Source organism: Burkholderia sp. MSMB1826 (genome assembly GCF_001526325.1).
Lineage (GTDB): Bacteria > Pseudomonadota > Gammaproteobacteria > Burkholderiales > Burkholderiaceae > Burkholderia.
On sequence record NZ_LOYN01000010.1, the window covers coordinates 1 to 57,671 of the forward strand.

General features: G+C 66.4%; 43 protein-coding genes and 1 pseudogene (1 of these 44 running past the window's edge). 24 read left to right on the forward strand and 20 right to left on the reverse strand.

All coding sequences use genetic code 11. The annotated features are described in order from the left end of the window. Positions 1–106 precede the first annotated feature (106 nt). From WS95_RS34585 to WS95_RS02125, 5 genes and pseudogenes are all read right to left on the reverse strand, one after another. A complete protein-coding gene (locus WS95_RS34585; protein WP_156444421.1) occupies positions 107–1,183 on the reverse strand; it encodes a hypothetical protein in 1,077 nt (358 codons plus the stop codon). Between the two features lie 214 nt (positions 1,184–1,397). After that, positions 1,398–1,957 (reverse strand): annotated as a pseudogene (locus WS95_RS32565) (transposase); the annotation flags it as partial. Positions 1,958–2,026: 69 nt separating this feature from the next. After that, a complete protein-coding gene (locus tag WS95_RS34590; protein WP_156444422.1) occupies positions 2,027–2,812 on the reverse strand; it encodes a hypothetical protein in 786 nt (261 codons plus the stop codon). A 2-nt stretch (positions 2,813–2,814) separates the two neighbouring features. Continuing rightward, positions 2,815–4,308 (reverse strand): hypothetical protein, encoded by a 1,494-nt coding sequence (locus WS95_RS34595; protein WP_156444423.1) that lies wholly within the window; start codon positions 4,306–4,308, stop codon positions 2,815–2,817. A gap of 1,584 nt (positions 4,309–5,892) precedes the next feature. Then, positions 5,893–6,468, reverse strand: coding sequence for a TetR/AcrR family transcriptional regulator (locus tag WS95_RS02125; protein WP_059782987.1), 576 nt, complete (start codon positions 6,466–6,468; stop codon positions 5,893–5,895). Between the two features lie 146 nt (positions 6,469–6,614). Between WS95_RS02125 and WS95_RS02130 the strand changes: the two genes are divergently transcribed. Together WS95_RS02130 and WS95_RS34600 are read left to right on the forward strand one after the other, a co-directional pair. After that, positions 6,615–7,319: a glutathione S-transferase gene (locus WS95_RS02130; protein WP_059822040.1), complete on the forward strand. Its 705-nt coding sequence runs from the start codon at positions 6,615–6,617 to the stop codon at positions 7,317–7,319. An 89-nt stretch (positions 7,320–7,408) separates the two neighbouring features. Further along, a complete protein-coding gene (locus tag WS95_RS34600) occupies positions 7,409–7,750 on the forward strand; it encodes a hypothetical protein (RefSeq protein ID WP_230624757.1) in 342 nt (113 codons plus the stop codon). On the opposite strand, the gene WS95_RS02135 is transcribed toward WS95_RS34600, so the two are convergent. Beyond that, the gene (locus WS95_RS02135; RefSeq protein WP_059782989.1) at positions 7,665–8,051 is read right to left on the reverse strand and encodes a VOC family protein; all 387 of its coding nucleotides are present in this window, start codon (positions 8,049–8,051) and stop codon (positions 7,665–7,667) included. The two genes, WS95_RS34600 and WS95_RS02135, sit on opposite strands and share 86 nt — an antisense overlap. A 298-nt stretch (positions 8,052–8,349) precedes the next feature. On the opposite strand from WS95_RS02135, the gene WS95_RS02140 reads away from it, so the two are divergent. After that, positions 8,350–8,640 (forward strand): hypothetical protein, encoded by a 291-nt coding sequence (locus tag WS95_RS02140; RefSeq protein ID WP_059782991.1) that lies wholly within the window; start codon positions 8,350–8,352, stop codon positions 8,638–8,640. Between the two features lie 181 nt (positions 8,641–8,821). Here WS95_RS02140 and WS95_RS02145 read toward each other — a convergent pair whose 3' ends face one another. The 3 genes from WS95_RS02145 to WS95_RS02155 form a co-directional block, all read right to left on the reverse strand. Then, positions 8,822–9,583 (reverse strand): hypothetical protein, encoded by a 762-nt coding sequence (locus WS95_RS02145; protein ID WP_179949031.1) that lies wholly within the window; start codon positions 9,581–9,583, stop codon positions 8,822–8,824. 51 nt (positions 9,584–9,634) lie between these two features. After that, on the reverse strand, positions 9,635–10,243 hold the full coding sequence (locus WS95_RS02150; RefSeq protein WP_034204537.1) for an acyl-homoserine-lactone synthase: 609 nt from the start codon (positions 10,241–10,243) through the stop codon (positions 9,635–9,637). A 210-nt stretch (positions 10,244–10,453) separates the two neighbouring features. Beyond that, on the reverse strand, positions 10,454–10,897 hold the full coding sequence (locus WS95_RS02155; RefSeq protein ID WP_059782995.1) for a DUF4902 domain-containing protein: 444 nt from the start codon (positions 10,895–10,897) through the stop codon (positions 10,454–10,456). A 73-nt stretch (positions 10,898–10,970) separates the two neighbouring features. Between WS95_RS02155 and WS95_RS02160 the strand changes: the two genes are divergently transcribed. Beyond that, complete coding sequence (locus tag WS95_RS02160) at positions 10,971–11,690, forward strand: autoinducer binding domain-containing protein (protein WP_034204539.1); 720 nt, start codon at positions 10,971–10,973, stop codon at positions 11,688–11,690. A gap of 38 nt (positions 11,691–11,728) precedes the next feature. Here the strand turns inward: WS95_RS02160 and WS95_RS02165 are convergent, their stop codons facing one another. From WS95_RS02165 to WS95_RS35530, 6 genes are all read right to left on the reverse strand, one after another. Then, complete coding sequence (locus WS95_RS02165) at positions 11,729–12,436, reverse strand: MgtC/SapB family protein (RefSeq protein WP_027780999.1); 708 nt, start codon at positions 12,434–12,436, stop codon at positions 11,729–11,731. A gap of 300 nt (positions 12,437–12,736) precedes the next feature. Next, a complete protein-coding gene (locus WS95_RS02170; protein WP_059822042.1) occupies positions 12,737–14,281 on the reverse strand; it encodes a TolC family protein in 1,545 nt (514 codons plus the stop codon). Then, on the reverse strand, positions 14,268–16,313 hold the full coding sequence (locus tag WS95_RS02175; protein ID WP_059822044.1) for an FUSC family protein: 2,046 nt from the start codon (positions 16,311–16,313) through the stop codon (positions 14,268–14,270). Before WS95_RS02175 ends, WS95_RS02170 begins: the two co-directional genes overlap by 14 nt. Beyond that, the gene (gene mdtN, locus WS95_RS02180; RefSeq protein WP_034204542.1) at positions 16,294–17,343 is read right to left on the reverse strand and encodes a multidrug transporter subunit MdtN; all 1,050 of its coding nucleotides are present in this window, start codon (positions 17,341–17,343) and stop codon (positions 16,294–16,296) included. The genes WS95_RS02175 and mdtN overlap by 20 nt, the downstream gene beginning before the upstream one ends. Then, positions 17,340–17,633, reverse strand: a complete 294-nt coding sequence (locus WS95_RS02185; protein WP_034204543.1) for a hypothetical protein — start codon at positions 17,631–17,633, stop codon at positions 17,340–17,342. The genes mdtN and WS95_RS02185 overlap by 4 nt, the downstream gene beginning before the upstream one ends. Positions 17,634–17,741: 108 nt before the next feature. Then, entirely contained in the window at positions 17,742–18,608 is an 867-nt protein-coding gene (locus tag WS95_RS35530) for a hypothetical protein (protein ID WP_257139552.1), read from the reverse strand. Here WS95_RS35530 and WS95_RS02195 point away from each other — a divergent pair. The 9 genes from WS95_RS02195 (at position 18,561) to WS95_RS02235 (ending at position 42,259) form a co-directional block, all read left to right on the forward strand. Then, positions 18,561–19,706: a metallophosphoesterase gene (locus WS95_RS02195; protein WP_059822046.1), complete on the forward strand. Its 1,146-nt coding sequence runs from the start codon at positions 18,561–18,563 to the stop codon at positions 19,704–19,706. The two genes, WS95_RS35530 and WS95_RS02195, sit on opposite strands and share 48 nt — an antisense overlap. 167 nt (positions 19,707–19,873) lie before the next feature. Beyond that, a complete protein-coding gene (locus WS95_RS02200; protein ID WP_257139553.1) occupies positions 19,874–20,473 on the forward strand; it encodes an alpha-ketoglutarate-dependent dioxygenase AlkB family protein in 600 nt (199 codons plus the stop codon). Positions 20,474–20,777: 304 nt separating this feature from the next. Further along, positions 20,778–20,984 (forward strand): hypothetical protein, encoded by a 207-nt coding sequence (locus tag WS95_RS02205; RefSeq protein WP_034204546.1) that lies wholly within the window; start codon positions 20,778–20,780, stop codon positions 20,982–20,984. A 292-nt stretch (positions 20,985–21,276) separates the two neighbouring features. After that, the gene (gene gspI / locus WS95_RS02210) at positions 21,277–21,708 is read left to right on the forward strand and encodes a type II secretion system minor pseudopilin GspI (protein WP_059822751.1); all 432 of its coding nucleotides are present in this window, start codon (positions 21,277–21,279) and stop codon (positions 21,706–21,708) included. Further along, positions 21,692–22,354: a PulJ/GspJ family protein gene (locus WS95_RS02215; RefSeq protein ID WP_059822050.1), complete on the forward strand. Its 663-nt coding sequence runs from the start codon at positions 21,692–21,694 to the stop codon at positions 22,352–22,354. Before gspI ends, WS95_RS02215 begins: the two co-directional genes overlap by 17 nt. Positions 22,355–22,533: 179 nt before the next feature. Further along, a complete protein-coding gene (locus tag WS95_RS02220) occupies positions 22,534–24,756 on the forward strand; it encodes a tetratricopeptide repeat protein (protein ID WP_059822051.1) in 2,223 nt (740 codons plus the stop codon). Between the two features lie 42 nt (positions 24,757–24,798). After that, complete coding sequence (locus WS95_RS02225) at positions 24,799–27,042, forward strand: tetratricopeptide repeat protein (RefSeq protein ID WP_059822053.1); 2,244 nt, start codon at positions 24,799–24,801, stop codon at positions 27,040–27,042. Next, positions 27,039–29,306: a tetratricopeptide repeat protein gene (locus tag WS95_RS02230; RefSeq protein WP_059822055.1), complete on the forward strand. Its 2,268-nt coding sequence runs from the start codon at positions 27,039–27,041 to the stop codon at positions 29,304–29,306. The genes WS95_RS02225 and WS95_RS02230 overlap by 4 nt, the downstream gene beginning before the upstream one ends. 185 nt (positions 29,307–29,491) lie before the next feature. After that, positions 29,492–42,259 (forward strand): filamentous haemagglutinin family protein, encoded by a 12,768-nt coding sequence (locus tag WS95_RS02235; protein WP_082746835.1) that lies wholly within the window; start codon positions 29,492–29,494, stop codon positions 42,257–42,259. Positions 42,260–42,581: 322 nt separating this feature from the next. Here WS95_RS02235 and WS95_RS02240 read toward each other — a convergent pair whose 3' ends face one another. Further along, complete coding sequence (locus tag WS95_RS02240) at positions 42,582–43,880, reverse strand: substrate-binding domain-containing protein (RefSeq protein WP_034204551.1); 1,299 nt, start codon at positions 43,878–43,880, stop codon at positions 42,582–42,584. A 663-nt stretch (positions 43,881–44,543) separates the two neighbouring features. On the opposite strand from WS95_RS02240, the gene gspF reads away from it, so the two are divergent. Beyond that, on the forward strand, positions 44,544–45,761 hold the full coding sequence (gene gspF / locus WS95_RS02245; RefSeq protein WP_034204552.1) for a type II secretion system inner membrane protein GspF: 1,218 nt from the start codon (positions 44,544–44,546) through the stop codon (positions 45,759–45,761). An 8-nt stretch (positions 45,762–45,769) separates the two neighbouring features. On the opposite strand, the gene WS95_RS02250 is transcribed toward gspF, so the two are convergent. Continuing rightward, positions 45,770–46,216 carry a general secretion pathway protein GspC gene (locus WS95_RS02250; protein ID WP_059822056.1) on the reverse strand — a complete coding sequence of 149 codons (447 nt, stop codon included), beginning with the start codon at positions 46,214–46,216 and terminating at the stop codon, positions 45,770–45,772. Positions 46,217–46,277: 61 nt separating this feature from the next. On the opposite strand from WS95_RS02250, the gene gspG reads away from it, so the two are divergent. The 6 genes from gspG (at position 46,278) to WS95_RS02280 (ending at position 50,301) form a co-directional block, all read left to right on the forward strand. Continuing rightward, positions 46,278–46,760 (forward strand): type II secretion system major pseudopilin GspG, encoded by a 483-nt coding sequence (gene gspG, locus WS95_RS02255; protein ID WP_373557143.1) that lies wholly within the window; start codon positions 46,278–46,280, stop codon positions 46,758–46,760. Next, entirely contained in the window at positions 46,735–47,274 is a 540-nt protein-coding gene (locus WS95_RS02260) for a GspH/FimT family pseudopilin (RefSeq protein ID WP_082746836.1), read from the forward strand. The genes gspG and WS95_RS02260 overlap by 26 nt, the downstream gene beginning before the upstream one ends. Before the next feature lie 194 nt (positions 47,275–47,468). After that, positions 47,469–48,215 carry a secretin and TonB N-terminal domain-containing protein gene (locus WS95_RS02265; protein ID WP_059822060.1) on the forward strand — a complete coding sequence of 249 codons (747 nt, stop codon included), beginning with the start codon at positions 47,469–47,471 and terminating at the stop codon, positions 48,213–48,215. Positions 48,216–48,221: 6 nt separating this feature from the next. After that, positions 48,222–48,770 carry an RNA polymerase sigma factor gene (locus WS95_RS02270; protein WP_034204554.1) on the forward strand — a complete coding sequence of 183 codons (549 nt, stop codon included), beginning with the start codon at positions 48,222–48,224 and terminating at the stop codon, positions 48,768–48,770. Between the two features lie 11 nt (positions 48,771–48,781). Continuing rightward, on the forward strand, positions 48,782–49,777 hold the full coding sequence (locus WS95_RS02275) for a FecR family protein (protein ID WP_059822061.1): 996 nt from the start codon (positions 48,782–48,784) through the stop codon (positions 49,775–49,777). Positions 49,778–50,040: 263 nt separating this feature from the next. After that, positions 50,041–50,301 carry a FecR/PupR family sigma factor regulator gene (locus WS95_RS02280; protein WP_230624760.1) on the forward strand — a complete coding sequence of 87 codons (261 nt, stop codon included), beginning with the start codon at positions 50,041–50,043 and terminating at the stop codon, positions 50,299–50,301. A 143-nt stretch (positions 50,302–50,444) separates the two neighbouring features. Here the strand turns inward: WS95_RS02280 and WS95_RS02285 are convergent, their stop codons facing one another. Next, positions 50,445–51,257 (reverse strand): hypothetical protein, encoded by an 813-nt coding sequence (locus tag WS95_RS02285; protein WP_059822755.1) that lies wholly within the window; start codon positions 51,255–51,257, stop codon positions 50,445–50,447. Between the two features lie 182 nt (positions 51,258–51,439). On the opposite strand from WS95_RS02285, the gene WS95_RS02290 reads away from it, so the two are divergent. Further along, complete coding sequence (locus tag WS95_RS02290) at positions 51,440–53,074, forward strand: transposase (protein WP_059822063.1); 1,635 nt, start codon at positions 51,440–51,442, stop codon at positions 53,072–53,074. A 67-nt stretch (positions 53,075–53,141) separates the two neighbouring features. Here WS95_RS02290 and gspK read toward each other — a convergent pair whose 3' ends face one another. Both gspK and WS95_RS02300 read right to left on the reverse strand, forming a co-directional pair. Continuing rightward, on the reverse strand, positions 53,142–54,137 hold the full coding sequence (gspK, locus tag WS95_RS02295) for a type II secretion system minor pseudopilin GspK (protein WP_059822065.1): 996 nt from the start codon (positions 54,135–54,137) through the stop codon (positions 53,142–53,144). 34 nt (positions 54,138–54,171) lie between these two features. Continuing rightward, positions 54,172–54,738: a hypothetical protein gene (locus WS95_RS02300; protein ID WP_059822067.1), complete on the reverse strand. Its 567-nt coding sequence runs from the start codon at positions 54,736–54,738 to the stop codon at positions 54,172–54,174. A 599-nt stretch (positions 54,739–55,337) separates the two neighbouring features. On the opposite strand from WS95_RS02300, the gene WS95_RS02305 reads away from it, so the two are divergent. From WS95_RS02305 to WS95_RS02315, 3 genes are all read left to right on the forward strand, one after another. Next, positions 55,338–56,513 (forward strand): TIGR03032 family protein, encoded by a 1,176-nt coding sequence (locus WS95_RS02305; protein WP_059822069.1) that lies wholly within the window; start codon positions 55,338–55,340, stop codon positions 56,511–56,513. Further along, positions 56,510–57,157 carry an adenylyl-sulfate kinase gene (gene cysC, locus WS95_RS02310; RefSeq protein ID WP_034204562.1) on the forward strand — a complete coding sequence of 216 codons (648 nt, stop codon included), beginning with the start codon at positions 56,510–56,512 and terminating at the stop codon, positions 57,155–57,157. Before WS95_RS02305 ends, cysC begins: the two co-directional genes overlap by 4 nt. A 151-nt stretch (positions 57,158–57,308) precedes the next feature. Then, positions 57,309–57,671, forward strand: partial view of a ShlB/FhaC/HecB family hemolysin secretion/activation protein gene (locus tag WS95_RS02315; RefSeq protein WP_230624761.1) — the start only. Its footprint extends 1,293 nt past the window's final position; only the first 363 of its 1,656 coding nucleotides appear in the window; the start codon lies at positions 57,309–57,311; its stop codon lies off the right edge, out of view.

Genomic DNA, 57,671 nt, shown 5'->3' on the forward strand with positions numbered 1-57,671 from the left:
GAATCCGCCTCGCCTGACAACTCAACCAAGCCGGAAATCTCCACTTCCGACCGGGACTAATTCTGGTTCAGGGTCACAAGCCGGAAATCTCCACTTCCGACCGGGACTAATTCTGGTTCAGGGTCACAAGCCGGAAATCTCCACTTCCGACCGGGACTAATTCTGGTTCAGGGTCATTTTGAAGAGTCGGAACGATATGTCGTAAATATTTCCTGGTTGCAGGGTTATCCAATTTCGCTACACTAATAAAAGCAAGTGGGTCCATTCCTCGCTTGCCATGGCACATAATCCAATGCAAGTTCGCCAGCGCATTAGCCTCCGTAAGGTGCTTGAGTAGCTCGTCTGCACTGTACTGCCAATCGCGAAAACGGTCTCGCACCGTTTCATCAAGGAAATATCCAAAAAACGTCGTGAGGAGAAGCTCCCACCTCATAGCGGAATTGGGATGTGAACCCTCGGGTTTTGAATTGAAATCTTTGCTGGACGATCCATAGAACCTATTGAAGAGGCACGTCATCCCGCATATTGCCATGTAAACGTCAGCATACGGAATAGAATTCTGATTCAAAACAGAGCGATATTGAAGCCAAATCACGAGTCCTTCGTGGTCAGCGGCGATCTCGGTTACGTGCGAGATGAGCGCTGCTTGACCTCGCAAAGGTGTGATGAGACCGACCCTCAATTCCTCAATCACACGTACGCTCTTTTTTGGATGAAATGAGTCGCGAATTCCAATGTGTCCCTGAGAAAGATGGGCCATTTCATGGAAAAACACCCATTCCAAAGTTGCCTCAAACATCAGTTGCGAACATTTCTCTTCGCTGCATCCCGCCGGCAATACCCCAAGGCGATCAGAAGATAATGTGCCAAATATCTGTTTGTACTTGGGATCGCAAAAATGAACGCGAGCCAACCTGCTGAGCAGACGCGCGTCACGATAAATATCTATGGCAAACTGGTAGCTGAAGATAACCCGGTCGCTTTCGCTTGTCTCATGATAGGTGGACGCGGTTGATTCCGCATCATCTCTCCAGCTAAAACCAATTGTTCTCCCAATGCGATTGTATAATGCGCTGGCAAAGCTCGTTACTCGGCGTAATATTTTGTCGGCAATATTGATGATCTCGACTTGATCCATCGAGAAAATTTCATTTTTAATTTTGTCGATATCTGCGGTATTCATTATTTTCGATCATCTTTGGCGTGGTCTATTTCTGAGCGCATTTGTCGATCGAAAAGTATGGCGACTCCATCAAATAATCTTCCCGGTCGGCGCGTCGACGTTCTCAGCGACCGTGAAGATTTTGATCTTGATGTACCCGGTTGTCCAGTGGTTGGCAAAGAGATTCGGATGTGCACCGAATCCCCCTTACATTGGTCACCGTGATGCCGTAGATATCTCGGATCTTGACTCGCAACGCGTCGAAGAAGATGGCTGGGTACATCGGCTCAAGCGGCCGAGCCTGCCAGGCCGTCACCTCAGCCATGACCTCGTCGGTGACCCGAGCTGATGAAATCGGACGAGACCTCGGTGCCATATTGTTCCTGCAAAAAGCCCTGAATCTCCCGCACGGTCATGCCGCGGGCATTCAGGGCGACGATCTTGTCGTCGAAGCCCGTTGGGGATCAGCAGCGGCTTGAAGCTGCCGTTCCGGCCGCGCGGCACCTCGATGCGAATCGGGCCGTCTTCGGTCAGAACGGTCTTGGCGCCGGTGCCGTTGCGCGGGTTCGTGACGGCGGCCGGCTCGGCAGCGCTCGGCGGATAGCCCAGGTAATGGTTCATCTCGCCACCCAGCGCCCGCTCGATCAAGGCCTTCTTGAGAGCCAGTGTCGTGGTATTGACGCCTTCGGCCGTCATCGGGCCGTTACCGAACTTTTCAAGCAACTCGGCGGGAATCGCCAGCAGTTCTATAGGTTGGGCTTTTGGTTTGCTGGCATAAACACTCCTTGGGAGAATATTATGCCTCAACCACGAAATTTCTGACCGGCCTATGATCGACTTTTGCAAAAAAATTAATATGAATGTTTAGAATTCTTCAAAATCACCATCCCAAGGATCGTCGCCTCCACCTCCACCTTCATCTCCATCGCTGCTGCTGTTCGCATCGCCGTTGTCGGGTATGTTTGAGCTTTCGTCTGGGGGGATGGCAAGTTCTCCATTCCCTGGGCGATCGCCTACATCAATTGAAGGCGAGTTCACTCCTCCCTCGTCGCCATAATTTTGGTTGTTAGCGTCAATGTTGTTAATTAGATTTCCTAGATCGTTCGAGAATTTATCGCCCAAGAAATATGATGTAGAATCCGCTGCGTTTTGTCCATTTAGGAAAGTATCGACCAATCCAAGCTCTGACGGTTCCTTGCGAAAGTCAAGGAGAGAATCCTTGAATTCGAGGAGCTCGCCGGTATGCTGTCCAATGTTCGCTGCGCTCTCTACCTGCTCGAAAGTTCCACCCAAAATCGCGGTGGCGGCAGCAGCATACTGCCCGTATAGAGCCGAAAATGCCTCGATCTGCTCTTTATATCTACCAAGTTGTTCGTTATCAGTGAATTCCGCAACTAAGCCGATTCCGACAAAAGCAACGCCTAATCCTCCGGTCATTGTGGCGGCAGCTAGACCGACGGCCTCGACCGCCGTTAGGGTGCCGACAGTAGCAAGCGCATCTATGGATAGTGCAACAGAAATCCCACTTCCCAGCGCGTCGATGGTTCCAGTCTTGATAAAGTCTAAGCCGGTAACGATGGTCGCAGCGGGAGGAGCCGACTCATCGGATGGCAAGGGCAGGTATTCGCCGTGGTGCGACGTAACGTGCATACCTAAACTCCATATCCGTCCGGTAATGCGCGAATGCGCAAGTGCAGAATAAGCCCAGTAACCCAACTTCTTGTGCCAGGTTCGCTAGCGCTTGCGTACCAGAGGATGCTCCGCTTGTCGAAGGATATTGACCATGTTTGGCCAAATGGATTTGCGTTGCGGCAGCCCGGATCCGTAGTGATATCTGGTTCGAGTTCACCACTCGTTCCGCCTTGTAGTCGTACATTGGCGAGAAAAATGGGCGGCCGAGAGTAGGTGTCTTGGAATGCCGATTTTTGTGCAGGTAATTGCACTGTAGCGTTCAACCGTGCTCGCTTTGCTTCCGTAGCGGCACCGGTCAGAGTTCTCTTAGTCTGCTGTTCGGCGTCGCTATATGCCGATGGATAGCCGTTCAAATACTCGGTTGGATATGCATCCTCTTGCGCATGGGTGACGGTCAGCCCAATACCAATTATACGAATTGCGCGCAGATTAGCACTAAATGGTAACGAATCGATGGGAAGTTGAAATGAAACCGTGCCCGATCCGTTCACGTCCATTGCGTCCGATATTTGTTTGTCGGTAAGAATATCATGCCCGCCAGTACTTGTCCATCGCTGATTCAAGGGAATCGAAAAAGATTGCTCGATTTCGTACTGGGCGCGTTTCTCAATTTCACGCATGGCTTGGCGAGTCCATAAAACAAATGCGTCAAGTATGTCAGGTGCTCGCGAGTTCACTTCAGGAATAACTCCTTTTACCCACAATGACACTGTTCCATCTGTTATGGAAGACGTCCGGAATCTGGGAATCAATACATTGATGTTTCCACTGTTCCCGCTCAAGGGGCGCAGTTTAGAAATGTCGAGTACGGAATAGATACCGGCTGCGGCGCAAAATATTTTTTGATATGCCTCGGCTATATCTTCGGCAAGGAGGGATTTTAAACGCAAGTAACGTTCGGCATAATTGTATGCCGTGCCCGGACTGATGTAGCGTGTAAATAGAGCAAGCTGCGCGTCTCGGATCAGATCGCTTTTTTGATGAAGAGCCGCCCGTCTCGCTTGTTCCTTGTGGAAGAATTTGAGGGCATCATCGGCACTGCCCAAAGCTTGCACAGCGAGACCCTTATCGATAACATCTGTGCCTTTCCCAAAGACTTGACCGGCTTTTTGTTGCATCGAATAATTTCCGATGGCTCGGTCGTCTTGGATTGATAGATCATCCAGGTTTCTGGTGATAGGGCTAAGCTTGAGAAACGCAAGATAATCAAGAGCTGCTTTAACTCCAGCTACCTCGAATTCACCCATTTCTCGACGATACGCCAAACATCTGTCAAGTAACGTCCCTGCGCTTCGAAGGAGCGCGTCGTAAAGTTGAGGTTCATAAGCGAGTCTAGGTGTGGCTGCCGGGTCTGGACTGTAGAGATTCTCGCCGCCTTCACATACTGCATGTGTGGCGATTTCGTCGAAGGACAAATCGAATGTGCTTAGCCACGAATTGACTGGGTCCGTCATGAGACCTGCGCTGCCAAACTGCTGAGAAAGCGCAACCTTCAGCGAGTGCCAGCTCGAGGGGCGAACGTCACCTAGTAATTTTACCGATGACGCACTACCGAGTCGGTCGGTGCCAATCGCTGGGACCGAGGGAAGAGGTGGAGTAGAGCTAGTTGCGAGGGCCGCTGCATCAGCTTGAGCTGACGAGTCAGTCGGCGCATTGGCCGCAGCAACGACAGTCGCTCCGGCGACGAGGAAGTCTCGACGAGTTGGCATTGGCGGTCCCCTTTTTTGCTTTTTTCAGCACTTCACATCGAGTTCTAACGACCAAGCATAAAGAGTAGTTGGCAATAGTCAACCGGGAAATGGTAGGGCGACACTTGTGTAAGAGATCTGATAGGTCGGAAGAATTGCAAGCGAAACTGCGTTGTGTCCGAGCCATGACGTGATTTCACATTCCGGTGACCGGTCAGACGCCGACGCGTCGAATCGGTCGTTTTGAAACATTCGAACCCGACACTCGTCTTGGCAGGCGCGGAAATGAATTCCATCTGGAACAGTGACTGTTTGGCTTGGGGGCGTCCTTGTGGATTTGGGTCACCTAATTCGCCGCCTGAGAAGCTGTGCATCGAAGGGCCGCCGCGCCAGCCATCGAGGCCTGTGGACGACTGGTCGGAACGGGGGCGAATACCGTTCGAAGCTTCGGGGTCGTGTCGGCGTGCCGTCGAATGGGGCCATCCGAAGGTTCGATTCGACTGGGAGGTCACTTGCCTCAAAAAATTGCATGCCGAGCGGGTGTTGGGCATGGCGTTTGACCACGCATCAGCGCCGCTGCGCGCGGCGTAGGTTTTGGCGTAACTTTCAAGAGTCAGGCTTGCGGAATAAGGCCAATTCATTACTTCGAAGAAAACGAGTGATGGAAATTCGGGAGTCTTCGGGACGCTCGTCTGGCAAGCGATTTGTCCTGGAGAGGCTTTCTGGTAAAGGGTTTTGACCGAAAGTCAGGTTGATCGCAAATCGTATCGACACTTCCGAACATCGGGAAACTTGGCGTTCTGGCGTAGCTTTTTCGAAAAGCTACGCCATTTTCCGATGAGATTTGCGCGCGCACTGCAAGCAAGCTGACCTCGGGCCAGCACTTGGCCTTGACGGCTTTCCCGGGCTACGCCCGAAGGCGACCGGAAGTCGTCTTTCGTGGTGCGAACATGCTGTGATCCTCTCGTCTCACGATCGCGCGGAACCAATAAAAAGGTCTTGTGATTTGGGCCTCCCTCCTGGGGGCTCGTTGGCGATCAGCCCTCGTGTCGCTTGATGCTCTCCTGCTGATTGCCCCGGACCGGTGTCCGCATTGCGGCCTTTCCCGGCTACATCTCCTGCTGTCGGCCGAGGCCCTGAAATACTCGCCGATTGCTGGAGCACCGACGTCGCCCATCGCCGCGCAGCGCTTGCCGACTCATTTCGCGCGGCACGATTAACGCGGTTGGACAATGGACAACGTCGTTGTCAACGTTCCGATACCAATGGAAGGCCGGGTCCCCCACGCGACGAAGAGCCCGGTCGTGCATTCGTCGGTTTTGCGGGCGATTACGTCGCGCACGCACGCCCCTATGCCGGCAGGAGACCTGCCACGCGGTAAGTCTCTATCAAGGTGTCGTATAGCGCGATATCCGAACGGCTTCTGGCAATGAGCTGAGCGCCGGCAACGGCGGCGAAGATGGCGCGAGCCCGTTGTTCGCACGCTTCGGCGCTACCCACTGCCGCCGCGGACAGCACTTTACTCAGCCACGCGACATTGACATCGGCAAACGCCTGGACCTCTTTCATCACCGCCGCCGGCAGGTCGTCGCTTTCGGCGGCCATGAAACTGCAGAGGCACATGCGGTTACCGTTCTCGAGCGCCTTGCGGAACGTGTCGGGATACTGGCGAAGACACTGGAGCGGATCCGAGGATTCGGCCAACAGTGCTTCCAGCGTAGCGGCCGAATCCTCCCAATAGCGCCTCGCGACCGCCGCGCCCAGATCGGCCTTGCTCGGGAAGTGATGGTAGACGCTGGCAGCCTTGATGCCGACGACGTCCGCGAGATCGCGAAAATTCAGCCCGCCGTAGCCATGCGCCTGCGCGACCTTTGTGGCGGCCGCCAGGATGTTCTCCTTGGAGTTTGAGCTTGTCTCGTTCTTCACTGCTACGGCCTCGCAATTCAAAAAAGGAGTGTTGACGGGGGCGATTATACCTTCTACAGTAAACCTACCATGTGGCAGGTAGGGTAGTAACACCGCAGGCTCCGACACCGTCTATTCCGACGCAACCGCACTGTAGAGGCTTAACGATGAGTTCCGACATCCTCGATTTCGATGCAACCAAGCTTCCCTTGATGAAGATCCACGATTTTCCGACGGGACCCTATCCGACACGCGTGCGCATCGCCGTGGCCGAGAAGAACCTTCAATCGTGTGTCGAGTTTGCGATGGTCGACCTTTATAAAGGGGAGCACAAAAGGCCGGAATTCATTGCGCAGAAGAACTACTCGGGCACGCTGCCGGTGCTCGAACTCGACGACGGGACGCTCATTGCCGAATGCACGGCCATTACCCAATACCTGGACGCGCTCGATGGCGCGCCCACGCTCACCGGCAGGACACCGCTCGAACAGGGCTTGATCCACATGATGAGCAAGCGCGCCGAGCTGGAGCTGCTCGACGCCATCAGCGTCTATTTCCACCACGGCACGCCGGGGCTGGGGCCGGACGTCGAAACCTATCAGAACCCCGAGTGGGGATTCCGTCAACGCGACAAAGCCCTGAGGGGCATGCGTTACTTCGACGAGGTTTTGAAAAGACAGCCGTTTGTCGCCGGGGAAGCCTTCTCGATGGCCGACATCACGGTGATCGGCGGTTTGATCTTCGCGTCGATCGTGAAACTGCCGGTGCCTGCCGAATACGTGGCGCTTCATGCGTGGTACGCGAGGATGAAGGAGCGCCCCAGCGTAAGAAATCAGCCGGCATTCTCGGCGCTGAGCGGGACATCCGATTGATGTTTGTGGACGACTGCTTTCGCGTTTGAGCCGCGGTGCGCCGTGCTGCGGTTTCGTTTGCCCGCCAGATTGCTGCGTCCCAACGATCGGTGAATGAAATTCACACCCAAGGCGTGGACATTCCGTTCGGAGGACATAAGCAATCCGGCCTTGGCACGGAGCATGGAAACGAAGGGCGGCAACTGTTTACCAATCGGCGGCAACTGTTCACCAATCTCGCGTGGCGATCATGCCGTCGAATCGAAACCGAATGCCTGACGCTACGTCGCTGGAGGCCGGCGGGCGCGGAGGCATGTCCGCCTCGACGGCCGCGCCGCCGCGTAACGGCTCACGCGCGTGTGCCTGTCAGCGCCACGTGCCGTTCTGCAACACGATCCGATAGCCATCGGCATCCTCGAAAGTCTGGCCTGATATTTCCCAATACGGATTGAACGACGTCACCGGCATGAAGCCGTGTGCGGTCGCGCGCGCGCACGCGGCTTCCCATTCCGGACGATCGGGCAGGTAGAACACGATCAGATCCTCGGGCGTCGGCGACGGCGCGATCGGATGATCGGGACAGTGCGTGAACTCGAAGTGATAGTCGAGGCCCGCGCGTCCGAGCATCACGCCGGAAAAGCCGTCGTGATCTTCGAAGCGCGCCAGTACCGACAGATCGAGGGCGTCGCGATACATGCGCTCGGTGCGGGCGAGGTTGGCGACCGGGCGGGCGATACGCAGATGGGCGTGCAAGATGGCCTCGGCGGGAAGTGGCGGGCGGTCAATGATAAGCCGGCCGATCCGGATTGGGCGATGCGAGCGGATCGTGTTTCCGGCGATACTCGCCGTATCGAACGATATCGATCCGGCCTGAGCAAACGGGTCGAATTGTCGAGCCTCGTCTCGCGAAAGGAAAAACATGACGCTTCTCGATCCCTTATGCGCACTCCGCGTCGCAGCGGCGACTCATTCGCAAACCAGTCGAATTCGTGTGTTCGCCGTGCCTGCCGTACGACGCGCGGATAGGCACATGCCGGCAGGGCGGTGACGAATGGACGAGCCCGATCTTCGTCGGCCGATTGCCGGACCATATCGTCAGTCGCGATGGGTGGCCGGACTGGAGGCCGCTTTCGGATGGGTGGCGAAGGGGACGTTGGTACTGGCCGGGCTGGCGGTGGTCGCGTTGGCGGCGCTGACGGGCGACGTCGGGGCCCTGACGGACCTGCCGTCGACCAGGAAGGGCTGGTTGTATCTGCTGCTGGCAGTGGTCGTGGCGGTCGCGTTGATATTTGCGGTGCATCACTACTGGCTGCGCCCGGCTGGCGTGCACCTGGCCGGCTAGCCGGAATGGAAAATGATGTGGCCCCGCAATCCACGCCGGCAATAAAAAAGCCCGCTGCTTGAGCGGGCTGAATCCATGTTTGGAGACATGGAGGAGACAGACGTAAATTTAAGGGAAAACCCGAACGTTTGCAAGCGCTCGTTGTATCCGCACAACTTGCCGCCGCGTAGCATGGCCTCGTTCACATGCCGGCGGCCCGTGCGTGCGCCGCGAATGCGCCGAACCGCTCTTGCGCGACGGGCAGCGCGTATTTGCTGCGCATCTCCGTCTCGATCCATGCACACGCCTCGCGTGCGCAGTCGGTCAATGCGTGCCGCGTCGCATGCCCGTCGATGTCGTAGACGAAACGCACGCCGACCTCGTCATCGTCAACCTGTCGTTCGAGCTGATTGAGCTGCAGTTGCGGCCCGTGCTGTTGCGACAGCGCGCGCAATTCGTCGAAGTGATATTCGAGCCAGTCCGCGAAGAACAGTGCGTCGCTGTGGCACGGCAGGCGGAAAGCCGCGCTGCGCGACGGGCGCGCGGCGGTTTCGCCGGCCGGCGCTTGTTCGCGGTCGATGGCGGCGGGCAGATCGACCGGCGCGAGCGGATGCTGGATCCGCCGGTACGGCTCGCGATCGCGCAACGCGTGCCACAGCAATTCGTCGCCGGCGGCGCCGGACGGCTGCATCGTCAGGTCGTGCCGGCCGTCGCCGGTCGCGACGATGTCGCGGATCACGAGGCGCAGCGAGCACAGCGGCTCGTCCGCGACCAGCAGGGTGGCCGGGCGCGGCAGCCCGCACACGAGCGGCGCGGCGCCGGCGGCACGAAACACGAGCCCGCGGCGATCGAGCCGCACGAGCGGCAACGGCCTGGGAAACGACGGGTAGGCGACCGCGATGCGGGCGCCGTCGGCGCTCGTCAATCCTGGCATCATCGCGCGAAAGACCTGGGACTGGTCCACGTTGGTTCTCCTTCGTTACGATGCCGCCCGGACGGAAACGCGCGTTCCGGCTCAGGCGGCGATAGCTTGCCGGGCGGCCTGCCCCGGCTCGATTCCTAGCGCAGCAAACGTTTGCGGATCGATGTCGATCCAGCACGCGACCACCAGACGTCCGTCCACCTGCTTCGGCGGGCCTGCACGGTGCGCGTGTATGCCGATCCGACGGAACAGCCGCTCCATGCTCGCGAACGTCACGCCGATCAGCTGGCGCGCGCCGAGCTGCGCCGCGCATTCGACGACGGCCGCGAGCATCGGGCGCACGGCCCATTCGGCATTGCCCGGCCCGCCTTCGGCGTCGGTCGCCGCGAATCGGGACAACTCCCAGACGGCGGCCGATTGCGGTAGCGGCATGTCCTCGGCGACCAGATCGGCGAACAGCGACTTCAGCAGATACGGGCGCGTCGTCGGCAGCAGGCGCGCGCATCCGCACATGTCGCCGTCGGCGTTTCGCGCGAACACGTAGACGGTATCGTCGCGATCGAACTGGTCACGCTCGAAACTTTCGTTCGCCGACGGGAGCGCCCAACCGAGCTGTTCGACGAACACGCGGCGCCGATAGCGCCCGAGATCCGCCGCGAGTTCGTGTGGCAACCGCCCTTCCTCGTGAACGAAGGTCTGCATGGATGTCCTCGGATCTGTGCTTTGGTATGCATCCATTACAGCGCGCGGCACGAGGAGCCTGTAACTGGTAACTCTTACAGGGTGACGGCGTAAAGACGCCATTTGCGTGGTGGTAACGGTTTCTTGATCGCCGGGATTGAAAACCAGGCAACTTTTGCTTATAAAGACCGCCAGTCGCGCAGAATCGTCAGAAGAATGTGCGGCCGGTTGTCACTGGAGCGTCGGACCGGCATGATAGGCGTCGTTGTGCGCGAGCAGAGCCGACGCGACCGCGGCAGGCCAGTCGATGGCGGCGAGCCGCGCGGCGAGCGCGGCTGCCGTGCGGACCATGCCGATGTCGGCGCCTTTGGCGTCGGTGGCCATCACGTTGCTGCGGACGTCGCCGCCCGCGATCACGAACGTGCCCGTCGCGCGTTCGAGGTACCAGTCCCAGCCGACCGTCACGTACGCGACGCCGGCACCGGCGGCGCGATGCCATTCGGTATAACCGGCGAGGCGGGCGTCGATCGCGTTGTCGCGCAATTCGGCCAGCAGCGAGGGGTCGAGGCCGCTCGCGACATGGTCGAGCACGAGTGCGGCCAGTGCGCCTTCTGACAGGCGTACGTAGCCGTCCGGGGACGGGCCGGGGACAGGGTGCAGCAAGGGTGAAGTCATGCGCGGAATGTATCAGCCTCGAACGGGTGCTGGAACCTGACAAGTATGACAGCGTGACGTTGTCGGAGAAAGAATGGAACTGCGCTGGCAGGATGCCTACCAACAATTCAGCGCCGCGGAAGACGAGCAGCAGCTCTTCCAGCGGATCGCCGCCTATTCCAAGCGGCTGGGATTCGAATACTGCTGTTACGGCATTCGCGTACCGCTGCCTGTCTCGAAGCCGGCGGTCGCCATCTTCGATACCTATCCGGACGGCTGGATGGCGCACTATCAGGCGCAGAACTATATCGAGATCGACTCAACGGTTCGCGATGGCGCGCTCAGCACCAACATGATCGTCTGGCCCGACGTCGACAACATCGAGCCCTGCCCGCTGTGGCAGGACGCGCGCGATTTCGGGCTGTCGGTGGGCGTCGCGCAGTCGAGTTGGGCGGCGCGCGGCGCGTTCGGCCTGCTGAGCATCGCCCGTCATGCCGACCGGCTGACGCCGGCCGAGATCAACATGCTGACGCTGCAGACGAACTGGCTCGCGAACCTGTCGCATTCGCTGATGAGCCGCTTCATGGTGCCGAAGTTGTCGCCCGCGGCGGGCGTCACGCTGACCGCGCGCGAGCGCGAGGTACTGTGCTGGACGGCCGAGGGCAAGACTGCGTGCGAAATCGGCCAGATCCTCAGCATCTCGGAGCGGACGGTCAACTTCCACGTGAACAACATCCTCGAGAAGCTCGGCGCGACCAACAAGGTCCAGGCGGTCGTCAAGGCGATCTCGGCCGGGCTCATCGACGCGCCCTGACGCGACGGCGGCGCCGGATGCGGCGGCCGCCGCGCGGCTCATTCCATCATCGGCTCCGCTTCCTTTGCGGTCCAGCTCACGCTGGAAATGCTTTTCTCCATGCTCATCCGGCTCGCGATCTGCTCGAGCTTCTGCTGATCCTTCGGATGCAGCTTCAGCGTCGCGGTCACCTTCAGCCGGTCCGGCTGCTCGGGCACGTCCTCGCTCGTGAGGCTCTGGAACGACAGCGGCTTCGCATACATCGCGTTCGACAGCAGCGTGCGGATGTGCACTTCGTCGGCGGCGAGGCAAATCACGGTGATCTGGTATTCGCGCACGAGGTCGGCATTCGAGACGGGCGTCGCGTTGATGGCCTGGCTGACGCCGCGCAGCACCGTATTGGTGAGCAGCACGACGCCCGTGCCGGCGAGCGCGGGCACGTAGTGACCGGAGCCGGACAACACGCCGACGGCAGCCGAGCACCACAGCGTCGCGGCCGTGTTGATGCCCTGGATCGAACCCTTGTCGCGCATGATCACACCGCCGCCGAGGAAGCCGACGCCCGACACGACGTACGCGGCGATCTGCGTGACGCCCGCGACGCCGTTACCGGTCAGCACGCCTAGCGTGACGAACAGGCACGCGCCGCTCGCGACGAGCGTAATGGTGCGCAGGCCGGCCGTGCGCTGGCGCATCTGGCGTTCGAGGCCGATGGCGACGCCGCAGGCGAACGCGGTGAAAAGACGGAGTGCGAAATCGAAAGTCATGGTTGTCCTGCCGTGCAAGAAGCGCATGCCGACTGGCGTCGCCGCGACGCAAGGCCGAAGGCGACGCGGCGATAGCCGTCATCGCGCGGTACTGTACCGCGCGAATGCGTCGTTCAATGTGAAACGGATGGCGTGCGGCTCGCGGAACGCGAGCCGGGGCAGGAGAACTGCGGCGGACAGGCGTTCAGGCGGCAAGCGGCGCACGCAACGGAGTGCTGCAACTGTCCACGATGGTTCCTGAAGGAAGAATGGGCGGCATTCTAGTGGGCGGCGCGCGCCCGCGTCAACCGCCTGGCTGCGCTACTGCGCCGAGCCGATCGTGCCCGTCGCGAGCGCGAGCGCGGCGGCGGCCGACAATGCGCCGGCATAGCTGTCGACCTCCGCGTTGCGCGCGGCGAGCAACTGGCTTTGCGCGATCGTCGCGTCGGTGACCGAGCCGACGCCGTTCCGGTACGCGGTCAGCGCCGCGTCGTAGCTCGTTTGCGCGGCATCGACGAGCGCCTTCGCGGCGTCGTGCGACGCCAGGCTCGTCTGTACCGCGTTCTGCGCGGCGACGACCTGGCGCACCGCTTCCTCCTTGGTCCGCGTGAGGCGCGCGGACGCGCTTTCCGCGTCGTTGCGCGCCTGCATCAGCACGGCCGAGCGCAGACCGCCGTCGTACAGCGGGATCGTCACGCCGAGGAATACGCCGCCGCCGTAGCGGCTGCCGTTCAGGTTGACGGTCGGCGCCTGGTCGCCGATCGCGGGCAGCGCGGAGATGGACGCGCCGCCGCTCGCATACGACGTCGACGCGGACAGGAAGATCTTCGGCATGAACGCGGCTTGCGCGGCCTTGATCTTCGCGCGATTGGCCTTTTCGACCGCGAACGCACCCTGCAGGTCGGGACGGCGCGCGATCGCGTCCGACACGATCGCGTCGACCGACGAACCGAGCGCGGGCGGCAGCGGCCGCTTCGGCAGCGCGGCGATCGTCGGCTTCGACAGCGGCGAGATGCCGAGTGCGGAGACGAGGGCGAGGTAGCCGTCGCTTTCGGCGCCGTTCGCCTGCACGAGCGCGAGGTTCGCCTGCGCGCGGTTCTGCGTCGCCTGCGCGAGTTCGACGACGGTGCCGACGCCGTGCTGGAGCCGCGCGCGCGACGCCGCGAGAATCGCATCCGCGTTCGCGAGGCCCTGTTTTGCGCTGAGCGCGCGCGAGCGTGCGGCTTCGTAGCGGTAGTAGGAGACCGTCACGTCGTGGATGACCTGCTGGTGCACGGCCGTGAACGCGACGTTCGACGCGATCGACGCCTGTTCGGCCGCTTCGACGCGCGCCGCGCGGCCGCCGAAATCGAACAGCAGCCATTGCAGCGACAGCGCCGAAATCGTGCCGTGCACGGTGGTGTTGCTGGACGAATCGCCGAGGATCGTCGACGTCGAGCCGTGGTTCGCCTGGTACGCGCCCATTGCCGTCGCCGACAGGCGCGGCAGATACGCGGACTTGGCGAGGCCAACCGCGAGCGCCGCGTTGCGCGCGTCGTTCCAGGCGATGCGGGTCAGCGGGTTCGCGGATTCCGCGAGATCGATGAGCTCGGGCAGCGTGTACGCATGCGCGGCATCGAGCGCGGCCGGCGCCGGAACCGACGCGAGCGCCGGCGATGCGGGCAGCGTGTAGTCGTGTGCACCTTGTGCGGAAGCGCGCGGCGGCGCCGCCACGATGTCGCCCGCGGCCGACGTTTGCGGCTGCCACGGGCGGTCGGACGCCTCCGGCGCCAGATCGATCGACGACGTCACGCAGCCGGCCAGCGCGACCGCGGTCGCGAGCGCGGCGGCGGCGATCGAGGCGGCCGGCGGTTCAGGTAGACGCATGAGGGGCAGGCTCCTTCGGTGTGGCTTGACGGGCGGCGTCGGCGATATGGGCGAGCCGCGTGTCGATCAGGTTCAGCAGCGCGTCGCGCGCGGGGTCGGTGGGGGCGGCGCCCGGCGGTGGCGGCGGGGCATCCGTGCGGGGCGCGGTTGCGTCGTCGGCCGGCGCGGTCACGCGCGCGAGTTGCGCGCCGATCGCCGCGTCGCCGGGCTTGCGTTCGGCGAGCAGGAACAACGGGCCTTCGATCGCGCCGAGTTCCGCGAGCGCGCGCCGCCGTGCGGCGAGCCACGTCGCGGCCGGCCGCACCCACGACGGTTCGTAATGGATCAGGCCGAGCTCCTGCGAGATCGCGCCGTGGCGGGCGAACGCTTCGGCGGCCAGCGCGCGTCGTTCGGCCGGCTGCGCGATCTGCGCCACGCGCCGCCACTGGTCGAGCAGCGCCGCGAGCGCCGTGTCGATCTGCTTGCCGATGCTGACCGGCCAGATGCGCGTGAACACGAGATACACGACGACGTTGCCGAGCAGGATGCCGATCGTGCGATCGCGCGCGAGCGTCAGGTCGAAGCCGGGGCCCGCACCCTGGATGACGCACAGGAAGAACGCGAACGCGACCTGGAAGCCCGCGTACGCGATGCGCGGCGATCCGAACGCGACCCACGCGGACAGCCACGCGCCGGCGAAGACGAGCGCCATCAGCTCGCCGATCGACGATAGCGACGGGACGACGAACACGAGCGCGGCGGTGCCGATCAGCGCGCCGACGATGCAGCCGGCGATGCGCAGCGTGAGCTTCTCGACCGTTTCGGCCGTCGAGCCGAGCGACACCATGTAGCAAGTGATGAAGCAGGTATGGATGCCGGACCAGTCGAGCTGCGAGTACAGCAGGTAGCAGAACATCGCGGCTGCCGTCGTCTTCAGCGCATAGCGGATGTGGTCGGGATTGGTCCGCGCGTCGGGCACGAAGAAGCCGCCGCGTGGGGCGGGCGGTGCGGTGGCCTGCGCCGGTTCGTCGGCGGCGCGCGTGTCGGTGGTGTCGGTTGATGCGGCAGGCGCGTCGATGGCGGGCGGTTGCGCGAACTGCGCGATCGCGGCGTGCAGGTCCGTCGCGACGACGCGTGCGAGCGGCGGCAGCGCATCGGCGGCCGGCAGCGCGAGTGTCACGTCGACCGGATAGCCGCCCTGTTCAAGGATCGCGGCCATCTCGTCGAGCGTCGTCGCGATCGGCATGGCGAAAGCGTCGGGCAGTCGCGCCTCCGGTTCGCGATCGGCAAGCGCGACCGCGACGAGCAGCGCGGTGCTCGACGCGACGGCCTGCCGCAACGCGACGACATCGGCGCCCGACGACGAGCCTTCGAGCTTCGACAGCTTGAGCCACGTGAGCAACTGCCGGTCGCCTTCGCGCAGGCTTGCGTCGAACGCGGCGCGCGCGTCGTCGTCGCCGCGCAGCCGCCGCGCGGCGAGCCGCAGCCGCGTCGCGAGCTGCGTATGCGCGAGCGTGCGCGGCGACGGCGCGATCAGCAGGTTGACGACGATCGCCACGCCGACCGGGATCGCGACCATCAGCCATGCATAGAGCAGCGCGCGCGTCGCGGCTTCGCCGAACGGCGCGAGGCCGAGCTGGTCGAGCCCGAAGCCGACGATCATCGCGAGGATCGCGCCGACCGGGCGCAGCTTGCTGGCGGACGTCAGGTAGAGCAGGCCGACCGACAGCACGGCCATGCACGCGACGCGCAGCACCGAATACTCGATGCTGAAGATCGCGACGCCGATCACGAGCGCGATCACGAGCGTGACGAGCAACAGCATCGCGACGGCGAGCATGGCGCTCGTCACGCGATCGGCGCGGTTCAGGAAGAACACGACGTACGCGGAAATCGCGGCTTCCGGCGTGCCGTATCCGCTCGTCACGAGCACCACGAGCGCGCAGATCAGCGCGACGCGCACGGCCATGGCCGCGCGCCCCGGAAACGGCGCGAGCAGCCGCAGGACTTCGCGCGGGCCCGGCGAGCGGACGTCAGCGGCAGGCAGAGCCATGCCGGACCTCGACGATCGCGCTCGCGCCGACACGCACGAGCTTGCCGTCGGGTTCGTCGAGCTTCACGCGCACGGGGAAGCGCTGCGCGACGTGCACCCAGTTCACCGAGCGCTGCACGATCGGCAGCGAGCGCGGCAGGTTGATGCGGTCGCTGTCCGCGATGCCGGCGCCGATGCCGACGACCTTGCCCGTCATCGGGCGGCCGCGGTCGATCATCGAATAGACGGTCGCGCAGTCGCCGACCGCGATGCGATTGAGCGACGTCTCGCGGAAATTACCCACGGCGAACCATTCGCTCGCGTCGATCAGCGTGAAGATCGACTGATTCGGCGCGAGGGTTTCGCCGGGGAGCACGCTCAGGCCCGTCACGAGCCCGTCGTGCGGCGCGCGCACGACCGTATCGTCGAGCGCATGCTGCGCGCGGGCCAGCGCGGCTTCGCGCGCATGCAGCGTCGCGATCGCGTCGGCGTCGTCGCCGATCGTCTGCGCGGACGCGCGCTGCTGCTCCTGCGCCTGCGCGAGCGAAACGGACGCGTCGCGCTGGCGCACCTTCGCCTGATCGAACTGCTGCGCGCTGACGTAGCCCTGCGCGGCGAGCGGTGCAAGCCGGTTCACGTCGCGGGTCGCGAGATCGTAGTTCTGCGTCGCGCGCTTGACCTGCTCGGCGGCGACGGACGCGTTCGAGCGCTCGCCGATCAGCGAGCGGCGGCGCGTGTCGAGCGACGCGCGCGCGAGCTCGAGATCGGCCTGCGCCTGCGCGACGCTCAGCCGGTACGGCACGGGATCGATCACGTACAGCAGGTCGCCTTTCGCGACGCGCTGGTTTTCATGCACCGCGAGCTGCACGATGCGGCCGCCGACCGGCGACGCGACGTGCACGACGTCCGCGTCGATCGACGCGTCGTCGGTGGACGGATAGGCCGTCGTGCGGTGGTACGCGTACGCGAGCGCCGCGATGCCGAGCGCGACGATCGCGAGCGCGATCGCGCGGCCTTTGACGGAGGGGCGGGCGATGCCGGCGGCCTTCATGCGAACGGCCCCGTGCCGGTGAGCCAGACGATCACGGCGACCACGAGCCCGATCGCGGTGCAGACGGCAAGCTGGTAGGGCACCGTCGCGGCCCAGCCGGTCGCGACGAACACGCGGTGCGCGACGATGGCGCCGACGATGCCGACGATCGCGCTGACGAGCCACAGCGGGAAGTACGCGCCGAACAGCACGTAGGACGGCGCGCCGCGCGATGCGCAGCCCGCGAGCGGCAGGGCGGGCGCCAGGACGGCGGCGGCGCTCAGGGGCGCGCGCGGCGTTGTTTTTCTCATGGTGTGACGAGCTCGACGTTGAGGGTGGATGCCGGGCGCGGCGCAATGCAGATCGTCGCGACCGGCCGGGCCGCGACGACGATTCCGGGATACGGAGCCGATCATAAATCAGCGCGATGTGGATCGCCAGCGATCCGGCATGCGTTCACGGCATGCGGCGAGGCCGGCCGTGGCCGCGCCGTCGGTCATGCCGAACGGTCCGGCAGCGCGGGTCGGCAGCGATGGCCGGACCGCTGCGATTCTGCCAGCAGCCATTCGCGTAGGGTTGCTAAGGGACTGTAAAGGATCGTCAGACGCAATCGCGCCGCGGAATTTGCCGTGTGGGCGCAGCGGAATCGGCACGCAAATCGCCGATTGCTGCCCGAACCCGTGCGAATCCGGGCGGCCCGGCTCGCCGCGCGCATCCTCGACGAGCAGGCCGACGAGATCGCGTGCGAAGCGCGGCAGCGCATCGCGATCGGCGACGCGGATCGGTAACCGGCGCTCGGCCCAGTCGCCTTCGAGCGCGACGAGGCGCGGCGCCATCGTCTTCGCATGACGGCGCGCGGTGCCTTCGGGCAGTACGACGACGTTCTCGACGATCACCCTGCAGGCCGTCTCGAAGTTGCCGACCCGGTTGCGTCCACGCAGCATGCGCTGCATGTCGGCGGCCGTGCGCTTCGGGAAGGCGCGGATCGCGCTCGCGTCGCGCTGGCCGATGACGTCGCGGTCGAGCGTCGCGACGAACGGCGTCGATGCGTGGTCGCGACGCCGGGTGGATGGCCGACGATCACGCAAAGTCGTACGGCGCGGCACTGCCGGGCGCGACCCGTCGTCGCGGCCGGGATCTGTGTACCATCGTGCGTATGGTGCGACACGCGGCACCGGGCATCGCGGCCCGTGCGACGCGCGTCGCGGAAGCGGTAGTGCAACGAAGGCGAACGTTCCATGCGAAGTTTCTTTGTCCGGTTCATTGCAATCGGCGTGCTGTTCCATCTGTATGTCGGGATGCGGATCGTTCCCGATGCGTTCGTGTCGCCGCTCGCGCGCACGATCGCGGCGCTCGTGCTGGCGAGTTTCGTCGTGTTGATTCCGGTCGGCATGTTCTCGCGCCGCTTCGACGAAGGGTGGGCGGCGACGCTGGTCGGCTGGGCCGGCGCGCTCGCGATGGGCTTCTTCTCGTCGCTGCTGGTGCTGACGTTGCTGCGCGACATCGTGTTGCTCGGCGTGCTCGCGTGGCGGCATCTCGGGCATGACGGCGCGTGGAGCGGCGCCGCGCCCGACACGGCGCTCGGCGTGCTGGCGGCCGCGGTGCTCGTGACCGCGATCGGGTTCGTCGGCGCGCGCCGCACGGCGGCGGTCAAGCGCGTGTCGATTCCGGTCGCGGGGCTGCCGGCCGCGCTCGACGGATTGACGATCGTGCAACTGTCCGACATTCACGTCGGGCCGACGATCAAGCGGCCCTACATCGAACGGATCGTGCGTGCGGTCAATGCGCTCGACGCCGACCTCGTGGTCGTGACGGGCGATGTGGTGGACGGTTCGGTCAAGCGTCTGCGCGACCACACGGCGCCGCTCGGCGAGATGCGTTCGCGGCACGGCACCTTCCTCGTGACGGGCAACCACGAGTACTACGCGGGTGCGCATGCGTGGATCGACGAGTTTCGTCGTATCGGGCTGACGGTGCTGCTGAACGAGCACGTGGTGATCGAGCGCGGCGGCGCGCGGGCGGTGCTCGCGGGCGTCACCGATTTCACGGCGGGCGGATTCGATCCCGCCCATCGCAGCGACCCCGCGCAGGCGCTGGCCGGTGCGCCGCGCGACGTCGGCACGAAGATCCTGCTCGCGCACCAGCCGCGCAGCGCGGAAGCGGCGAATCGCGCGGGCTTTACCGTGCAGTTGTCGGGGCACACGCATGGCGGCCAGTTTCTGCCGTGGCCGCCGTTCGTGCGACTGCAGCAGCCGGTGATCGGCGGGCTGAACCGCTTCGGCGACATGTGGCTGTATACGAGCCGCGGCACCGGCTACTGGGGACCGCCGAACCGCTTCGGCGTGCCGTCCGAGATCGCGCTGATCCGACTGACGCGCGGTTAGCCGATGGCCGGGAGGCGGCCGTCGCGCGAGACGAACGCGCATCGCGGTGCACCGCGGCTTCCTTTCGGCCTTTCGGCGGCGAATGACAGCGCATGGCGGCGCACGGCGCCGTTGGCTAGTATGCAGACATGCGTCGTTCGCTTCGTTCCTCACCCGTGCCTGCCGACATGTCCACGCCCGATCTCTTCGCCAATACGCCCGTGCCCGACGTGGACTGGTATCCGGACTGGCTCGCGCCGCCCGACGCCGATCGCGCGCTGGCCGCGCTGATCGACGAGGTCGCGTGGCGGCAGGACACGATTCGTACGCCGCGCGGACGCATTCCGTTGCCGCGGCTCACCGCGTGGCAAGGCGAACCGGATGCCGTGTACGTGTACTCGGGCATCCGCAACGTACCCGAGCCATGGACGCCGGCCGTGCTCGGACTGAAGCATGCGGTCGAGGCGACGTGCGACGTGCGCTTCAACAGCGTGCTGCTCAATCGCTATCGCAACGGGCTCGACAGCCTCGGCTGGCATGCGGACAACGAACCCGAACTCGGCGACGCGCCAGTAATCGCGTCGGTGAGTCTCGGTGCGATGCGCGTGTTCGATCTTCGCCATCGCGCGACCGGCGTCACGCATGCGTACCGCCTCGTGCACGGCAGCCTGCTCGTGATGCGCGGACGCACGCAGGCCGAATGGCAGCACCGCGTGCCGAAGGCGCCGGCCGTGCAGGGCGAACGCGTGAACCTGACCTTCCGGCGCGTGTCGATGATGGGCGGATAGATCGCGCCCCGTTTCCCGATCCACGAAAGGGTGGTGCAAGCAATTGGCCCGGCGTGCGGCACGTTGCCGCACGAACGCGGTGCCGGGCGCCTCGGCGTGCCGCTGAGGCTCGTCCCGCAAGGCTTTCAGGTAGATACGATCAACCGCCCGGTTCCGATAGGTGAGTGAAACCTCTGATGGTGCGTCGCAACAATTCTTGAATAAACTGTCGAATGACAGAACCGCGTCGGCGTGCCGGCGCGACCTTTTCGATATGCCTCCGTGCGCTGCCGACGCAGCGCGCAACGGGGCAGGAGCAAAACGCGTGACCGTACTCGACCCTTCCTTCGCACCCTCGCTGCACGTCTTCGAGCAAGACGGCGGATGGCAATGGGCGCTGACGGTGAAGCGGGCGACCGGCGTCGGCGTGAAAGTCGTGGCGTTCAGCCGCGAAGGCTTTCGCGGCGAAGCCGAGGCATACGCCGCCGGCCAGCTCGCCCGCGCCGAATATGACGCCGCCGTGACGGCCTGACGCCGTCGCGGCGATCCCGCCCGAGGATCGTCCTCACCGTCGGCCGTTCGCTGCCGGGCGGTGGCTTTCCCGATCGTTTTCCATCTTCCGTCTTGTGCCCCGCGCGATGCGCGCATCGCGCGGGCGCGCCTGTTCGCCCGCGCCCGCCGCGCCGAATGGTCCGTACCATTCGACACGTGCGTGCCATACGTCGCGCTTAACGTCCGGGCACGGCGTCCGTCGCGCCGGCGACGCGGCCTGCGCCGCGGCTTGGGCGCCGGACGCCGACCCATCGACGAGAATGATGCAGGTCATGTGCGACGACAGAACCGACTACCACCACCCTGCGCGCGGCGGACCGCGCACGACGCGGGCGCCGGAACGGGGATTCACGCTGATCGAGGTGCTGATCGCGCTGGCGATCGTGGCCGTGGCGCTGGGCGCCGTGATGCGCGCGATCGGCGCGCTCGCGTCGGACACCGACACGGCGCGCATGCGTCTGCTCGCGCTGTGGAGCGCCGACAACGCGCTCGGCGAGATCCGCATCGCATCGACCTGGCCGCCCGTCGGCGCGAACACGTTCGCGTGCCCGCAGGGCCGCTACCGTTTCGTGTGCCGCCGGTCGGTGGCCGCGCTGCCGAGCCCGCTCGTGCGGCGCGTGACGGTGAGCGTCTATCCGTCCGCATCGAGCCGCAACGTGCTCGCCGAAGTCGTCACGGTGATCCAGAATGAAGCGCGCCGCTGAACGTCGAGGGGCCGGGCGCGCCCGCGGCTTCACGCTGATCGAGATGCTGGTCGCGATCGCGCTGCTCGCCGTGATCGCGCTGCTGTCGTGGCGCGGCCTCGACGCGACGATTCGCGGGCGCGACGATATCGCGTCGAATCTGGCGCAAACACGTCTGCTCGGACGTTACTTCTCCCAGCTGCAGTTCGACCTGATCAACCTCGTGACGGCCGACGAAGTGTTCGGGCCGCCGCTGCGCATCCGGCCGAACGAGCTCGTGATGGTGCGCCATCTCGGCGTCGGTGGCGGACCGGCGCAGATGCAGGTCGTGCGCTACCAGCTCGAGGGGCGCGAGCTCGCGCGCAGCGCGTCGCAGCCGCTTGCATCGCTGGCCGACGTGGAGGATGCACTGAAGCACATGGATGGGTTCGCGCGCGTGGTGGTCAGCAACGATACGCGGACGATGCAGCTTGCCGTGTGGATTCCCCCGGGCGGATGGACGACGAGCCAGACCGCCATCGAGCAGAGCTATGCGCAGTTTCTCGCCCAGCACGGCGTCAGCAACATCACGTCGCTCGGCATGCCGCTGCCGCGCGGCGTGCGCTTCGCGGTCACGATGGGCGCGCCGGCAGTCGAATACGTGCGGACGATCCCGATCGGCCAGTGACGGCGGCGCGGGGCGCTCGCGGCGCGCCACGCGATCCGTCCCCCGGACAAAATGGTCCGTAACTTTCGTCATACGTCTGTTATTACCCGTCCGTTAGTCTCGTGACGAGCATGACCGCTGCGACCGGTTCCGCCGAACCGGGCCGGCGGCGGCATCGGCAAACGGGAAGGGGGGCGAACGTGACGGTCGAGCACCGGCATGATGCACACGCGGGCGCGTCGGGACTCGATGCGCGCGGTCAACGGCAATCGGCGGCGATCCTGAGCCGCGCACAACACTCGCACAGCGCCGGACGGTTCGACGACGCGGCGCGCGACTATCTCGCCGTGCTGGAGAGGGAGCCCGACAACCCCCAGGCATTGCACCTGTACGGCGTGCTGCAATTCCAGCGCGGCGCGGCCGACGCCGCCGAAGCGTTGCTGCGCCAGTCGATCGCGATCGCGCCCGGTACGCGCGTCCTGTCGGATCTCGGCGCGATCGCCGGCGAGCGCGGCCGCGTCGGCGAGGCGCTCGAGCATTTCGCGGCCGCGCTGCGCACGACGCCCGACGACGTGCAGACGCTCGTACGCCGCGGCAATACGCTGCTCGGATTGCGACGCTACGACGACGCGCTCGCGTCGTTCGACCGTGCGCTCGCGGTGTCGCCGCTCGTCCTCGATGCGCTGTGCAATCGCGGCAGCGCGCTGCGTGCGCTGCGCCGCTTCGACGAGGCGCTCGATACCTACGACCGCGCACTGATGGTCGATCCGCGTTCGTTCGAATCGTGGTTCAATCGCGGTCTCGTGCTGCGCGAACTGCAGCGGCCTGCCGATGCGCTGCAGTGCTTCGAGCGCGCAAACGCGATCCGGCCCGGCGTGACCGCGATCCTGGCCGAGCGCGGCAGTACGTTGATCGATCTCGATCGACCGGGTGAGGCGCTCGACGCGTTCAACGAAGCGATCGCGGCCGATCCCGCGCGGATCGACGTGCTCTACAACAGCGCGGTCGCGCTCGAACGGCTCGGCCGCGCGGACGAGGCGCTGGCCCGCTGCGAGCGCGTGCTGGCGTTCGATCCGGATCATGTCCGCGCCCATGCGAGCCGCGGCAACGCGCTGCTGCAGCTCGAGCGCCACGACGATGCGCTGGCGGCCTATGCGCGTGCACTGGCGCTCGATCCGCACTCGGTGGAGACGTTGTGCAACCGCGGCACCGCGTTGCGTTACCTGAAACGCTACGACGACGCGCTGGCCAGCTACGACGCCGCGCTCGCGCGCGACGCGGGGTTCGCCGAAGCCTGGACCAACCGCAGCAACGTATTGCAGGACCTGCATCGCTACGACGAAGCGATGGCGTCGCTCGACCGTGCGCTCGCGCTGCGTCCCGACCACGCGACGAACTGGCTCAACCGCGGCAACCTGTATTTCGAAACGGCGCGCCCGGACGATGCCCTTGCCGCGTACGACCGCGCGATCGCGTTGCGTCCCGACTACGCCGAAGCGCATTTCGCGCGCGCGTCGCTGTATCTGATCGAAGGCGATTTCGCGCGCGGCTGGCCCGAATACGAATGGCGGCTGCGCGACACGCAGTTGGCGCGGCACTACCGGCCGTTCACGCAGCCGGCGTGGCAGGGCGACACGCCGCTCGACGGCCGGACGGTGCTGATTCATGCGGAACAAGGGTTCGGCGACACGCTGCATTTCTGTCGCTACGTGCCGCTGGTGGCCGCGCGCGGTGCACGGGTCGTGTTCGAGGTGCAGCCGCCATTGCGCGCGCTGATGGCGTCGCTGCCCGGAGCGGTCGACGTGATCGCGCGCGGCGATCCGCTGCCGGCGTTCGACTGCCAGGCGCCGCTGTTGAGCCTGCCGCACGCGTTCCGCACCGACGCAGCCACGATTCCGTATGCCGGCGCCTATCTGCATGCCGACCCGCAGCGCACGCGCCAGTGGGAGGCGCTGCTCGGCGAACGGCGCCGGCCGCGGATCGGGATCGCTTGGGCCGGCAATCCGGCGCATCGCAACGATCACAACCGGTCGATCGATTTCGCGCGGCTCGCGCCGCTGTTCGATCTCGACGTCGACTGGATCAGCCTGCAAAAACCCGTGCGCGAACGCGACGCGGCGCTGCTCGCGGCGGCGCCGGTGCTGCGCGTCGACGACGAACTCGGCGACTTCGCGGACACGGCCGCGTTGATCGGCGCGCTGGATCTCGTGATCGCGGTCGATTCCGCCGTCGCGCACCTGGCGGGCGCGCTGGGCCACGCGGTGTGGGTGCTGCTGCCCGATCCCGCGGAATGGCGCTGGATGCGGACCCGCGGCGACAGCCCGTGGTATCCGTCCGCGCGGCTGTTCCGGCAGGCCGCGCCGGGCGACTGGACGGGCGCGATCGACGCGGTGCATGCCGCGATCGCGCCGATGACACGTTAGACACGACACGCGACACGAACAGCGACAAGCGGGAGCCACACGATGACACCGAACGGGGAAGGGACGACACTCGCGAGCGCGCCGGTCGCGCCGGATCGCCGTCCGCCCGACGCCGCGCAACTCGACCGGCTGCTCTTGCGTGCGCGCAAGGCACACCACGACGGCGCGCTGCAGCACGCGGAACACGCTTATACCGAATTGCTGACGCTCGATCCCGAGCATCCGGAGGCGCTGCATCTGCTCGGCGCGGTGCGCTTCCAGCAAGGGCGGCTCGCCGATGCCGAACCGCTGATGCGGCGCTCGATCGAGCGCCAGCCGGCGCCGCTCGCGCTCGCGAATTACGCGGCGGTGCTGACCGGGCTCGGGCGCGCGCACGACGCGCTCGCGCGGCTCGACGAAGCGCTCGAGATCAATCCCGTCCATCAGCGCGTGCTGTTCCAGCGCGCGGGCCTGCTCGCGCAACTCGCGCGGTACGACGACGCGTGTGCGGTCTACGATCGGCTGCTCGCGCTGACGCCCGGTTTTGCCGACGGCTATGTGAAGCGCAGCGACATGCTGCGTGCGCTCGGCCGCCACGACGACGCGCTCGCCGATTGCGATCGCTCGATCGCGCTGGCCGGGCGTTCGTTCGACGCGATGCGCGGGCGCGGCCTCGCGCTGCGCGAACTCGGCCGCTTCCGCGATGCGGTCGACAGCTACGGCCACGCACTCGCGCAGACGCCCGGCAGTGCCGAGGTGCTGTTTCTGCGCGGCGTCGCGTATCTGGATCTACACGAGCCCGAACGCGCGCTCGCGGATTTCAACGCGGCTATCGCGGCGAGCCCGACCTTCGTCGATGCGATCTTCAACAGTTCGATCGCACTCGAACAGCTCGGCCGGCACGACGAGGCGCTCGTGCGCTGCGACCGCGTGCTCGCGATCGATCCGCACCATGCGCGGGCACTGGCGAACCGCGGCAATGCGGCCAGTCATCTGGAGCGCTATCGCGACGCGGTCGACAGCTATGCGCGCGCGCTCGACGTGGAACCGGAGAGCCCCGGCGTGCTGTGCAACTACGCGAGCGCGCTGATGCGCGTCGAGCGTCACGACGACGCGCGCGACATGTGCGACCGCGCGCTTTCGCTTGCCGAAAACTATGTGCCGGCGTGGTTCACGCGCGGCCGCGCGGCGCTCGAAACGCATCGCTACGCGGCCGCGCTCGACGATTTCGCGCGCGTGATCGACGCGACGCCGCGCGACAAGCTCGCGCACTTCCACAAGGGCAATGCGCTGCGCGCGCTGCGGCGTCACGACGACGCGCGGCAGGCGTATGCGGATGCGATCGACATCGATCCCGACTACGTGCTCGCGCACTGCATGCGCGCGTTCCTGTGTTTGTCGATCGGCGATTTCGAAGCCGGCTGGGCCGAGTACGAATGGCGCTGGCGCGACACGCAGCTCGACGCGAGCCGGCGCATGTTCGCGCAGCCGCGCTGGACGCACGGGATGCCGCTCGACGGCAAGACGATCCTGCTGTACCCGGAACAGGGGCTCGGCGACACGCTGCAGTTCTGCCGCTACGTCCCGCTCGTGAAGGCGCTCGGCGCGCGCGTCGTGCTCGAAGCGCCGGTCGAGCTGAAGACGCTGTTCGCGACGCTCGACGGCGTCGACACGCTCGTCGCACGCGGCGAGCCGCTGCCGCCGTTCGACCTGCATTGCCCGTTGCTGAGCCTGCCGCTCGAGTTTCGCACGGACCTCGCGTCGATTCCGGCCGGCATACCGTATCTGGCCGCCGACCCCGTGCGTGTCGCGCAGTGGCGCGAACGGCTCGGCGCAGCGACGCGGCCGCGCATCGGCCTCGTGTGGTCCGGCAACCCGCTGCATCTGAACGACCGCAACCGCTCGATGACGCTCGCGGATCTGCTGCCGCTGTTCGACGACCGTTACGAGTGGATCAGCCTGCAGAAGGTGGTCCGCGACGACGATCGTCCGGTACTCGACGCGAGCGCGGTGCGCTTCGTCGGCGACGCACTCCATGACTTCGCCGATACGGCGGCGCTGACCGCGCTGATGGACGGCATCGTCAGTGTCGACACGTCCGTCGCGCACCTTGCCGGCGCACTCGGCCGGCCGCTCGCGCTGATGATTCCGCATACGCCCGATTTCCGCTGGCTGCTCGATCGCGACGACAGCCCGTGGTATCCGTCGGCGCGGCTGTTCCGCCAGCCCGAAGGCGGGCAGTGGGCGCCCGTCGTCGAGCGGATCGCGGCCGAGTTGCCGGCGCTCGTCGGCGGGGGCGCGCGATGAGCGTGCGCCGCGACGCCGCGCCGGTGGCGGGCGCCGTGCTCGGCGCCGCCGCGGCGCCGCTGCATGCGGTGCTCGCCGACGCGCTGCGCAATGCGCGCACACGTCTCGAACAGCGCGACTTCGCGGGGGCCGGGCGACTCTACGAAGGCGTGCTGACGATGGCGCCGGATCATGTCGAGGCGCTGCACCTGCTGGGCCTCGTGCATCTGCAGCTCGGCGATCCCGCACGGGCGGAGCCGCTGATCGCGCGCTCGATGAAGTTCGGATTGAACCAGCCGTGGAACCTGGCGAACCACGCGGCGGCGCTGACCGGTGTCGGCCGTCATCGCGACGCACTCGCACTCGCCGATCGCGCGCTCGCGACCGATCCGGACCATGCGCCGTCGCATGCGGCGCGCGGCGATGCGCTACTCGGGCTCGGGCAATACGACGCGGCGCTCGCGGCCTACGATCGGGCGCTCGTGCGCGAACCGGCGCACGCCACCGCGTGGCGCAAGCGCGGCGAGACGCTGCGGCGGCTCGAGCGGCCCGCCGATGCGCTGATCAGCACCGAGCGCGCGTTGCGGATCGACCCGAACGATGCGGCCGCGAACATCGAGCGCGGACATGCGCTGCGCGCGCTCGGCCATCGCGAGCAAGCGCTGCACAGCTATCAGCTCGCGATGGTCGTGCGCGGCAAGACGCCCGAGCTCGTCTACGCATGCGGCGTCGTGATGACCGAACTCGGCCGCCCGGCCGACGCGCTCGCGTGTCTCGACGAAGGGCTCGCGCGACTGCCGAACGACGAGCAGCTGCTGTACGCGAGTTGCGTCGCGCTGGATCTGCTGCACGCCCGCGACGAATTGCTGAAGCGCTGCGACCGGCTGCTCGCGTTGAATCGCGACCACGTCGCGGCGTGGGTCGGGCGCGGCAATGCGCTGCTGGGGCTCGAGCGCCATGCGGAAGCCGCAGAAGCCTACGCGCATGCGCTGGCGCGCGATCCCGACGATATCGACGCGCGCCGCAACCGCGCGGCCGCGCTGCGTGCGCTCGGCCGGTTCGACGACGCGCTCGCCGATTACGACGCGGCGCTGGCGCTGACGGGCCCGCATGTGGAACTGCATTACAACCGCGCGCTCGCGCTGCAGCAGCTCGGCCGTTACGACGAGGCGCTCGCGAGCCATGCGGCGGCGGCCGGCGCGCCCGCGGACACGGCGGAGGCCTTGTTCACGCGTGCGCTGGCGCACCAGCACATCGGCGACGACGACGCGGCGCTGACCGACTATGCGGACGCATGCCGACGCGATCCAAATCATGGGGCCGCTCGTCGCTCGCTGGCGTTCTGCCAGCTGCTCACGGGCGATTTCGACGCGGGCTGGCGGCAGCACGAGGCGCGCTGGGAGGCAGCCGACGTGATGCTGCACCGGCGTCATGCGGACCGGCCGCTGTGGACCGGCGACGAACCGCTCGCGGGCCGCACGCTGCTGCTGCATGCCGAGCAGGGATACGGCGACACGCTGCAGTTCTGCCGCTACGCAAGCCTCGCACATGACCTCGGCGCGACCGTGATCGTCGAGGCGCCTGCTGCGCTCGGCGAACTGCTCGGCACGCTGCGCGGCGTGAGCCGGGTCGTTACCGAAGGGCAGCCGATGCCGGCGTTCGACCTGCAGTGTCCGCTGATGAGCCTGCCGTATGCGTTCCGCACGACGCTCGATACGGTGCCGGCCGACGTGCCGTACCTGCGCGCCGATGCGCGAAGGCGCGCTGCGTGGGTGCAGCGGCTCGATGCACTTGCGCCGTCGGGCCGATTGCGGGTCGGGCTCGCGTGGTCCGGCAATCCGCGTCATGCGAACGACGAGAATCGCTCGATACCGTTCGCCGCGCTCGCGCCGCTCGTCGGGTGCGGTGCGCTCGACGTGACGTTCGTGAGCCTGCAGCCGCAGGTGCGGGCCCGGGATGCCGATGCGTTCGCCGCGAGCGGCGTGCTGTCGTTCGCGGACGCGCTCACGGATTTCTCCGAGACGGCGGCGCTGGTCGACACGCTGGATCTGGTGATCGGCGTCGACACGTCGGTCGCGCATCTGGCCGGCGCGCTCGGGCGGCCCGTCTGGGTGCTGCTGCCGCGCGTGCCGGACTGGCGCTGGCTGCTCGAACGCGACGACTGCCCGTGGTATCCGTCCGCGAGGTTGTTCCGGCAGGCGCGGCCCGGCGACTGGCCGGCGGCGGTCGAGCGGGTGGCTGCCGCGCTCGGCGAGGCGGCTCGCACGCGCGCCCAACCGGCGTGACCGGCCTTCCATGACAAAAGCTACGGACCTTTTCACGGCGGCCGGAATGGTCCGTAACAGTCGCCATGTCGCTGCCATTCGCGCTTCGTATGGTCTTCGGATTCCAGCGGCCTGTTTCAGGCGCAACGACATGTGCGGCGCCCGACCGGCGCCGCATGCAAATTCCTAGCATCGGGGTGGAAAGAATGGCAGCACGCGCACGTACGGAACGGCAACCTCGCGCAACGGCCTCGCGGTCGGTCCTGAAATCGGAACTGAGCCCGCTGTACCGGGCGGTCGTGCTGATGCTCGCGGCGGGCGTGTCGGCGCATGCGCACGGGGCGGGCATCATGAACCTCGGGCAGGCCACCGCGCGTGCGGCGGGCGGCGGCGCAGGCGGTGCGAGCGGCATGCCGGGCGTGCCGAATCTCGGCGTATCGCCGCAGCAGGCGCTGCAGGCGAGCCAGCCGTCGATCCGCAACCTCGGTTATGCGGCGCACGCGATCGCCGCGCAGATCGCCGCGCAGCAGAATGCGGCGGCCGCGGCGGCGAAGCTGCCGTCGACCGTGCCGAACGGGCTGACGCCGGGCGGGCTGCAGGTGGCGGCTGGCGCGTCGGGCGATACGAACAATCCGGTGCTGTGGTTCAACGCGAACGCGCCGACGCAGAGTACCGACGCGAACGGCCACGTGAACGTGGACGTGAAGCAGACCGGGCAGAACGCGGTGCTGACGTGGGAGACGATGAACGTCGGGCGGCAGACGACGCTGAATTTCGATCAGTCGGGCGGGACGCAGACGAATGGGGCGAACAACTGGGCTGTGTTGAACCGGGTCAACGATCCGAGCGGGCGGCCGAGCCAGATTCTGGGGAACATCACCGCGCAGGGGGCGGTGTACGTGATCAATCGGAATGGCGTGCTGTTCGGCGCCGGGTCGCAGGTGAACGTGCATTCGCTGGTGGCGTCGTCGCTCGATGTGCTGAACATGAACAACTACAACCAGGCCATGCAGAACAGGGTGCCGGTTGTGACGGACAGCAGTCTTGCGCAGGACGCCGCGGGGATCGTCGCGAGCAACAAGCAGTTCCTGAGTTTGCCGGCGGGAACGACAGGTGGGCTGGCGTATCCGGAGTCGGGTAGCTCGACGGGGGTGAATGGCGACAGCCAGGTTCCGAACGAGGTGCTCGGCCTCGGCAATCAGGTCAACCTCACGTCGGCCGGCCAGTATCGACCGTGGGGCGATATCACCATCGAGCAGGGTGCATCGATCACCACGCATGCGAACGGCAACGTCAGCGACGGCGGCTTCGTGATGATCGCGGCGCCGAACGTGACGAATGCGGGGCACATCAAGGCGACGGACGGGCAGGTCGTGCTCGCGGCCGGGGTCGGCGTGAGCCTGCGGCCGAACGGTTCCGGTAAAGTCAATCCGCAGGTGCTGCTGCCGGAATTGAGCGGGCAGATTCTGCTGCTTGGACCGAACGGCCAGGCGACCGACATCACGCCGGCCGGCACGCTGACCAACACGGGTATCGTCGAAGCGGCGCGCGGCAACGTGAACCTGCTCGGCAGTCGGGTCGCCCAGGACGGCGTGGTGGGCGTGACGACGAGCGTCAACGCGCCGGGCGCAATCACGATTTCCACGGTCGACGAATACCAATCCAACAATCCGGCCGGGGCCGCGTATCTCGGGCAGGCGCTTGTGACGATGAGCCAGCAAAGCACCGGCGGCGACACGCATCGTGCCGGCCTGCTTAGCTTCGGTCCCGATTCGGTGACGACGGTGATGCCGGACGGCAACGGCCAGACGACGCCTTCCACGCCGGGCGCGACCTTCACGCCAGGCAGCATCGGCATGACGGCCGGGTCGATCTGGCTCCAGGGCGGCTCGCTGATCGAGGCGCCCGGGTCGAAGGTCACCGTCACGGCGCTGACGCCGTCCACGTCCGGGGCGCAGACGCCGGCAGGTCAAACCGCTGTGCCGGGCCGCATCTATGTCGATAACGGCGCGACGATCGACGTGTCCGGCCTTGCGAACGTCGAAGTGCCGATCTCGCAGACGCTCGTGACGGTCGACCGGATCGGCCAGAACGAACTCGCGGATTCGCCGCTGCTGCGCAACGGGTTCCTGCTCGGGTACAAGGGCCTCGAGTTCGACAGCACGCTGACGGGCACGCGCAGCGACGGCGTGCAATGGGTCGGCAGCCCGATCCTGAACCTGTCGGGGTATGTAAGCCTGATTCCGCGCACGGTCGATCAGTTGCTGACCAATGGCGGGTCGATCACGCTGTCCGGCAACGAGGTGATGACCGCGGCAGGTTCGTCGATGAACCTGAACGGCGGTTACGTGCATTACGACGGCGGGATGGTCAACACGACGCGGCTGGTCGATGCGAACGGCGCCATCGTGCCGATCGGACAGGCGAGCCCGTACGACACCTACATCGGCATCGCGGGTCAATTTATCGAATCCCATCCGCGCTGGGGAGTGACGAAGTCCTGGTACAACCCGCTGCAGACGGCGGGGGCGTACCAGGGCGACTATATCGTCGGCGGCAATGCGGGCACGCTCGACGTCTATGCGTCGCAGGCGGCGGTACTCGACGGCGATATCAGCGCGCAGGCGTTCGGCGGCTCGAAACAGATGCAGGGCAACAGCCTGCCGAGCGGCGGGACGTTCAACCTCGGCGCCGATCCGAAGCTCGATGGCGCTGCACTGGTCAATCTGACGTCGAACGGCCATCCCGCCGGAACCGGCACTGTCGGCCTCGTCGTGCTGCAGGACAACGCACCGTCGCTCGACGAGGTCACGCCGGGTTTCTCGATCGATACCCCGCTGGACACCAAGACGTTGCAGGCGCTGCCCGCCGCGGACCCGCGCAACGTGCTGTCGACCACCGTTGTGCCGGTCGCGACGTTGAACAGCGGCGGCTTCGCGAATCTGAACGTGACCGAGGACAAGGTCGGCGGCACCGGGATCGTCGTTTCGCAAGGCACGCAACTGACGTTGCAGCCGGGTGGCTCCGTTTCGCTCAACAGCGCCCGTCCCGGCGCCGACGTCAATGTGGCAGGCAAGCTGATCGTGCCGTCGGGCTCGATCGCCCTGTCGAGCGGCGGCAACGTCGTCGTGGGACCGGAGGCGGTGATCAGCGCTGCCGGTCAATGGGTCAACAACGACGTGCAGGCCGCACCCGGTACGACGCCGGGCAACAGTCAGTTCGTCAATGGCGGCACCATCTCGCTGTCGGCCATCCAGAATTCGCTGAACGTGCCCGGCGTCGGCTATGCGGACACGACCGGCTCGATCCTGCTGCAGCCCGGCAGCGTGCTGGACGTGTCGAGCGGCGGCGAGATGCTGGCGAACGGCCAGATGCTGATGCAGAACGGCGTGCCGGCCGGGCGCGGCGGCAACGTGTCGCTGCAGACGTATGCGGCGCCTCAGTCGAAACAGTATGGCCATACGACCGACGGCGGCGGTGGCGCGTATTTGCCCGCGGCGCAGCCGACGGCCGGCACCCTTGCCCTGGGCGGTACGATCCTGAGCGACGGCTTTTCAGGGGGGGGCACGCTGACGCTGCAGGCGCTCGGCTTCCGGATCGGCGGCGATGCGGCGGCCGCGTCGCCGTGGGACGTCTATCTCCCGGAGAGCTTCTTTGCGCGGCAGGGGTTCGGCAAGTACGTGCTGAACGCATATTACGATGCGACCGTCGCGCCGGGCGCCACGGTCGGCGTGACGCAATTGAACCGCATCCCGGAGGCCGCGCTTCAGCAGGCCGGTACGGGCGCGAACCTGTCGTCGGGCGGCCTGACGTCGATCGGCCAGCTCGATGCGTATCACCGGCAGGCGACGAGCCTGGTGCTGACGGGCGGCAATTACACGTCGTGGCTTACATCGGCAGATGCGGCGCCGACGTACCCGGGTGTGACCGGTGCGGTCACGCTGTCGGAGGGCGCGTCGATTCATGCCGATGCGGGCTCGAGCATCGGACTCGGCTCGCCGACGCAGGTCACGGTACTCGGCACGATCGTCGCGCCGGGGGGATCGATCACGTTGAGTGCGGACGGGGCGGGCACGTTCGCGCAGACGGGACAGTTCAACACCGGCGCCCGAAGTTCAAGCCAGTCGGTCTGGCTCGGCTCGGATGCGACGCTGGACGTGTCGGGTACCGCGGTAGCCAATCCGCTCGCGGCACCGGTCAAGATCGGCGGGACCACCGTCGTGCCGAATACGGGCAAGGTGCTGCCCGGCGGCTCGGTGACGCTGTCGAGCGATACGGGTTACGTCGTTGCGCAGGCCGGCTCGAAGATCGACGTATCGGGTGCGTCGACGAATTTCGACCAATTGCAGGCGAACGGCACGTATGCGTCTCGACCAGTATGGAGCGATGCCGGCTCGATGACGCTATTGGCGGCGAACGGCCTGTTCGCGGATGCGACGCTGCAGGCCCATCCGGGCGCGGCGCAGGCGCGAGGCGGCACGCTGACGATCCTGCCGCATCAGAACGATGGCGCGACCGGCACGGCTCTGGTCGTGCGGCAAGACGGCACGCTCGCGCCCGCCGGTTTGGCACCGGGGCAGGACTTTGCGTCGGCGATCGATCCGACGACCGGCTTGCCGATCGGTCAGCCGACCGGCGTTCTTCAGTTCTCGGCCGACCGGTTGAAAGGATCCGGCATCGCGAATCTGGTGCTCGGCAGCGACACGCCGCCTAATCTTTTCGGCGTGTCGCCGACACCGATTCTGTTTGCGGGCGACGTGACACTGTCACTGCCGGAATCGGTGAGCCTGAATGCGGGCCGCATCGCGGCCATCGACATGGGACAGTTGTCGACGCTGCTGTCGACGCCGCCGGTACGCAAACCGGACGGGACGATCGCGTCGGCGGTCGACGCGGTACTGGCACAAGCGCCGCAAGCACCGCTCGGCACGACGGTGGAAATCGATGCGCCCTACGTCGCATTGTCGGGGCCGCTCATCCAGTCGCAGGCGCCGAAGTTCAATCCGGTCGCGGCGCTGTCCGATGCGACGCTGAACGTGAACGCGTCGTTCGTCGATCTGAAGAACCAGTTCCAGCTCAACAATTTTGCTCACGCGAACTTCATGAGCAGCGGCGATATCCGCCTGAGTTCGACGAACGCGAGCCAGACCCAGGCGCCGGGTCTGGCGCCCGGGATTCTTTATACGCCGGGCGATCTGACCTTCAAGGCGGCCGACCTGTATCCGTCGACCGGCAGCACGTTCGTCGTCGCTGCGGTTGGTCCGACCGATTCGTCGACAGGCAAACCGGCGCCGACGACGGTCACGTTCGCGTCGAATGGCGAGTCGGGCACGCCGCTGTCCGCAGGGGGTACGCTGCTGGTCGACGCGACGAACATCGTGCAGGGCGGCACGGTGCGCGCGCCGTCCGGCGCGATCGTGTTCGGCGTCGGCGATCCGTCGAATGCGGCGACGCAAGCACAGTTTGCGGGCCTCTCGCTCGTCGCAACGGATTCGGTGAAGCTGGCGAACGGCAGTGTGACGTCGGTCTCGAACGGCGGCGCGGTCATTCCGTACGGCACGACGATCGATGGCGTCGAGTGGCAGTTCAATCCGCTTGCCGGCAACACGACGCCCGACCTGACCGCACCGCCCGCGAAATACGTGGGCGTGAACGCCAGCAATGTCGCGCTCGACAAGGGCGCGACGATCGACCTGTCCGGCGGCGGCGACCTGCAGGCCGCCGAATGGGTGCCGGGCACCGGCGGCACGCGCGACGTGCTGTCGCAATACAACGTGAGCTATGCGAGCGGCAAGGGCGCGACGGCCGTGCCGGTCAATGCCGGGGCGGGCAACGTCTACGCGATCGTGCCGGGCGCGCAATCTCCCGTCGCCGCCTATGACCCGGTGTTCGCACAGACGCAGCAACCCTCGACCAATGCGAACGGTACGCCGACGACCGCGACGGCGACGATGGGCGTCGGGCAGGCGAGCCTGACCGATCCGGTCGGCAAGGCCGTCTATCTGTCGGGCGTGCCGGGGCTGGCGCCCGGCTACTACACGCTGCTGCCGGGCAAGTACGCGACGTTGCCGGGCGCGTATCGCGTCACGGTGTCGAACACGGCCGGCAATCTCGTGCCGGGCGCGAGCCAGATGCTGCAGGACGGCACGGTCGTGACGGCCGGCTATTTCGCCGACGCGTTGACGGGCAGCCGAAGCGCGACGCCGACGCTGTTCAACGTGCAGTCGAACGGCGTGTGGCAGCAGTACTCGCAATACACGCTGACGGGCGCGAACGCGTATTTCACGAAACTCGCCGCGACGAAGGGCAACGTGACGCCGCCGCTGCCGGTGGACGGCGGTCAGCTGGTGCTGGCGGCGACGAAGGCGCTGACGCTCGGCGCGACGCTGAATGCGGCCGCCGGCGCGGGCGGCGCGCCGGCCCAGGTCGACATCGCGTCGCAGGAGATCCAGATCACCGGTAACGGCAGCGCGGCGCTGCCCGGCTATCTGCAGATCGGCAGCGACGCGCTCGATTCGCTGAACGCGGGCAGCCTGCTGATCGGCGGCACGCGCGCGGCGACGACGAGCGGCGTCACGATCACGCCGATCGCGAACAGCGTCGTCGTATCCAACGACGGCAACACGGCGCTGAAGGGCCCCGAGATCCTGCTCGTCACGAAGACCGACGGCAGCGGCACCGATCCGAACGCGGCGAACGGCCTGCGCGTCGATGCCGGTGCGTCGATCGCCGCCCAGGGCGATTACCCGGCCGCCAAGGATCAACCGATCGCGATCGCCGGCGACGGCGCATTGCTGCGCGTGTCGAACGGCGCGATGGCGCCGTTGTCGCGCACCGGCGGCACGGGCAACGGTTTGATGACGGTCGGCGCAGGCGCGACGCTCACGGGCGGACAGGCGCTGCTGCTCGATTCGTCCGGCGATCTGAAGGTCGATCCGTCCGCTGTGCTGTCGGCCAAGGCGATCACGGCGGACGGCTCCGCGATTACGTTCACCAACGCGAGCGGCGCGTCGGCGGCGAGCCTGCCGGGCTTCGTCGTCGATCCGGCCGGTCTCGCGCAGTTCGCGAACGCGCAGCAGGTGACGCTGCGCAGCTACGGTGCGATCGGCTTCGTCGGCGACGTGAACGCGACGTTCGGCAACGGCGTCGATCTGAGCGCCGGCACGTTCACGAGCGACGGCGGCCACGTCACGCTGAATGCGCAGCAGGTCGCGTTCACGAACGAGATGGGCGCCGCGCCCGGCACGACGACGGCCGGAAACGGCACGCTGACGATCAACGCGAAAGAGATCGACCTCGGCACGGGCACGAAGGCGGCAAGCGGCTTCGGCTCGGCGGTGATGAACGCGACGGGCGGCATCGTCGGCCAGGGTACCGGCACGTTCGACTTCGGCGCATTGCCGGTCACGCTCAATGCGCCGGCCTACCTTGCCGATACGAGCTCGGCCGCCACCGTGAAGACCACGGGCGCACTGACGCTGAACGGGGCGTCGGGTACGGCATTGAAGCGCGATGCGGTCGGCGGTGCATGGACCTTCATCGGCGGTACCGTCGTCGACAACGGTGCGACGATCAGCGCGCCGGCCGGCAACGTGACACTCGAGGCGACGGCCGGCAACCTGACGATCGGCGGCGGATCGACGGTCAGCGCGGCGGGCGTGTCGAAACAGTTTTTCGATGTGACGCGCTACGCGCCGGCCGGGTCAATTACGTTGACGGCCGATGCGGGTACCGTCGACGTACAGGCCGGCTCGACGCTCGATTTCTCCGGGGCTACTGGCGGTGGCGCGGCAGGCAGTCTTTCGCTGTCGGCGCCGCAACAGGTCGTGAACCTGAACGGCGCGATCAAGGGCGGCGCGGCGAGCGGCTATGCGGGCGGATCGTTCTCGCTCAATACGGGCGGCGCGGCCGATCTCGATGCGCTGTCGAAGACGCTGGCATCGAGCGGCGTGAACGAGGCGATCACCGTCCACACGAAGACAGGCAACCTGACGCTGTCGCAGGGCAACACGCTGACCGCGCACTCGGTGCTGCTGACGGCCGACGGCGGATCGGGAAGCCCTGCCGATACGGCGAACGGCAACGTGAACGTGCTCGGGACGATCGACGCGTCCGGCAAGGCAGGCGGCGAGATCGACCTGTACGGCCGCAACGGTGTGGACGTCGAAGGTTCGCTGCTGGCGCGCGGCTCCGATCCGAATCAGCGCGGCGGGAAGGTCAACATCGGCACGACCGCATTGTTCGATCCGACGATCGTCGACGCGAACGGCAACTCGGTCGCGTACAACGCAACGTATGGTTACGAGAACATCCTGCGTGCGAACGCCGGTGCGATCACGCTCGGCGCGAATGCGCTGATCGACGTGTCGGGCGGGACGGCCGGCGGTTTGTCCGGCGGCACGGTGAATTTCCGCGCGCCGTTGCTGGCCGACAACGGCGTGAAGGTCAACCTGCCGGATACGTTCAACGACGGCAAGGGCATCGTCGGCTCGCGCGCGACGACGCTCGAGGCGTATGCGGTATGGAGCACGACGGACGCGACGACGGGCGCGCAGCACTTCGACGGCGTCATCGACCCGGCGGGATGGTATGACAAGAGCGGGCATCTGCTGGCCGGCACGTTCACGGCACAAGGGACGTCCGGCACGCCGGCGACGTTCTCGTTCGCACCGGACGGGTCGGGTGGCGGCACGCTGACGAACCAGGCGACGGGTGCAACGGCGAGTGTCACGCAGGCGCAGCTTCAAGGTGGTGACAAGGATATTGGTTTCGGCGGGCTGAACAACATGTATTTCGCGCCGGCGAGCAACGGTGCGAATACGGATCACCAGACTTTCTACGGCTACCAGAACGGCGATGCATCGACCGCGACGCCGGGAACGCTGATGGGGTTCGTGCAACACGGGCTCGATACGCTCGTCGATCCGTTCGCGGGAAAGAACATCGCGAATACGCGCATCGTGCCGGGGATCGAGCTCGACAACCCGAGCCCGGCGATCAACGGCGGCGACATTCAGGTGCTGACGAACTGGAACCTCGGGGCGGGCGCGTCGCCGACGAATCTCGCGTTCCGTTTCGACGGGCAGGCGCCGATCGTGACGCTGCGCGCCGAGAACAACGTGAAGGTGAATGCCAGCCTGTCGGATGGGTTCTTCCAGATCGCCAACCCGCTGGGCGGCGGCGGGACGATTGCGGTGCCGCCGTTGTCGACGTTGAGCGAGGCGAATGCCATTTTCAAGTTGCCGTCGGGCTACAACGCGTACCCGTACGGGTACGGAATCTGGTACTACGCCAACAAGGGTGTGGCGTTTGCCCCTGGACAGCCGGTCGGCGGAACGCCGGACGAGATCGCGGAATACTACGCGCTCTATATGGCGTACGCGAATTTTCTCGATCAGACTGCGACGAGCCTTTCGTCGCAGCTGAATTGGGCTCCGACTTACAACAATATCGGTATCGTCTATCAGCTGAGATTCAACGCGGCCGGAGCGGTCGCGGCTGGTCAGCCGAAAGGGCCGATTGCGCCTTCGGCGGCCGAGCAAGCGGTAGATCCCGGTTCATACCTGATTTATCTGAATCAGTATCAGAAATATCTGGCCGACTCCGTTCGATTCCGGAATCAAAATGGGAAGTATCCGCTAGTGGATGTTCCCGCCGCGCCAGCGGTTCAACCTGTTTCGGTGATCGGGACGCCGACGATCAGCCTGCCGGCCGTAACCGACAACTCGCCCGCGCCGACGCCGGTCGCGACCAATCCGATTCCGCTCCAGTCTTCGTCGCTGACGGGTGGAACGAGCAGTTCGTTCCGGGTAGTGGCGGGCGCCGATCTGAATAGCACGAATCCGCTTGCACTGCAGCCGTTGGCTGCGGGCGAAACAACGAGCGGCAAGAGTGTCACGTTCGACGGCCATACGACATACGTCGACAGCAGTGGGTTTGCCGTGCTTGCACCAACGACGATCCGAACCGGTACGGGCGGCATCGATGTGGCCGCGGGCAACGGCGTCGCGTTGTTCGATGCCGGTACCGCACAAGCAAACGACTCGGATGTGGTCGTGCCGGGCGTGATTTATACCGGTGGCGCGCCTGCCGCGTCCGCGCCATCCGGTAGCCCCACGGTGGCGATCCTGCACGCCGGAACCGGCTATCAGGACATTCTGATCACGCCGACCGTCAGCCCCGATTCGGCTGGCGATATCACGATCCACGCGCAGGGCGACATCACGGGCGCCGAGTACCTGACCGATACGAACGGCACGGTCACTGGACGGACCGGCACCAACATCAGTCCGTTCTGGTGGCAGTGGATGCAGATCGGCAATCCGACCGGGTCGGTCGGCGCGACCACTCCCGTTATCCAGACCGTCCAGACGTCGATCAACTTCGGTGCGTTCGATCAAGGCGTGTTGAGCGTGGGCGGAAATGTCTCCGTGTCGGCGGGCGGGAATATCTCCGATCTGTCGGTGTCGTTGCCGACCACGTGGTGGCTGACCGGCACGAAAACGGATACCCCGACCGTCAATACGGTCGGCGGCGGCAACCTGTCGGTGCGAGCCGGTGGAGACATCTTGAGCGGCGGTTATTTCGTCGCCAAAGGGACCGGGACGATCACGGCTGGCGGGAAGATCGGCTCGGATCTCGCGGTGCCGTCGCAACTCACCGGACAACCTCCGGTAACGGTGGATACGCTGCTGGCAACGCAGGACGGCGTGCTCGACGTGAGTGCGCGTCAGGGCGTGAGCGTCGGGCGTGTGTTCGATCCGTCGTATGTGCAGAGCAATACGCTGCTGTATGCGTACAAGCAGCGCGCTGACATGCAGGGCTATTCGTCGACCTCCGCGGTCAATATTGCGTCGACGACAGGCGATGTCGCGATCGGTACGCTCTCGGACGTCGGCGTGATCGGCGGCGGTGCGCCGACTACATCGATTCCGGGGGCGAACGATCTCTCGTCGGTCCTGCCGGCATCAGTGCGCCTGACCGCGTTGACGGGCGGCATCACCGTGGCGGCGAGCGGTGTGCTCTATCCGTCAGCGTCCGGCGACCTGAGCCTGATCGCCGACCAATCCGTCAACCTGTCGAGCGGCAACGGCATGGCGCTCGCCGGGGCACCCGCGTTCGGCATGCTCGACGTCGACCCGGGCGCGATGCCTTCGCCCGCCAATCCGAATGTTCTCATGGTCAATCCGAACATCGCGTCGGCGGCGGCACATGGCTCAAATGCGTTGCATGCCGACGACCCCGTGCCGGCAAGAATCTACAGCCTCAATGGCGACATCGTCGATGGCGTGCTTCAGACGACAGGAGGAGACGCAGGCTTCTACGGAAATCTGGTTCCCGTTGCGATCGACAAGCCCGCGGTGATTCAGGCTGGGCGGGACATCGTCAATCTGTCGTTCCTTGGACAAAATCTGCGCAAGTCAGACGTGACGCGTATCGTGGCGGGGCGCGACATCTACGATACGCCGCCGCAGCAGTCGCAGCCGCAGCCGCTCGTTGCACCGGTGCTGGCACTGGGCGGTCCGGGAACGTTCGACATCCAGGCGGGGCGGAATATCGGTCCGCTGACCAACCAGAGCAATCTGGGGAATGCGAAGGGCATACTGACGGGCATCGACGCAATCGGCAACGCGAACAATCCGTACCTGCCGCATGAAAGTGCGAACGTCAATGTGCTGTTCGGAATCGGGCCCGGCATTGACACTGCGTCATTCGTCTCGACGTATATCGATCCGGCGCGTGCCGTATCCGGCGTACCTGGCGCGACGCCGGAACTCATCACGTTCATGGAGCAGTATGAGGCGGGCCTCTCGGTCGATACCGGCCTCGTCAAGGACCAACCGGCAGTCAAGCCTTTGACTGCCGACGCAGCATGGTCGAAGTTCAAGGCACTTCCGCAGTTCGTTCAGCAGTTGTTTGCAGAACAGGTCTTGTTCAAGGTGCTGGCCAGCGTAGGTGAGGATTACAACAATCCGGCCAGTCCGTATTATCAGAAATATGCGCGCGGATACGAGGCGCTCAACACGATGTTCCCGTCCTCGTTCGGCTATACGGCCAACAACCTCGGTGGCGGCAACAACGGCGCGAACAAGGTGATCGATACGGGCGACCTGGATATTCGAAGCACGACCATCCAGACGCAGCAGGGCGGAAATGTGTCGATCCTGGGTCCCGGCGGACAGGCGCTGATCGGGAGCACGTCCGCGCCGCCGCAGGTCGTGGCGAGCGACGGATCGGTGATTGCCGGGCCCGGTACGATGGGTATTCTCACGCTCGAGAAAGGCGACATCGACATCTTCACCGATCGCAGCGTGCTGCTTGCGCAGAGTCGCATTTTCACCGAGCAGGGCGGCGACATGACGATCTGGAGTTCGAACGGCGACATCAACGCGGGCAAGGGCGCGAAGTCGTCGGCGGACACGCCGACGCCGCAATATGTGTGTGACGCGAACCACTATTGCACGGTCGATACGCGTGGCCAGGTCACAGGTGCCGGTATCGCGACACTGCAGAGCGTACCGGGCGTGCCGATCGGCACGATCAACCTGATTGCGCCGCGCGGTACGGTCGATGCGGGCGACGCGGGCATTCGTGCAGGTAACCTGAACGTCGCGGCGCTGCGTGTCGTGAACGCGGACAACATTCAGGTAACCGGTAAAGCGAGCGGCATCCCGCTCGTGCAGGCGGTAAATACGGGTGCGCTGACGGCTGCGAGTGCCGCCGCGTCGGCCGCGACCCAGGTCGCGCAGGATATCGCCAAGAACAATGCGTCCGGGGTGTCGCCACGTCGCTGGACGATCTCGGTGCAGGTCGAGGGGTTTGGCGATACAGGCGGCGATGGCGGGAAGAAACACAAGCAGCAGGTCGGCTATGACGCGTCGAACGCGGTGTCGGTGCTGGGCTTCGGTCAAGTGGGGCCGGCGCAGAGATCGGCGTTGAGTTCGGATGAGCGTGCGCGGTTGGGCAAGATTTGAAGGGGGAAGTCGATGCGAGCCGCCGGTTCGACTGACGGTTTATGCCCTTTGATCATCGTCTCTCGGCATTGTCGAGAGACGTAATGCAGCTGCTTGCGAATTCGAGTACAAGACGAAAAGCCGCGCCACTGGTGATTCAGAGAAATCCCATGAGATTTTCCTCTTGCGTCAGCCATCATCCAAGGCTCTTCGTGAGTGCATCAGACGATGCTTGACCTGACGGTGACGAGTAGTGCGGATTGAAGCTGTAAACGAAAAACTGCGCCCTTGACGATTCAAGGGCGCAGTTGCAGAGACGGTGGAGCATCCACCGTCAAATGGCTTAACGACCGGTGACCGAGCCCGTGCAGACGCTCGTGTTGCCGATGTCGAGGTTGAAGCCGCTCGTGTTGCTCAGGAAGTCAGCCGAGATTGCCGTCTGGAAGTTCGACGACACGGTGTCGAAACCGTTGCCGTGAACGATCGACGCGAAGCTGGCGTTCGTGTAGTGGCTGTTCAGGAAGTCGTGCACGGCGGTCTTGACCGACGGATCCGCGTAGCACTGGCTCAGGATGATCTGGCTGGTGCCGGAAACCGGATAGCCCGAACCCGGATTGCCGACATTCGGCACCCAGTTCGCCTGGTTGGCGGCGCGAGCTTGGGTGCTCGGGACAGTCGCCGTGCTGAGTGCGGTCGTCGCGTTCGCATACGTCGGCGCGTAGTACACGCCGTTCGAGGCGTTCACGAGGCTTGCCACCGGCAGCTGGAATGCGCTGGCCGACGTCACGACCGTGCTTTTCGGAGCCAGGAACGTGTTCGTGTAGTCCGGGCTCAGGTAAGCGACAGCGGCCGTGCCGGCCGACTGGTAGCTCACCAGTTGCGTACGCACGCCACCGCTACCCGAAGCCGGCGTGAAGTTCGACGGAACACCGCCCGGGAACGAAGCCGTGAACGTCAGCGAATCGACGAACGTCACGCCCGCAGCCGTATTGGCAGTCGTACAAACAGCTGCCAGGTGGCGGGTCAGCAGTTCGGTCGTGCCGCTACCGTCCGAACGGTAGACGACCTTGATCGGTGCGTTCAGCGCGTACACCGAACCCGTTTCCGGATTCGTGACCTGATTCCAGTTCGTCAGCTTGCCCGAGAACACGCCGCACAGGTCGTTGTCGTTCAGCGCGATGCTATGTGCCTGATTCGGCGTCGTTTGCGGGGTCGTCGTGCTCGTCACGGCCGGGCCGTTGACGACCGGCACCGTGATCGGCGTGACGACGTACGGAATCTGGATCAGCGGGCCATTCGTCGCGCCGAGGCCGGCCTTGTAGGACGTGAGCTGGGCGGTCGACAGGGCCGCATCGCTGTTCGCGAAGTGGACCGTGCCCGTGACGCCTGCGCCGAAGAACGTCGGCTGGTTGTTCAGGAATGCGTTCTGGCCGGCGCCCGAACCCACCGAGTAATACGTGAACGAGCCTTCGGCGGTGCCGAACAGGCCGATTTCGGTCGCGGTGTTGCCGATCGCGCCGATGGTCGGGGCGACGAGCGACGAACCGCCGCCGTGGATGTCCGCGGCCATCGCGGCCGTGGCGCCCAGACCGGAAACAACGAGAGCGAGGACTTGACAGATCTTGCGCTTGCTGGATTTCATGAGAAATTTCCTTGAACGAAGATAAACGGGAACCCCTGCTACTGCGGTTGGAATGCTTATGGACCGCCGGGTAAATGTAGGAGGGAATTCGAACGGCGCGTGTGAATTTTTCATAACGAATGGTGCGTAACATTTTTATCGATCGAGCCATTGCGTTATTCGAATGGATAAAGCGCCGATCGGAGCGTCATTCGGCACGCGCTGGAGCGTCCAGATACTGGGATTGGGGCGGCGTCGTTCGACGGATTGCGCGCGAGAGCCCGTGTCGGGCTTGACGGAGGCCGTTGAAACAGCATGCGGAGCCAGGCAGCGCTATCCCAACTTCACGACGGTTTCGTGGCGGATGTTACGGAACATTGCGCACGTCGATGAATACCTTCCGTTTCGATGTATTTTTCTGATTGTCGCTCGAATCTGTAAATGAAAGGTCGAGCAAGGTCGTAGTGTATTTAATGTGTGTTCAGTTAATTGACTGGATAAGATTGAAATCGTTTTTACGTTATAAGAATGGCGAATCCGGGTAATAAGCCCCGTCAAAAAAGGTAGCCCAACATCCGTCACAAATCTGCGCCGGTTCGCTCCGTAGTCTTCCCCGGCGACTCCGCCCGGCACATTGCGCGCCGTCGCCGAAAAAAGTCGCACGCGTGACACGAGGGCACTGACATGTCGGCATTCCGCTACGAAGCGATCGATCCCACCGGCCGCACGCTGAAAGGCGTGCTCGAAGCCGACAGCGCGCGCGCAGGCCGCAGCCATCTGCGCACGCAGGGGCTCACGCCGCTCGTCGTCGAACTGGCCGCGCAGCGTCTGCACGGCGAGCGCCATCAACGGTTGTCGCTCGGCCGCAAGCTGTCGCAGCGCGAGCAGGCGATCATCACGCGCCAGCTCGCGAGCCTGCTGGTCGCAGGTCTGCCGCTCGACGAATCGCTGTCGGTATTGAGCGAGCAGGCCGAACGCGAATACGTGCGCGAGCTGATGGCGTCGATCCGAGCGGAAGTCGTCGGCGGCCATTCGTTTGCGAATGCGCTGAGCCAGCATCCGCGCGATTTCCCCGAGATCTATCGCGCGCTCGTCGCGGCCGGCGAGCACACGGGCAAGCTCGGCATCGTGCTGTCGCGCCTGGCCGACTACATCGAACAAAGCAACGCGCTGAAGCAGAAGATCCTGCTTGCGTTCACGTATCCGGGCATCGTCACGCTGATCGCGTTCGGCATCGTCACGTTCCTGCTGAGCTACGTGGTGCCGCAGGTCGCGAACGTGTTCACCAGCACCAAGCAGCAACTGCCGACGCTGACGGTCGTGATGCTCGCGCTGTCGGACTTCGTGCGGCACTGGTGGTGGGCGTCGCTCGCGGCGACGGTCGCGATCGTCTATGCGATCCGCAAGGTGCTGTCGCGCGATGCGCCGCGGCTCAGGTTCGACACGTGGGTGCTCACCGCGCCGCTCGCGGGCAAGCTCGTGCGCGGCTACAACACGGTGCGCTTCGCGAGCACGCTCGGCATTCTCACGGCGGCCGGCGTACCGATCCTGCGCGCGTTGCAGGCGGCCGGCGAGACGTTGTCGAACCGCGCGATGCGCGCGAACGTCGACGACGCGATCGTCCGCGTGCGCGAAGGCTCCGCGCTGTCGCGTGCGCTCGCGCATACGAAGACGTTTCCGCCGGTACTCGTGCACCTGATCCGCTCGGGCGAGGCGACGGGCGACGTGACGACGATGCTCGATCGCGCATCCGAAGGCGAATCGCGCGAGCTGGAGCGCCGCACGATGTTCCTGACGAGCCTGCTCGAACCGCTGCTGATCCTCGCGATGGGCGGCGTGGTGCTCGTGATCGTGCTGGCGGTGATGATGCCGATCATCGAGCTGAACAACATGGTGCAGTGATGCGCGGCTCAGCGCACGAACGCGTTGGCTTTTTCCGCGGCGGGCAGCGCGATTTCGCGTTGCAGTCCGTTGCGGTCGACGACGATCGAGCGCGCGCGAACCTCGGCGAGCTTGGCGGCTTCGCCGATCGCCGCGCCGAGCGACACGACGCGCGATGCTTCGCCGCCGACGCTGACGATCGCGGCCGCTCGGCGTGCATCGAAGGCCAGCACGCCGAGCAACTGGACGGCATCGCGGCCGTCGTCGGGTTTCGCGCCGAACAGCCGTGCGCCGGCCGCAACGTCGACCGGCGCGGGCGGCGGTGCAAGCGCCGCGACCGGCGCATCGGCGGCGCTCAATACGCGCACGGCCCACAGCGACACGGCGGCGAGCGCTGCCGCGGCGGCGAGCGTCGCCGCGAGCTGTACGAGATCGGTGCGGGACGGCGCGATGCGAAGCAGGTCGAATGGTTTCATGGCGACGGGTCGATGCGATGGACAGAAGACGTTTTCCATTCTTTGCCGCGAGGGTGAATGCATGATGACGGGCCTCAACGAAACCCGAGCGTCGTACGCCGGCCACGTGCGTGAACGTGGGCGTCGCCGTACGCAACGCGGCTTCACGCTGATCGAGATCATGGTGGTAGTCGCGATTCTCGGCATTCTCGCGGCGCTGATCGTGCCGAAGATCATGAGTCGCCCGGACGAGGCGCGCCGCATCGCGGCCAAGCAGGACATCGGGACGATGATGCAGTCGCTGAACCTGTATCGCCTGGACAACGGCCGTTATCCGTCGCAGGAGCAGGGGCTCGCTGCGTTGATCCAGAAGCCGACGACCGATCCGGTACCGACCAACTGGAAGGACGGCGGTTACCTGGAGCGCTTGCCGAAGGATCCATGGGGCAACGCGTATCAATATCTGAACCCGGGCGCGCACGGCGCGATCGACGTGTTCAGTTACGGTGCGGACGGCAAACCGGGCGGCGAGGGCAACGATGCGGACATCGGCTCGTGGCAGTGACGGAACGATGGGCATCCTGAACGGGCGCGGCCGGCGTACGGGCGCTGCACGTCGCACGGCGGCCGGCTTCACGTTGCTGGAGATGCTCGTCGTGCTCGTGATCGTCGGGCTGCTGGTCGCGGTCGTGACGCTCGCGCCGTCGCGCAACCGGCGCACCGATCTGGCGGAGGAGGCACAGCGCCTGGCGAACCTGCTCGAATCGGCCGGCGACGAAGCGCAGGTGCGCGCGATGCCGATCGCATGGCAGCCGGTCGGCGGCGGCTATCGCTTCGTGCAGCGCACCGAAAGCGGCGGCTGGGCGCCGATGACCGACGACCTGTATCGCGCCCGCCGCTGGGGCAGCGAAGTGACGGGCGTGTCGGTGCGTTACACGGGCGGCGGCGAAGCGCCGTCGCGGATCGTGCTCGGTAGCGAAAGCATCGACGTGCCGGTGACGATCACGCTGTGGTCCGGCGACGTGCGGGTGGCCGTCGTCGGCACGGGCATCGGCAACTTCGTCGTGCGCCGGCCCTGAGCGGGGGCCGTCGTGGTTCACGTGCGAGTGCGCGATGCACGAAAGCGGTGCGGCGCGATCGCGTCGCGCGGCGAAACGCTTCACCGGACTGTCACAGTGCCCGCTCACAATCTGTCGTTCGCTTGCGACGGAGCCGCTCACGGGGATGCACGCTTCGGCACGCGGCGTGCAACTCCACTTCCGTCCAGGGATTCATGACTCGTTCACGGGCGCCGACCGGTGTCCTGGCGCTCGTCGCGTGGCTCGCGTTGGTCGTGCTGTCGATGCGCGGCGCGTACGCGCAGGAGACCGGTTCCATCGGCCGCCAACCGGGTAGCGCGGTGCATTTCGATCTGCCCGCGCAGCCGCTCGCGAAGACGTTGCAGGATTTCGCGCGGCTCACCGAGATGATCGTGCTCGCGCCGGCGCCGCTGCTCGACGGGCGCACGAGTGTGCCGGTCCAGGGCGATTTCGCGCCGCGCGACGCGCTCGAGCGGATGCTGGCCGGAACGGGGTTGCGTGCGGAATTCTCGCGTCCGGACGAAGCGATCATCGTCGCGCAGCCGGCCGCCGAGGCGCCGCCCGCTCCGGCCGACACGCCGGCGGATGCGGCGCTGCCGATCGACGGGATCGGCGATTCCGGCGATCGGCGCGCGTTCGCGGGCCTGCTGCAGGCGCATCTGATCGATGCGCTGTGCGCGCAGCCGGCGGCCGTGCCGGGCAGCTATCGACTCGTCGCGCAGATGCGCATCGACAACAGGGGGGCGGTGGTGGCGGTCAACATGGTGGCATCGAGCGGTTCGGCCGCCCGCGACGCGGCGGTGATGCGCGCGCTGCGCGCGCTGAAGCTGGACGACGCGCCGCCTGCGGACCTGCCGCAGCCGGTCACGATCCTGCTGCGCCCGGCCGGCAACGGCGTGCATTTCCGTTGTCCGGCGCCGCAGCCGGCCGTTCGGGGCTAGGCCATCATGTCCGACGGCAACCGCTCCGGGCTCCGGAATCTGCTGGCGACGCGCTACGCGTACCTGGTCAGGCGGCTGGAACGCGTGACGGGGTCGAAGGACGGCGCCGCCGATGCGCTGCACGAAACCTGGCTGCGCCTCGAGAACGCGAACGTCTCCACGCAGGTGACGAACGCGGACGCCTATATACTCGGGATGGCGAACAATGTCGCGATCGACCAGCATCGGCGCGAACGGCGGCATCTGCACGACGACGACGTCGAGACGCTGCTGGAGGTGCCCGACGAACTGGCCGATCCCGAGCGCATCGTCGCGGCGCGCCGCAAGGTCGAGACGCTGAAGGACGTGCTGCGCGGCCTGCCGCCGCGGCGTCGCGCGATTTTGCTGGCCGCCCGCGTGGACGGCCTGCTGAATCGCGAGATCGCCGAGCATTTCGGCATTTCGCTGCGGCTCGTCGAAAGCGAGCTGAGCGCGGCGATGAAGTACTGCCTGCAGCGGATGCAGGAAGACGGCGATTCGTACGCGGGCACGCGAGGCGGCCCGCGCAAATTTTGAGCATCCGGACGATGACGAAAGCCCAGGCCCAACCTGCCCACGACGAACTCGACGAAGCGAGTGCGTGGCTGCTGCGTCTGCGCTCGGGGGACGCGAGCCAGGACGACGCCGACGCGTTCGAACGCTGGTGCAAGGATCGTCCGCAAGCCGCCGATCTGCTGCGCGGCACCTGGAGCTCGCTGCGCACGGCCGCGACCGAACTCGCGCACGAGGAGCGCACGGCCGCGGCCTGGGCACAGGTCGCCAGGCGCGAACGCACGATGCGCACCGGGCGGCGCGCGTTCATCGGCTTCGCGGTCGCCGCGGGCGCGTCGTGGCTCGTCGTGCGGCCGCCGCTGCAGCTGTGGCCGTCGCTCGGCGACATCGCGGCCGATTACCACACGGGTACCGGCGAGCAGCGCAGCGTCGCGCTGTCGTCGCGGGTCACGGTCGAACTGAACACGCAAACGCGCGTCGACGTGCTGCCGGCGAGCGATGCCGCGCATGGCGTCGAAGTCGTCGCGGGCGAGGCGGAGATCGACGCGGTCGCGCCGCCGGCCGGCCGAGCGACGCCGATCCAGCCGGTCACGGTGGTGGCGGGCGGCGGCCGCATGCGGGCGCTGGTCGCGCGTTTCAACGTGCGGCGCACGGGCGCGCAGGTCTGCGTGACCTGCCTGTCCGGCACGGTCACGCTCGAACATCCGCGCGGCGCGCGTACGCTGAGCGCCGACGATCAGGTCGTCTACGACGACCGCGGCGTGCAGCCGGTGTCGCGGACCGATCCGGGCACCGTCAGCGCGTGGCGGCGCGGCATGCTGGTGTTCAACGGCGTGCCGCTGTCGGACGTCGTCGACGAGATCAACCGCTACCGGCGCGGCAAGGTCATCCTGCGCAGCGCGTCGCTCGGCGCGAACCGGATGCAGGCGCAGTTTCCGATCACGCGGCTCGACGACGTGATCGACATGGTCGGCCGCCTGTACGGCGCGCACATCACGCGCCTGCCCGGCAACATCGTGCTGCTGAGCTGAGCTGCTTTCCCCGCGTTCCGCTTTCCTTCCTTTCTCCCGTTTCCATCCGGCCGTTGCTCCGCCTGCCGCGGTGCTGCCCGCGCTGCGGGTTACGGCGCGTCGATACGACCTTATCCATGAGGGCCGGCAAACGCCGGGTCGTCACGCGTGACGGCCCGGTGGGGCGTCGTCGGACCCGAGGCGTGGGTGGCAAGCGCCCCGGCCGCGCAGCGATGCGCGGTGGGGGGATGTGTGTCGAGGGAGCTTCGGGCGGTGGCGTGATCATGAACGAATCGCAACGGGATACGGATTCCGGCGACGCGGACACGCGCGCCGACGCGATCCGCGAGGGCGCGGTGCGCTGGCTGCTGTGGCTGCGCGCCGGCGACACGACTGAACGGGAACGCGACGCTTTCGGGCGGTGGCGCGCGCAGAGCGACGAGCATGCACGCACGGTGCGCGAGCTGATCTGGATGTGGGCCGTGCTGGAGACGGTCGGCCGCCCGGAGCCGGGCGAGCCGGGCGGGCCCACGCGCACGCATTGACGCGCCGCATCGGCGTTGCAAGAAAGTCTGCGGGTTAGGCGAGGCTGCTGCGACCTTGTATATGAGAGAGCGAGGGCCGTGAAGAGGGGCGATGGCGTGGAGACCGGGGGAACGGGGGCCGGAATGGGCCCCCGGATCGCCCGTCATGCACGGTGGTCGGCGCGCGCGCCGGTCCACGCGGCGTCGAGCGGATCGTCGGCATCGCGCAGCGGCTCGCGCAGAAACGGAAAGCGTTCGACGAACGGTGCGGATTCTTGCAGGGCCACGATATGGTTGACCATCCATTGCAGCAGTTCGCCGCCGTGCCGGACCTGTTCCGGGCGCCAGTCCGGCATCGTCGAGAAGAGGGCGGAGAAGCCGCTCCAGCGCGACGGGCGATCGTTGTCGCCGGGGCGGAAATAGGTATTCATCGCGACGTCGCGCGCGGGTGTCAGCGTGCCGACGAACAGCCCGTGCGGCGTCGGCACGCCGACCTGCTGCCAGCCTTCCGCGATCGCCAGCGAGCGCATCACGCGCGCCGCGACGAACGCGATGCGGGTCTCGTGCTCGATTTCCGCAAGCGACATCACGCCGTTGCGCTGCATGCAGCGCGCGACCGCGTGCGGGCGGATCGCGTTCGACGCGAAACTGCGCAGCACGAGGTCGGGCACCGTCAATTGAAGCTGGAATTCGCGCAAGCCGTGCTCGGCGCTCATCGTCGAGAAATGGACGAACAGCCCTTCTGCGCGACCGAGCGCGCCGACGTACGGTTCGAGCCCGAGGCGCACGAGCTTCGGCGCGATCTGACGCTCGAGCAAGCGGAGCAGGTTGCGGCGATTGCGCACGCCCTTGAAATCGTCGAGGCCGCGCGTGACGATATCGCTGATTTCCCAGCGGCGCTCGTCGGCGATGAGCCGCGGGGAGCCGCTCAGATCGAACCGGGCGCGACCGTGCGCCACGCGGGGATCTACGTACATGCCGGTGCCTCGTGCATTGATTGCGGGCGGCCCGCCGTGACGGCGCGGCGTCGCGCGGAGCGGGCCGCTCACGATGCTGCGGGGTCGATCGCGCTGCGTCAAGTGCGACCGCGTGGCGACGCGCGCGAGCGCATGCCGGTGCGGTGGCCCACGCGATCGACCGGACCGTGTGGGGTAACGCGATGATGCGCACGATCGTCGAACGCTTCGTCGAGCAGAGCCCGATGACGATCATGGCGCGGCTCGTCCTGCAATGCGCGCTGCACGACGACTGGGTCGACGCCGCGGCGGGCGCCGGCGACGAGCCCGACGGCGAGTCAATCCGCGAGGCGCTGTTCGCCGCTGCCGTCGACGCGATCGCGGCGATTGCCGCGTGGCGGCGGATGCCGGATGCGGCCGGCGCCGTCGCGCCGGGGTTCGGCGCGGCCGTGACGGCGTTGCACGATTGCATGAGCCGGTGGCGGTCCGGCTGGGGGCGCGCGCTGGCCAGGGACAGCGTCGACCTGCTGCTGCCGGTCGCGTCGGTGCGCGGCGTCGACGGTGCGTGCGCCGTCGACGGGATGCGGCTGCGCGTGCTCGATGGGGCCGGCGAGGCCTGTGCGCCGCGAGCCGACGGTTGCGACTGCGGGCGCGCGTGCGACGACCCGGCGCGCGATGCGGCGGCCGGCGGTGCGCGCGTCCTGCCGGTGTACGACCCGGATCTCGGGATGATCGTCGACCTGCTGCCTTGCGAGCGCGGCCGGTCGCACGAGCGCGCATTCGTCGGCGCGTTGCTCGAAGCGGTCCGGCCCGGCGAGCTGTGGATCGTCGACGGGCGCTTCGATACGGATGCGATCCTGTCCGGCTGGCCGCGCCGCGGCGGTGCGTTCGTGCTGCGCGAATACGGCCGTTCAACTGCGTGCCGACCGCTCGGCGATTGGCGGGACGCCGGCGTGTTCGGCGCCGGGCGCGTTCGCGAACGATCCGTCGCGATGGCCGGCGAAGGCGGCGCGTCGGACACGTTTCGCCAGATCGAATGGGAGGGCGCGGAGGTGCCCGGCGAAAGCGTCACGCTGCTGACCGACCTGTCGGCCGAGCGGTTCGACGCGCCGCAGATCGTGGCGCTGTCGCGTCGACGCTGGCGCGACGCGTTGCCGCTCGCGCTCGAGTCCGTGACGGGTGGCACGCCGTTCGGCACCGTGCCCGCGCGTGCGGCGTTGCTGGCGAGCGGGATCGCCGCGTTCGCCTACAACGCGTTCAGCGTGATGACGCGCGTCGTCGACGGCGCACTCGATCTCGATGCGCGCGACGTCGCGCGCCTGCCGTCGCTGATCGCCGACGGCGTCACGGCCACCTATGCGGGCATGATGATCGCGCTGCCGCCCGACTGGTGGCAGCGTTACGACCGGTTGCCCGCGACGACGCTCGGCCAGATCGTGCGGATGCTCGCCGTGCACGTCGACCCGCGCAGCGAACGGCGGCGCCGCCGCGACAGCCGGTTGTCGTCGAAGTCGCAGGCATTGCTGCGCGCCGCGACGCTCGAGTGCCTGCTGCACGACAACGGCGACGATCCGGCCGCGAACGTATTCAGCCTGCGCACGATCGCGATGGCGACGCGCGACTTCAGCAGCAATCCGTCGAAGGCGCTGCGGCACGCCGGCGAGGCACTGGTGATGGTCACCAAGTACAACCGGCCGATCGCGCTGCTCGTGTCGATCGACGACTGGAACCGGCTGCTCGGCGAAGTGCGCGAGACGAGCTTCACGCGCTTGTCGTTCGATGCGGCGGCGTCGCCGGGGCAGCGACCGGTGACGTTGAGCGAGTCGTCGCTGAATTAGCCGGCGCCGACCGCACGTTGCCGGCCCGGCTCGGCGTTCGCCGCGCCCGTCTCTGCCGCATCCGGCTTCAACTCGTCAGCCGCCGCACCCAGATCACCGACGTCCACGCGAAATTGCCGCTGCCGTAGCGTGCGATCAGCGTGTCCACGCGCGCGTTGATCCGCGCCGAATGCACGCGGCAATGCACGATGAAGTAGCCGCTGTTCACGCCGACGGCCGAGCCGTCCGGCAACGTCGGGTTGCCGCCCTGCGCGGGCAGCAGGTATTCGGCGATGTCGCCGGTGCTCACGAAGTAGGCGGTCGCGCGCCGGTCGACGAGCCGCTTGGCCTGGCTCGCCGACAGCGTCGGGATCGCGGCGACGAGCACGGGTTCGGTCGCGGTGTTCGCGTTGACGACGGTCAGGTCGGGCAGGATCGTGACGTACGGCGCGAGCGCTTCGATCGCATGCGCGTCGTAGCCGGGAATACGTGCGAGATCGTCGACGGACACGAGCTGCAGCGGCCAGCCGCCCGGGCCGTTCGCGTCGCGCAGCGAGCGCAGCATGTAGTCGGCCGTCGGTTGCGCGAGCGCCGGATCGAGCGACAACTGGCCGAGCAGGCGCCGGTACGCCAGCACGCCTTCGCCGTTGGACTGCCACGGCTTGCCGGGCGCGGCGCGCGACACGAGGTTCATCAGGTTGAAGCGCGCCTGCGCGTCCTCGACGCTGCCCGAGATCCACGCGCGCGACAGCTCCGCATTGACCGCCAGCGCGTCGGACGGCAGCAGGTCCGAGAGCTGCACGTCGGCGACCGGCGCCGACCACGTCTGGCCGACGAACGTGACGTTCGACGTCGCGCTTTGCGCGCGCAGCGTCGCGCGTGCCCATTCGACGGCCGCGCGCTCGATCCACATCGTCTGTGTCGCGAGCCGCTGGTTCTCGACGTCGCGCGTCGCGACCTGCTGGCGCCACAGTACGCTGGCCGCGAGCGTGGCCGCGAGCGCGACGACGAGCAGCACCGTCACGATCGCGATGCCGCGTTCGCGCGGTGCGCATGCCGTCCTTCCCGTCCCGTATCGATGCATCCGCGTGCCCCTCCGCAGTGTCGGCGCGGCGCGCTCACACCTCGAACGCCATCCACGCATGCGCGATGCTCGCATGCGCGGATGACGTGACGCCGAACAGCGCGGCGAGCCCCGCGACCCAGCACGCGAGCGTCGCGGGGCGCATGCCGTCGTCGGCAAGCGGGCCGACCAGGTCGGCGATCGCGTGCGAGCGCCACAGCAGCAGCACGAACAGCGTGCAGCCGACGGTCATCGCGATCGCGAACGTGTGGGCTGCAACCGCGGGGCGGCGGGTGAACGGCGTGCGGTGATGCCGCTGGTTCGTCGCGACGATCGCGACCCCGTTCGCGACCGGCACGATCGCCATCGCCAGCGCCCAGAACAGCGGCTGATCGCTCGACGGATTGATCAGCAGCAGCGTGCCGATCGTCCAGACCGGCGGCGCGAGCAGCGTGAGCACGGACCACGACAGCAGTTGCCACGCGAGCCACGGCGAGCGCCAGCGCAGCGGCGGATTCGACGCGGCACGAGCGGCGGCGCGCGGATGCAGCTGGCCCGGCAATCCGGCGGCGCCGGCCAACCGCCCGGCGAGCCACCGTACGAGCATCGTGGCGAATGACATGGAGTGTCCTGTCGTTGACATGTTCCGTTCTCAATAGCTAGGACGAATCGGGCGGCTGCAAGCCGCAGGATTTCGCACGTGCTCGCGGTTTGCGGTGCGGCGTAAACGGTCCCGACGATCGCACCCCGTGTTTCGCGCGTGTTTCGTGAATATCTTCAGTCGAATGTCACAAAAACTTCCCGGTTGAAACCGGAGGATTGTCGGGCCGCACGCTGCCCGTCGCGTTTTCGCTCGCGGGCCGGCCGGACGGCGACTCGTTTGCCGGCGGGCTGCCGACGCGCCGCGCGTCGGCTACGCAACGACACGTATACGAAATGGGGGCCACGCAAGGTCATGCGCCGCATCTCGCGCGTCTCGCGCGGGCGAGCGGCTGCACGCATGCAGGCCGCTTGCGTCGACCGCTGCCCGTGCCGGCGGATCGGTCGACGTCACGCAAAAAACATTGCGGCAATGCGCGCTTCATTCCGTCTAGGTAGGTGGGAGCTGCGACTTGGTGCGCCGTACGCGGCCCCGTTCGCGACCGATGCGCGTGCACCGGGCCGACGGGGGCAGGCAAGCGAGCATTTTTTCTCATCAGGCGGCGTGATGCCGACAGGTGCATGACAGTGGAACAGTTCGAGGAAACCCGGCCGGCAGGCGAAACCGACGCGCCGACGGACGACGTATCGGCGCGGCAGGCGGAAGCGTTGTCGCCGGTCATCAACCTGCGCGACACCGGGCGCTTCCTGCAGGTGCTCGAGGCGCTCGGGTGCTCGCTGGCCGTGAGCCGCCGCCCGTCCGGCGTGGCCGTGATCGGCGTCGACGACGGCGTGCCCACGCTGTCCGCGTGCCTGTTGCCGCGCTCGATGGGGATGGCCGTGTCGGGCAAGCGGCTCGCGATCGCGACGATGCACGAGCTGATGGTGTTCGCGAACGTATCGACGCTCGCGCCGCACTATCCGGCCCGACCGGATCACTACGACGCGATGTTCGTGCCGCGCATGGCCTATTACACGGGCGATCTCGACCTGCACGACATGGCGTTCGACAAGCACGTCGTGCTCGCGGTCAACACACGCTATTCCTGCATCAGCGTGATCGACGGCTATTTCAACTTCACGCCGATCTGGCAGCCGCCGTTCGTGACGGAGACCACGCCGGACGATCGCTGCCACCTGAACGGCATGGCGTTCGCCGACGGCAAGGTGCGGTTCGCGACGGCGCTCGGCATGAGCAACGAGCCGTTCGGCTGGCGCAGCGGGATGGCCGGCAGCGGCATCGTGATGGAGGTGCCGTCCGGCCGGATCGTCGCATCGGGGCTGTCGATGCCGCATTCGCCGCGCGTGATCGGCGGACGCCTGCACGTGCTCGAAGGCGGCCGCGGCCACGTGCTGCAGATCGATCCGCAGTCGGGCGCGCGGCGCGTGCTCGCGAAACTGCCGGGCTTCACGCACGGTCTCGCCGAATACGGGGGCGTGCTGTTCGTCGGGCTGTCGAAGTTGCGCGACAAACGCGGCCCGCAGGGGCTGCCGATCGAAAGCGAATCGGATGCGCTGGTCGCGGGGGTCGCCGCGCTCGACGCGAACACCGGCGACGTGCTCGGCATCCTGCAGTTCTTCAACGGCGTCGACGAGATCTTCGACGTGCAGGTGATCCCGAACGTGCGGCGTGCCGAAATCCTGAGCCCGCATCAATGGGCCGAGACGCCGTCGATCGTGACGATGCAGGGCGGCTTCTGGCAGACGCGTCCGCGCGAGGACGACGAACCCGCGAAGGCGGCGGAGCGTGCGCGATGAAGATCGATCGTTGCGGGTTTCCCGACGTCGTTTCGTCCTTATCGGTAGACGTGCCCCGCGACGAGCGGCGCGTGTCGCCACGGCGGGCCGGCGGAGTGTTGTGGCTCACCGGGTTATCCGGCGCGGGCAAGACGACGCTGGCCGATGCGGTAGCGGCGCGACTGCGCGAACGACGCATGCATCCGGTGGTGCTCGACGGCGACCGGCTGCGTACGGGGCTGAATCGGGATCTCGGTTTTACGGTGCAGGACCGTTTCGAAAACGTGCGGCGCATCGCGGAAGTCGCGGCACTGACGAGCGAATCCGGCGCGCTGGCGATCGTCGCGGTCATTTCGCCGCTCGCGGCGATGCGCGATGCGGCGAGAGCGATCGTCGGGCCGGCGTTCCGTGAGGTGTATGTGAGCACGCCGCTGGCGTGCTGCGAGGCGCGGGATCCGAAAGGGCTGTATGCGAAGGCGCGGTGCGGCGCACTGCCGGAATTCACCGGTGTGTCGGCGCCGTACGAACCGCCGGTGAAAGCCGATCTCACGCTCGATACCGGCCGCGCATCGCTCGCGACGTGCGTCGATACGCTGTTGCAATTCGCCGTGACGCAGTTCGGTTGTCAAGCGGATGCGCAGGCGGCGCCGACGCATCGCGGCTAAGTTCGGCTCGACGGCATGAAAGGCATTGCGCGGATCATGATAAGGATGACGAATCAATCGTCATCAAAGTGAAACAGGCAACTGATAGCGGGGCGAGCGACGGGGTCGCGACAGCTTCGCTGCGGTCCGGAACGACAAAGGGGAATGGCGCATGCCGCCGAGAGTAGACCGCAAGTCACGCGAACGATGGCGGCTGAATGGCCGATGCCTGGCCGGTGCCGTGCTGGCCGGAGGCTTGAGCGTCGCTCCGGGCGTTCATGCGCAGGACGCTGCCGCGCCGGCCGCGAAGGCGGCGCCCGCCGCGCCGCAGTCGTTCGACGTGAATGCCTTCGTGGTGCGCGGCAACACGACGTTGCCGACGCTCGAGATCGAGAAGGCCGTGTATCCGTTCGAAGGGCCGGGCCGCACGCTCGCCGACGTGAACGCGGCCCGCGATGCGTTGCAGAAGGCGTATCAGGATCGCGGCTACCAGTCGGTCGTCGTCGAGTTGCCGCAGCAGCAGGTGAAGAACGGC

Coding starts and splice junctions, on each gene's coding strand:
- WS95_RS34585 (WP_156444421.1), bottom strand. CDS start 1,183: ATGAATACCGCAGATATCGACAAAATTAAAAATGAAATTTTCTCGATG.
- WS95_RS34590 (WP_156444422.1), bottom strand. CDS start 2,812: ATGCACGTTACGTCGCACCACGGCGAATACCTGCCCTTGCCATCCGAT.
- WS95_RS34595 (WP_156444423.1), bottom strand. CDS start 4,308: ATGACGGACCCAGTCAATTCGTGGCTAAGCACATTCGATTTGTCCTTC.
- WS95_RS02130 (WP_059822040.1), top strand. CDS start 6,615: ATGAGTTCCGACATCCTCGATTTCGATGCAACCAAGCTTCCCTTGATG.
- WS95_RS02140 (WP_059782991.1), top strand. CDS start 8,350: ATGGACGAGCCCGATCTTCGTCGGCCGATTGCCGGACCATATCGTCAG.
- WS95_RS02150 (WP_034204537.1), bottom strand. CDS start 10,243: ATGCAGACCTTCGTTCACGAGGAAGGGCGGTTGCCACACGAACTCGCG.
- WS95_RS02155 (WP_059782995.1), bottom strand. CDS start 10,897: ATGACTTCACCCTTGCTGCACCCTGTCCCCGGCCCGTCCCCGGACGGC.
- WS95_RS02160 (WP_034204539.1), top strand. CDS start 10,971: ATGGAACTGCGCTGGCAGGATGCCTACCAACAATTCAGCGCCGCGGAA.
- WS95_RS02165 (WP_027780999.1), bottom strand. CDS start 12,436: ATGACTTTCGATTTCGCACTCCGTCTTTTCACCGCGTTCGCCTGCGGC.
- WS95_RS02170 (WP_059822042.1), bottom strand. CDS start 14,281: ATGCGTCTACCTGAACCGCCGGCCGCCTCGATCGCCGCCGCCGCGCTC.
- WS95_RS02175 (WP_059822044.1), bottom strand. CDS start 16,313: ATGGCTCTGCCTGCCGCTGACGTCCGCTCGCCGGGCCCGCGCGAAGTC.
- mdtN (WP_034204542.1), bottom strand. CDS start 17,343: ATGAAGGCCGCCGGCATCGCCCGCCCCTCCGTCAAAGGCCGCGCGATC.
- WS95_RS02185 (WP_034204543.1), bottom strand. CDS start 17,633: ATGAGAAAAACAACGCCGCGCGCGCCCCTGAGCGCCGCCGCCGTCCTG.
- WS95_RS02195 (WP_059822046.1), top strand. CDS start 18,561: ATGCGAAGTTTCTTTGTCCGGTTCATTGCAATCGGCGTGCTGTTCCAT.
- WS95_RS35530 (WP_257139552.1), bottom strand. CDS start 18,608: ATGGAACAGCACGCCGATTGCAATGAACCGGACAAAGAAACTTCGCAT.
- WS95_RS02200 (WP_257139553.1), top strand. CDS start 19,874: ATGTCCACGCCCGATCTCTTCGCCAATACGCCCGTGCCCGACGTGGAC.
- gspI (WP_059822751.1), top strand. CDS start 21,277: ATGTGCGACGACAGAACCGACTACCACCACCCTGCGCGCGGCGGACCG.
- WS95_RS02215 (WP_059822050.1), top strand. CDS start 21,692: ATGAAGCGCGCCGCTGAACGTCGAGGGGCCGGGCGCGCCCGCGGCTTC.
- WS95_RS02225 (WP_059822053.1), top strand. CDS start 24,799: ATGACACCGAACGGGGAAGGGACGACACTCGCGAGCGCGCCGGTCGCG.
- WS95_RS02230 (WP_059822055.1), top strand. CDS start 27,039: ATGAGCGTGCGCCGCGACGCCGCGCCGGTGGCGGGCGCCGTGCTCGGC.
- WS95_RS02235 (WP_082746835.1), top strand. CDS start 29,492: ATGGCAGCACGCGCACGTACGGAACGGCAACCTCGCGCAACGGCCTCG.
- WS95_RS02240 (WP_034204551.1), bottom strand. CDS start 43,880: ATGAAATCCAGCAAGCGCAAGATCTGTCAAGTCCTCGCTCTCGTTGTT.
- gspF (WP_034204552.1), top strand. CDS start 44,544: ATGTCGGCATTCCGCTACGAAGCGATCGATCCCACCGGCCGCACGCTG.
- WS95_RS02250 (WP_059822056.1), bottom strand. CDS start 46,216: ATGAAACCATTCGACCTGCTTCGCATCGCGCCGTCCCGCACCGATCTC.
- gspG (WP_373557143.1), top strand. CDS start 46,278: ATGATGACGGGCCTCAACGAAACCCGAGCGTCGTACGCCGGCCACGTG.
- WS95_RS02260 (WP_082746836.1), top strand. CDS start 46,735: ATGCGGACATCGGCTCGTGGCAGTGACGGAACGATGGGCATCCTGAAC.
- WS95_RS02265 (WP_059822060.1), top strand. CDS start 47,469: ATGACTCGTTCACGGGCGCCGACCGGTGTCCTGGCGCTCGTCGCGTGG.
- WS95_RS02270 (WP_034204554.1), top strand. CDS start 48,222: ATGTCCGACGGCAACCGCTCCGGGCTCCGGAATCTGCTGGCGACGCGC.
- WS95_RS02275 (WP_059822061.1), top strand. CDS start 48,782: ATGACGAAAGCCCAGGCCCAACCTGCCCACGACGAACTCGACGAAGCG.
- WS95_RS02280 (WP_230624760.1), top strand. CDS start 50,041: ATGAACGAATCGCAACGGGATACGGATTCCGGCGACGCGGACACGCGC.
- WS95_RS02285 (WP_059822755.1), bottom strand. CDS start 51,257: ATGTACGTAGATCCCCGCGTGGCGCACGGTCGCGCCCGGTTCGATCTG.
- WS95_RS02290 (WP_059822063.1), top strand. CDS start 51,440: ATGATGCGCACGATCGTCGAACGCTTCGTCGAGCAGAGCCCGATGACG.
- gspK (WP_059822065.1), bottom strand. CDS start 54,137: ATGCATCGATACGGGACGGGAAGGACGGCATGCGCACCGCGCGAACGC.
- WS95_RS02300 (WP_059822067.1), bottom strand. CDS start 54,738: ATGTCATTCGCCACGATGCTCGTACGGTGGCTCGCCGGGCGGTTGGCC.
- WS95_RS02305 (WP_059822069.1), top strand. CDS start 55,338: ATGACAGTGGAACAGTTCGAGGAAACCCGGCCGGCAGGCGAAACCGAC.
- cysC (WP_034204562.1), top strand. CDS start 56,510: ATGAAGATCGATCGTTGCGGGTTTCCCGACGTCGTTTCGTCCTTATCG.